Origin of the sequence: Aquibaculum sediminis (assembly GCF_040712085.1) — a bacterium.
Lineage (GTDB): Bacteria > Pseudomonadota > Alphaproteobacteria > Kiloniellales > DSM-21159 > Aquibaculum > Aquibaculum sediminis.
Genome location: NZ_JBFCVK010000006.1, coordinates 1 through 56,899 on the forward strand (window position 1 = coordinate 1; position 56,899 = coordinate 56,899).

Below are 56,899 nucleotides of genomic sequence, written 5' to 3' on the forward strand. Positions count from 1 at the left end.
GTCCGCCGACGACATCCTCGCTTCCATCGAGCGCTTCTGCCTGCGAAACTGCCCAGAGCAAGCCAATCAATGATTAGAACTTCTGAACCAGGACACTAGTCCCGGAAATCGTCGCCGATCATCGCCTTCATGCCTTCGAAGTGCGGCATGTAATGCGCGCCACCCTTCTCGTACTCGCCCTTGGTCTTGCCGGCCATGTTGTCGCCCAGCACGTTCAGCGGTCGGCCGGTGGAATAGGCCAGTACCTGCAGGCGGGCCGCCTGCTCCAGGTAGTAGAGCGCGTCGAAGGTCTCGGGGATCGACTCGCCCACCACGGTGACGCCGTGATTGGCCATGAAGAGCACCTTCTTGTCGCCCAACGCCCGGGCAATGCGGTCGCCTTCCTCACGGTCCTCGGCGAGGCCGTTGTAGTCCATGTCGTAAGCCACATCGCCCCAGAAGCGCAGGGACTGCTGGCTCAGCGGCAGCAGGGTCGGATCCTCCAGCATCGCCAGCGCCGTGGTGTTGGGCATGTGCGTGTGCATGACACAGCGTGCGCGCGGATTGTTGGCATGGATGCGGCCATGGATCGTGAAGGCCGTCAGTTCGGCCTCCGTCTTGCCCTCGATGGTCCGCCCCTCGGAATCGATGAGCAGGATGTCGGAGGTCTTGACCCGGGACCAATGAATGCCATGCGGGTTGAGCAGAAAGCGGTCGTCCATGCCCGGGAGGGCATAGCTGAAGTGGTTGCAGACACCCTCGTTCAGGCCATACCAGGCTGCCATGCGCAGCGACGCCGCCAGATCCTCTTTAGCCTTGGCAATGATCGCTTCCACCGTTCCCTCCTGCTTATGCAATACTGTCCGTCGAGCGCGCCGCATCCGGCCGCCGTTTCCCGCAAATCTTAGTCTTTCGCCTGCGCCGGGGCAATGACAGCCCAAGCGCGAGCAGGTCGATCCCGAACTCAGAGATAGAGCCAACCCAGCAACACCAGCCCCAGCGCCAGGCGGTAGATCACGAAAGGTGTGAAACTGGCCTGCCGCAGCCAGGCCATCATCCCGCCGATGGCCAGCCATGCCGCCATGAACGCAAAGCAGGCCGCCAGGATGGCATCGCCCTGCAAGGCCAGATCGCCGCTTTTCCACAGTTCGCGGCCCATGAGCAAACCGGCGGCGGCGGTCGTGGGAATAGAGAGCAACAGGGAGAAGCGCGCCGCCTCCGCCCGCTGGTAGCCGAGGAAGAGCGCTGCGGTGATGGTGATGCCCGAACGGCTTGTGCCCGGTACCAGGGCCAGGCACTGCGCCAATCCGATCAGGAGCGCATGGCGCCAGGGCATCCCTTCCATGACAGCCTGGCGCCGCCCCAGCCTGTCGGCCAGGTAGAGCACGAGGCCGAAGCCGATCGTTGTTCCGGCGATCAGGGCCGGGTTGCGAAATTCACCCGAAACGAGGTCGCGCAGCGAAAAGCCCGCGGCCACGACCGGCAGCGTTCCGATGATCACCAGCAGCAGCAGCCGCGAACCGCTGTCGAGCCGGCCGCGGGCCAGCGACAGGCTCCCCTCCGCCATGCGCAAGGTCTCGCGCCAAAAATAGGTCATGACCGCCGCAAGCGTGCCGACGTGTAGCGCCACGTCGATCATCAGACCCTGATCCGACCAACCGGTCAGCGCCGGCACCAGGATCAGGTGCGCGGAGGAGGAGATCGGCAGGAATTCGGTGATGCCCTGTACCAGGGCGAGGAAGAGCAGCTGCAGAAAGTCCATGGGGCGACCGAAGCAGGCTGGGAGCGGCACGGAGGCCGTAAAATCGGGGGCGTGGCGGACAGAAGGTCAGTGGCCACGGCCCGATGCATGGGCCCAGAAATACGATGGGCCGGCACAAGGGCCGGCCCATCGGGTCAAGGATGTTCCCGCGATTACTGCAGGATGATCTCGACGCGGCGGTTACGCTGCTCGCGGACGTTCGGACCGGTCGGAACGGCCGGCTCGGAGAAGCCGCGACCGGCAACCGAGGTAGCATTGCCCGGAACGCCACGCTGCTCCAGCCAGTTCTGGACTGACTCGGCGCGACGCAGGGACAGACCCATGTTGTACTGGGCGCTACCGACGGTGTCGGTGTGACCGGTCAGAGCGAAGCTCTGGTTACCAGCCTGAGCCGCTTCGAGCGCCTGGCGCAGCACCGGTTCGGCGTCGGCGCGGATGTTGGAGCGATCGAAGTCGAAGTACACGGTGTAGGTCTGCGGCGCGGCCGGGGCCGGAGCCGGGGCCGGAGCCGGGGCCTCAGCCACCGGGCAGGGATAGGACGACTGCTGCAGCACCAGATTGCCATTCAAGGAATGGATCGGGTTCTGCGGCGTAATGTTGGTGATCGGATTGCACATTTCGTGGCCGTGCGAGTCGACCTGTGCGGCTGCAGGCGCAGCCTCAACAGCCATTGTCAGCGCAAAGGCCGAAGCCACTGCAAAGCAGGTCTTGCGGAGTGAAATCATTTCGAGAGGTCCCCCTAGGGTTGGTTTGGTTACTGCTCGCTCCTCGGGGCACGAGGAACCCCGTTCAGCAGGGTTACAGTGTTCGTTCCAAGACAACATTTAACACCGTATAACCAATGATTGGAAGCCAAAGTTGGTCAACAAGCTGTGCAAAAGCGGCGACAAGTGCAGTAAACCCGTCACCTTCGAACCTCCCATCGACCAGCGTCCGGCGCCCAATCACTGCGCCGATTGCACCTCCCCGAAAGCGGGCCACCACTTGAGCGGACACCCCGCGACCCGGGAATGGCTCTCCCTCGTCCACGGCGAACAGCGTGCACGAGGCTGTTTGCTGCCTACACCCGCTCTATGATGCACGCAAGAACAATAGCGGCATCCGTGACTTCATTCACACAGTGGTGGTGCGTTCATGCAACAGATGGGGCCACAAGCGAGCAAAACCGCGGAGTTCAGCCCTCTTGGGGCAAGAGGAATATCTGTCCCGGGTATATCAAATCGGGATCGCGGATCTGATTCTGGTTGGCCTGGAAGATGAGCGTGTACTGCGTGCCCTGGCCGTAGCTGCGTCGGGCGATGCGCCACAGGCTGTTGCCGGGCTGGACCACCACGAAGCGCTCGCCCGCGCCGGCGTCTGCAACGAAGTCGGAGCGCACGAAGGGGGTTTCCAGCCGGGCGAGCACCTTGCCCGCGGCATCGACCTGATCGAGGCGCAGCTGGTGCAGCCCCTCGGAAAGCTGGATTTCCGGGCGCGACAGCCAGCGCCCCTCTTCATCGCCGCTCACGTCGTCGACAAAGGCATCGTCAATATAGACAAAGACGGTGCCCTCCGGCGTGACGCGTCCTGAGATCGTGACCCAGCCCTCCGCGTCATAGCGCAGGGTTTCCAGACTCAGATCACCCGTTTCCAGCCCTTCTTGCGGCCCCTGAAGAATGCGCGGCATCGCTTCGGGATCGGAGGGCAGCAGCACGGCCAAGGCCTCCGGCTGGTCCGCCTCGTCCAGCACCGCATCGCCTGCCGTTTCGTCAACAGGCCCAGCGTCGCTCGCTGTGTCCCCGGCAGTCGGGCTGCGCAAGGGAACCGAGACGATGACCACATCGTCGCCCAGGCGCTCCACGTCGGCCTCGCGGGCCACGAGCTGCAGTTCGTGGTCGCCCTCCGGCAGGGTCTCCGGCGGGATCATCAGCCATTCGCCGCGGCTGTCGGCCTCGACGCTGTCGACGACCTCCGTGCCGCGACGCAGTTCCACCACCGCACCGGGGTTCGCCCGGCCGGCGGCCACCACGCTGCCGGATCGATCCACCCTGACGATATCGAACTGCGGCGACTGCTGAGCCTCCGCCCCCTCCTCCGTCACCTCCGCCGCGATGCTCGCAGGCTCTTCAGTCGGAGAGGACTCGTCTGGGACCGCTTCTTCAGCGGCCGCATCCTCAAGGTCCTCGGAGACTGCGGCTGCGAGTTCATCCTGATCGACCTCGGGCATCTCCTGGCTTGCGGCCTCGGCCTCTTCTGCGTCGGGAGACGCTTCCTCGACCTGCTGCAGGTCCGGCAATGAGTCGGCCTCGTCTTCGGCCGGAGGTTCGTTTCTCTCCTCCAAGCGGCGAGGCGGCTCTTCCTCGTCCAGCGCCAGCGCGGCGGAGTCATCATCGCCCTGCGCTTCCGACTGGGGCGTTTCATCCTGGGACGTTTCATCCTGGGACGATTCAGCGGGCGCGACATCGGTCGCCGGCGTCTGCCCATCGCGCGGCGGACCAAAATAATAGTAGGCGACAGCACCCGCTGCGAGCAGGGCCAGGATCGCCAGGACGAGACGGTTCACGAAAGGCGACTCCAACAGGCAGATAGGAGAAAGGCTAAGGCCGACCGGAAAGTAGTACTTGAACTCCACTGCGCGCAACGGCGGGAGTCACACAAACGATGACGGGCACCCAGGCAGGCCCTGGAAGACCCCGGTCGGGAGCGATAGCTTGCTGCTATCAACCACCTCCATCTCGTTCGTCTTTCATCGGAGCGCCGTCCATGTCCCTGCCCGCCTCCCTCTGTCTCTATTGCGGATCCAAGCCCGGCAAGGATCCCGCCTATATGGAGGCCGCGCAGGCTTTGGGACGCTTTGCGGCGCAGGCGGGCATCCGATTGGTCTATGGCGGCGGGCGCGTCGGCCTCATGGGCGCCGCAGCCGACGCCTGTCTGGAAGCCGGCGGCGAGGTGGTCGGCATCATTCCAGACTTCCTGATGCGACATGAGGTGGGCCACCGCGGCCTGACGCAGCTGGAAGTGGTGGGCAGCATGCACGAGCGTAAAATGCGCATGTCCGAACTGGCCGAGGCCTTCTGCATCCTGCCCGGCGGCCTCGGCACGCTGGAGGAGCTCTTCGAGGTGCTGACCTGGCGCCAGCTCGGCCTGCACGCCAAGCCCATCGTCGTGCTCGACATCCAGGGTTACTGGCAGCCGCTGTCCCACCTGCTCCAGGCCCAGCTCGCGGGCGGCTTCCTGCGCGAAGTTGATCTGGAGCTCTTGCGCTTCGTTCCAAGTGTGGAAGAACTGGCCGAGGCCTTACGCGCGCACCCTGCAGTCCGGGCCGACATCACCGGGAAGTGGGCCTAAACCACGCCTTATCGCCCCTTCTTCAGGCCCGGCCGAGCATACTCTGGAACACGAAAACGTTTGCGGTAGGCACCCGGAGGCAGACCAGTCACCCGCTTGAAGAGCCGCCTGAAGAAGGCCGGCTCCTCGTAACCGACTTGCCAGCTTATCTCGTCGACAGAGGCTTCCGTCCGCTCCAGGCGGCGCTTGGCATCCTCGACACGCACTCGCTGAACGTAGGTGATCGGGCTGAGTCCTGTAGCGGCGGCAAAGCGACGCTTGAAAGTCCGTTCTCCGAGCCCGGCCCGCTGGACCATCTCTTCTACGGGATTGGCGACGGAGAAATGCGTGGCGATCCAGTCCTGGGCCTTCTGGATCGAAAAGTCCCCGTGATCCTTGCGCCCCTCAAATACCATGTAGGGCGTCAGTCCGTCTTGGTGCCACTGCAGCGCAAAAAGGCGCGCGACGCTTTGAGCGGCCGACGCCCCTGCATGCCGCGCAATCAGATAGAGCACAAGATCGTGCCACGTCATGGAGGCGCCGGAGGAGATCAGCTCATTGCGGCTGCCGGACACGACCAGAACGCGCTCAGGATGAATCCTCACCGCCGGGAAGGCCGAAGCAAAGGGGCTCGCATAACCAAAATGGACGGTCGCATCCACGCCATCAAAGAGCCCGGACTCGGCAAGAAGAAAGATACCTGAGCATGCAGAACAGAGGAGTGCGCCGCGGCGGTGCATGGCGGCGCACCACTCCACCAGTTCTGCGTGCCTCTCCTTCTGCCAATTGCCTTCCAACAGCAGGATCGAGGGCACTATGACGATGTCTGTGTGTTCGATCTCAGCGACGCTGCGATGAACCGAGACGGGTACGCCGCTCGCCAGTTCGAGGGGTCCCCGCTGCAATCCGACAATCTCCACGTGGAAGGGCGGGCCTTGGAAGCGGGCATCCAGCGCCGTGGGCATCATCGCAAAAACGTTCATCACGTCGAATATGCCGGAGAGGGTCGAAACCACGGCATCCGGAAGCGCAATCAAGCTCACGTGGAGCGGATCGACCCGGCCCTGTTCCAAGCGCAGCGTCATTTGTCAGCCCTCTGAAACGAGAGTCTAGCGCTGGCCAATCATTCAAGCCATGCGCCTTTTGGGGCACCCAGCAGCCGCCATCTGACTATTCTTCACGCGATGGCACAAACGGCCCGATAATGGACCATGCCGCTCTGCTGCTCTTCAGGTGCCCATGCGATCCATGTGCATCGTCACGCTGCCGCCCGTGGACATCATCAATCCTGGCGGCATCACACAGGAGCGCAGCAATGCAACACACTACGACAATCGACTCCACCAAGCTCGACGCGCTGGTATCACGTGCGGTGGGTGACCTTTCATCCGGCTATGGCGGCGTCATGATCAGCCTTGGACACCAACTCGGCTTGTTTAAGGCAATGGCCGGTGCCGGTCCGGTGACAGCGCGCGAACTTGCCATTCGTGCCGACTGCGCTGAACGCTATGTGTTGGAGTGGCTCAACTCGCAAGTGGCCGGCGGCTACCTCGATTATCATAAGATCAGCGACAGTTACGAAATGACGCCGGAGCAAGCCCTGGTCCTGGCCGACGAGGACAGTCCCGTCTTCTTCCCCAGTGCCTGGGCCGTCCCGGCTTCGATGTGGGCCGATGAAGACAAGGCAATAGAGGCATTCCGCAGCGGCAAGGGCATTCCCTGGGGAGATCATGATGGCCGACTTGCCTGCGGTGTCGCAGCCTTCTACCGCAATGGCTACAAGGCGAGCCTGGTTCCCGAATGGCTCCCGGCACTGGATGGCGTGGTAGAGAAGCTCACTGTCGGGGCGCGTGTGGCGGATATCGGATGCGGTTTCGGCAATTCCACCACACTCATGGCCAAGGCCTTTCCGACATCCGAGTTCTACGGCTTCGATGCCCACCAGGGTTCCATTGAGGAGGCACGCAAGCTTGCCTCTGACACAGGCGTGTCCGAGCGGTGCCATTTTGAGCTCGCACGTGCCGACACCTATCCGGCCAAGGGCTACGACCTGATTTGCTTTTTCGATGCGCTGCACGACATGGGCGATCCGGTCGCAGCGGCTTCACATGCCGCCGAATCGCTTGCGCCTGGCGGGACGGTGATGCTGGTCGAGCCCTTCGCCAACGACAGGCTCGAAGACAACATCTCCACGGTGGCGAGAATGTACTACGCAGCCTCCACGACCATCTGCTGCGCTCATGCGATTTCCGATGGCGGGCGAATGGTGCTTGGAGCCCAGGCTGGCGAATCACGTCTCGCCGATGTCTTCCGTAAGGCCGGATTCACCCGTTTCACCCGCGCTTTCGAAACGCCCTTCAATCTCGTTCTCGAGGCGCGGCTCTAGCAGCGAACTCGCGGCCCGACAGAACCCAGCTCTCCCGGCGGGAATTGCGCGGGTGTGGAACCCACTAACTCCACACCCGAGTGATCCCCGCTGCGAGTGCCGGCTGCTGGCGTCATCTGGAACCCGCCATGACAATCGCACAGACAGCATCTGCCGCACGTCCCGATTCCGAGGCAATCACCCAATGGGAGCTATACCTTCGGGAAGGGCGTGCGATCATCCGGCTCGCCACACCGATCGCGCTAATTGCCCTGGTCAACATGGGCATGAGCATCACCGACAGTGTGATGGTCTCGTTGCTTTTCGGCACCGAGGCTCTGGCTTCGGTGGCGGTCGGCAGCGACCTCTATTCCATCTTCTTCTACCTCTGCGCCGGAGTGCTCGCCGGTCTCGCTCCTTTCTACACGGCCGCTGTAACGCGCGCAGATGCGCAAGATCGGGCAAAACTGGAACGGATCGGATGGGCGACGGTGAGCCTGCTTGCGGTGCTGATCGTTCCGCTGGTGTGGTTCGCCCCCCTGTGGTTGAGCACTTTCGGCCTCCAGGCCAGTCTGCTCGAAGAAGGTCAGGGCTACACGCGCGCCATGGCCTTGACCCTTATCCCAATGCTTGGGGTCGTCCTATACCGGACGCTGCTGACTGCGGCGGAAAGGCCCAAGCTGTTCCTGAAGGTCACTCTGGCGATGGTGCCGCTCAACGCAGTCGCCAACTACCTCTTCATGACTGGCATTGGGCCCATGCCGACATTGGGTGCGACAGGTGCAGGCGTCGCGTCACTGCTTGTGGCTATTGTCAGCCTTGCCGCAATTGCCACGCTAGCGCGCCACAGCGCCACGGCTGGCAAGAACGGTGAGCATGGCCCGAATGGAAGGGCTGTGGTGGACTGGCAGGCGATGGCTGCCGTACTCCGCGTAGGAGTCCCCATCGGCATCGCGACGGTCACTGAAATCGGCATCTTTCTGGCAGCTACCCTCTATGCCGCGCGCCTGGGCGTGGCGGATGTGGCCGCACATACCCTGGCATTGCGGACCGCAGGCGTGGCCTACGCAATCCCGGCCGCTCTCTTGCAGGCTTCGATGGTGCGGGCGGCGCGAGCAGAGAGTCTGGATGATCGGGGCGCGCGCCAAGCTGTGATGGTCAGCAGCCTCGGCCTCTCGGTCATCCTTGGGATTGCACTCTGCCTGCTGCTCGCGGGGGGCGCCGAAATGCTCGCCCGAGCCTTCTTTGATCACAGTGCCGAAGGCATTTCTGCGATGCGACTGGCCATGGGCTTGCTCCTTCTGCTTGACCTGATCGAACTCATCGCCGGCCCTTCCTGTGCCGCTTCGGGTCTCCTGCGCGGTCGCAGAATCACACGCCTGCCCATGATCTATGTCCTGCTCGGGTACTGGGGCATCAGTGCACCGCTCGCCATCTATCTCTGCGAAGCTAAGGGGTTTGGCATCACGGGACTCTGGATCGGCCTCGCCGCCGGCACCTCGATGACCGCCATTCTGATGATTCGTAAGCTGCTTGCCAGTAACGGTTAACGCCGCTGGAGCCGAAAGCAGGGTCGCATGAGGGCAGGCAGCGAGTCTTGCCCGCTCCCGCAAGCCTGTTATTGTGCGCCCGCCGCGCGCCCTCGAGGCTGCGCGATCCTTCTGATGAACGCGGAAACGAGAGAGGCCATGGCAAAGATCAAGGTTGCAAACCCGGTCGTCGAACTCGACGGCGACGAGATGACGCGGATCATCTGGGACTTCATCAAGCAGAAGCTGATCCTGCCCTACCTCGACATCGACCTGAAGTACTACGACCTCTCGGTGCAGGAGCGTGACCGCACCGACGACCAGATCACCGTCGACGCTGCCAATGCCATCAAGGAGCATGGCGTCGGCGTGAAGTGCGCCACCATCACCCCGGACGAGGCGCGCGTCGAGGAATTCGACCTCAAGAAGATGTGGCGCTCGCCCAACGGCACCATCCGCAACATCCTGGGCGGCACCGTCTTCCGCGAGCCCATCATCATGCAGAACGTGCCGCGCCTGGTGCCGGGTTGGACCCAGCCGATCATCATCGGCCGTCATGCCTTCGGCGATCAGTACCGCGCCACCGACTTCAAGGTGCCCGGCCCCGGCAAGCTGACCATGACCTTCCAGCCGGCCGACGGCGGCGAAGCCACGGTCTACGAAGTCCACGACTTCCCCGATTCCGGCGTGGCCATGGGCATGTACAACCACGACGAATCGATCCGGGGCTTCGCGCGCGCCTGCTTCAACTACGGCCTGCAGCGCGGCTATCCGGTCTACATGTCGACCAAGAACACGATCCTCAAGGCCTATGACGGGCGCTTCAAGGACCTGTTCCAGGAGGTGTTCGACGCCGAATTCAAGAAGGAGTTCGACGCCAAGGGGCTGACCTACGAGCATCGCCTGATCGATGACATGGTCGCCGCCGCACTGAAGTGGTCCGGCGGCTTCGTCTGGGCCTGCAAGAACTACGACGGCGACGTACAGTCCGACATCGTCGCCCAGGGCTTCGGCTCGCTCGGTCTCATGACCTCCGTGCTCATGACCCCGGACGGCAAGACCATCGAGGCCGAGGCGGCCCACGGCACCGTGACCCGCCACTACCGCCTGCACCAGCAGGGCAAGGAGACCTCGACCAACCCGATCGCCTCGATCTTCGCCTGGACCCGCGGCCTCTTCTACCGCGGCACCTTCGACAACACGCCGGAGGTGGTGCGCTTCGCCCAGACCCTGGAGAAGGTCTGCATCGATACGGTCGAGAGCGGTCACATGACCAAGGACCTGGCGCTGCTGATCAGCCCGGACCAGACCTGGCTGACCACCAACCAGTTCCTCGACAAGCTGGACGAGAACCTGCAGAAGGCGATGAGCTGAGGTCATGCGCCGTCTGCTCACCGCCGCTGCCGCGGCAATCTTCCTCCTCGGCTCGGGCGCGCCCCGGGCTGAGGCGGAGCCCGACCCCGAGAACGTGCTCGTCATGGAACTCGCCCACGGCACCGTGGAAATCGAGATGCTGCCGGAGCTCGCCCCGCAACACGTGGAGCGCATCCGCAGCCTGACGCGCGACGGCTTCTACGACGGGATTGTCTTCCACCGCGTGATCGACGGCTTCATGGCCCAGACCGGTGACCCCACGGGCACCGGCATGGGCGGCTCGGACCTGCCCGACCTGGAGGCCGAGTTCTCCCGCCGCCACTTCCAGCGCGGCATCCTCGGCATGGCCCGTGCACAGGACCCCGACAGCGCCAACAGTCAGTTCTTCATCATGCTGGCCAGCGCCCCCAACCTGAACGGTCAGTACACCGCCTGGGGTCAGGTGGTCTCCGGCATGGAGGCTGTTGACGCGATCAAGAAGGGTGACCAGGCCAACAACGGCATGGTCGACGACCCCGACCGCATCGAGCGCATGCGCGTTCTTGCCGACATCGATTGATTTGTAAGGGAGTTAGGCGACATGGCGACTGCGCCCGAAGACACACTGGTGATGGAGCTGCCCTCCGGGCGCGTCGTCATCGCCCTGCGCCCGGATCTTGCGCCCAACCACGTGGCCCGGGTCAAGGAACTGGTGCGCGACGGCTTCTATGACGGCCTGGCCTTCCACCGGGTCATCGACGGCTTCATGGCCCAGACCGGCTGCCCCCAAGGCACCGGCACGGGCGGCAGCGGCCAGAAGCTGAAGGCCGAGTTCTCCAACACCCCGTTCAAGCGCGGCACCATTGGTGCGGCACGGACCCAGGACCCCAACAGCGCCGACAGCCAGTGGTTCATCTGCTTCGGCGATGCCTCTTGGCTCAACGGCCAGTACACGGTCTGGGGCGAGGTGGTCGAAGGCATGGAGGCGATCGACGCCCTGAGCAAGGCACCGGCAAGCGATCCCTCCGGCAGCGTGCCCAAGCCCGACAAGATCGTTTCGATCAAGGTCCAGGCAGACGCTGCCTGATCGCACTCAGAGGCTGATAGAGGCTCAGGCGCGCGCCTGAGCCTCCACCTCTGCATCCAGGTGCTGCACCAGCTCTCTCGGCAGATCGAGCCTGACGGAGAGTTCGCGCAGGAAGTGCTGCTCCTGCGGATCGTCGGGATCGATGGTCATGCGTGCAGCGAGGTAGATCTCTGCCGCCTGCTCCGGGCCCTTCGCCGCCCGCGCCAGCTCGGCCACATCCTGATCCTTGCGCAGTTCATCGAACATCCAGGCCTTGGTCTCGTTGTCGAAGCCCTGGTCGTCGACATGGTCGAAGAGCTTCTTCTGCTCCGCGGCATCCACGTGCCCGTCCGCCTTGGCTGCTGCGATCATGGTGCGCACCAAGGTCAACGCGAAGGGCAGCCCATCGGCGGCAGCCGTATTCTCCGCATCGAATGCGCTGTCCTTTGGCGGTGGCAGCGGCTCGGTCGGAGTCTCGGCGGCACCGGGTTGCTTGCCGTCGCGGTAGTTCTGCCAGGCCCGAAAGGCCAGCGCGCCAACCGCGGCAGCCCCGCCATAGGTCAGGGCCTTGCCGCCAAGCTTGCGCGCGCCCTTCGAACTGACCAGCAAGGCCAGGAGACCACCGGCCGCGGCGCCGCCAAGGGCGCCAGACATGCCACCACCGGACATGCCGCCCCCGGACATACCGCCACCGCCCATGGCGCTTTTCGCCTTCTCGCCCAGGCCGCTCGTACCCCCCGATCCCATGAACTGGTCGAGGAGGGACTTGGCGTTGATCATGGCTGGCTCCTTGTTCGCGCTTTTGCTCGCGAGAGATCGTTACGCCGCCAGCCCATTCCAAGTCCCCGGCATCAATCTCTTGCTTCAGGTGCCTTTGCCCTGGAACCCACTCGAACAGCGCGGCATAGTCTCCGCCGATGCACCGGGGGAGCCGCTTTACGCGCGGCTGAGAGGCGACGACAGGTCGCGACCCCCTGAACCTGCCGGGATAATGCCCGCGAAGGGAGCGTTGCCGACCTTGTTTTGCGCACGATTCGATACGCCAGGTGCCGCTCCCGGCATCAGGCTGAGCGGTGCCCGCCTGCATTTCGAGGGGGCAGCGCTCTTCGACGACCTCTCCATCGAGTTGCCGGCCGGCCAGACGAGTTGCCTCCTCGGCCCCTCCGGCGTGGGGAAATCCAGCCTCCTTGCCCTGCTTGCGGGGCTAAACGCCGCAGCCGAAGGCAAGATTGAGGCCAGCGACGGCGCCGCCCTGCAGGGCCGGATAGCCTGGATGGCGCAGCAGGACCTGCTCCTCCCCTGGCTGAGCGTCCAGGATAACGTCACGCTCGGCGACCGCCTGCGCCGGCAGCGGCCGAGCCGAACGCGATGCATGCAACTTCTGGAACAGGTGGGGCTCGCCGATCGCGCCCAAGCCCGGCCGGCCGCGCTGTCAGGCGGCATGCGCCAGCGTGTTGCTTTGGCCCGCACCCTCTACGAGGATCGGCCCATCATCCTCATGGACGAACCCTTCTCTGCGCTCGACGCAGTAACCCGCCTGGAATTGCAGGATCTCGCCGGTGATCTGTTGGCCGGGCGCACCGTACTGCTGGTGACCCACGATCCGCTGGAGGCCCTGCGCCTGGGCCATCATCTGCTGGTCCTCACAGGCCGCCCGGCGCGGATCAGTGAAGCCTTCGCCCCATCTGGCGCGCCGCCACGTGCGCCGGACGATCCCGGGCTGCTCGCGCTGCAGGCGCGCCTGCTCGCCGCCCTACGCCACGGTGGAAGTGCCCGCTTGCGCGAGCAAGAAGGGGCATAGGCCATGGGATTGCTGCGCGCCGCGACGGTGACCATCGGGCTGCTGCTGCTCTGGCAGTTGGTGGTTTGGGTCACGGCCGTCCCGCCCTTCATCCTGCCCAGCCCGCAGGCCGTTGGCGCGACGCTTTTACAGCGCTGGTCCCTGTTGCTGGGGCATGCCGGCGTCACCGCCGCGGAGATCCTTCTGGGTCTCTTGCTGGGCGTGCTGCTTGGAAGCATAGCCGCCCTGCTGCTGGCCTCCGCCGCGGTCCTGCGTCGCTGGCTTTTGCCGCTGCTGGTGGCCAGCCAGGCGATCCCGGTCTTCGCCCTGGCGCCACTGCTGGTGCTCTGGCTGGGCTACGGCATGGCCAGCAAGGTTGCCATGGCGACATTGATCATCTTCTTTCCTGTCACGGCCGCCTTCTATGACGGGCTGAGGCGCACCGATCCGGGCTGGCTGGCGCTGGCCCAGACCATGGGGGGCACCCGTTATGCCGTCCTGCGCCACATCGCGATTCCCGCCGCCCTGCCCGCCTTCACCTCGGGCCTGCGTGTCGCCACCGCCGTCGCCCCCATCGGAGCCGTGGTGGGTGAGTGGGTGGGCTCCAGCGCCGGCCTGGGCCACCTGATGCTCAACGCCAACGCGCGCATGCAAACCGACCTGATGTTCGCGGCCTTGCTGGTCCTCACCGCCATGGCACTGCTGCTTTACTACTCGGTCGACCTGCTCGGCCGGCGACTCCTGCCCTGGCTGCCCGAGACACACCCGCGCCCCTGACTCTAACAAAAAACCGACACGAGCATATCCGGGTTTTCTTGACCCCGAAGGCCCGGTCCCTAATCTTGCGCCAGCCTTCCGGGGGGTTCCGGAACCGTCAGGCCAACGCTAGGGAGAGCCATGAGTCTCGTCCTGATCGCCCTGCTACCGTTTATCGGGGCCATTCTGCCCGCGCTCATGATCCGCGCCGGCCGGAACGCCTGCGCGCTGACCGCAGGTTCCGTAACGCTTACATCCCTCATCCTGCTGTTGAGCTACGCTCCGGCGGTTTTTGGGGGCGAGGTGATCCAGGCGCGATTCGAATGGCTGCCGGGGCTGGGTCTCAATGCCAATTTCTTCCTGGACGGCCTCGGGTTCTTTTTCGCGCTTCTGATCCTTGGCATCGGCCTGCTGATCATCGTTTACGCGCGCTTCTACCTGAGCAAGCAGGACCCCATGGGCCTGTTCTATGTCTACCTGCTGCTCTTTCAGGGCGCGATGGTGGGCATCACGCTCTCAGACAATATCCTGCTGCTGCTGATCTTCTGGGAGCTGACCAGCCTCTCGTCGTTCCTGCTGATCGGCTACTGGAAGCACCTACCGGAGGGCCGCCAGGGCGCGCGCATGGCGCTGATGGTCACCGGGTCGGGCGGCATGGCGATGATCGCCGGCATGCTGATCCTCGGCAACATCGCCGGTTCCTATGACCTCACGGTCATTCTTCAGTCCAGTGCGGCGATCAAGGCTTCGCCCCTGTACCTGCCGGCCCTGCTGCTGATCCTGGGCGGCGCCTTTACCAAGTCGGCGCAGTTCCCCTTCCACTTCTGGCTGCCGCACGCCATGGCCGCCCCCACGCCGGTCAGCGCCTACCTGCACAGCGCCACCATGGTGAAGGCCGGCGTGTTCCTGATGGCGCGGATGTGGCCGGCGCTAGCGGGCACGCCGGAGTGGTTCTACATCGTCGCGACTGCCGGCCTCGTGACCATGATCGTCGGCGCCTGGATCTCCATCTTCAAGGACGACCTGAAGGGCCTGCTTGCCTTTTCCACGGTCAGCCAGCTCGGCCTGATGACCATGCTGCTGGGCTTCGGCACGCCCATGGCCGCGCTCGCAGCCGTGTTCCACATCCTCAATCACGCCACCTTCAAGGCGGCGCTCTTCATGACCGCGGGCATCGTCGACCACGAGGCGGGGACCCGTGATGCCAAGCGGTTGGGTGGCCTGGTCACCCTGATGCCGATCACAGCGACCATCGCCATGATCGCCGCCGCTTCCTCGGCCGGCCTGCCGCTGTTCAATGGTTTCCTCTCGAAAGAGATGATGCTGTACGAGGCGAGCCACACCTACTACCTGGGCCAAGAGTGGATCCTGCCGGTGCTGGCCACGGTCGGCGCGGTCTTTTCGGTCGCCTATTCGGCGCGCTACGCCATCCACGTCTTCCTGGGCAAGGAGCGGCACGACTACCCGAGCCACCCCCACGACCCGCCCTTCGGCATGTGGGCGCCGGCCGGCCTCCTGGTGGTGCTGGTGGTGGCCATCGGCCTGCTGCCGCAGACCATCGCGGGGCCGTTGGTGCAGGTGGCTTCCAATGCAGTCACCAACGGGGCCGCGCCGGTCGTCGACATCCAGATCTGGCACGGTGTGAACGCCGCACTCATCATGAGCATGATCGCGCTCGCCCTCGGCCTGCTGCTGCTCTGGCGCTACGGCAATTTCGTGGCGCTGCGTCAGCGTTTCCCGCGCCCCGAGGCCAAGGAGATCTTCGATCGCCTGGTCGACCGTACCGCAGCAGCAGCGACCTTCATCACCGATGGCCTGCAGAACGGCTCCTTGCAGCGCTACCTCGCCACCATGGTGGCGACAGTTATCCTAGTGGGTGCCGTCGGTTTCTTCGGCGGCAACCATGCGGCCGGTGCGCGCGCCACGCTGCCGGTCTCGCCCATCGGTCTCATTGCCTGGCTGCTGCTTGTAGTCGCCTGCCTGACCCTCGTCTTCTTCCATCACCGCAGGCTCCTGTCGCTGATCCTGGTGGGCGTCATCGGTCTTATCGTCTCGCTAGGCTTCTTCTACTTTGCCGCGCCCGACCTGGCGCTGACCCAGATCTCGGTGGAGGTGGTGACGGTGATCCTGCTGCTGCTCGCCCTCAACTTCCTGCCGAAGCAGACCCCCGTGGCCGAATACACGCCACGGCGCTGGCGCGATGCGGCCCTGGCCGGGCTTGCCGGCCTCGGCGTCGCCGGACTCACGCTGGCAGTTACCACGCGCGATTTCTTCGCCGGCAGCATCTCCGACTTCCATCTGGCCAACTCCTATCCCGGGGGTGGCGGCACCAACGTGGTGAACGTGATCCTGGTGGACTTCCGCGGCTTCGACACCTACGGCGAGATCATCGTGCTCGGCGTCGCGGCATTGGCCATTTTCGCCCTGCTGGAAAGCAGCCTGCACGGCAAAGCCAGCAAGCGTCTCGCCAACTGGGTTCCGGAGACGGCCCGGGCCTTCGACACCCACCCGCTGCTGCTGGTTGTGGCGTCCCGTGCGATGCTGCCCTTCGCGCTGCTGGTGGGCATCTTCATCTTCCTGCGCGGTCACAACGAGCCGGGCGGTGGCTTCATTGCCGGCTTGGTCGTCTCTATCGCCCTGATCATCCAGTACATGGCCAGCGGCTTTCAATGGGCTCACGCCCGGGTCCGGATCGACTATCACGCCGTCATCGGCCTCGGCGTTCTGATCGCCGGGCTGACCGGTGTGGCGGCCTGGATCGCGGAGCGACCCTTCCTGACCAGCGACTTCACCTATGTGACCCTGCCGGTGGTGGGAACCTTCGAAGTCGCCACAGCCATGGCCTTCGACGTGGGTGTGTTCCTCACGGTCGTGGGGGCCGTGATGCTGGCACTGGCCAACCTTTCGCGGATCGGACGGCGCGCCGAAACAGGCGGCGGCTCACACCCGATCGCCTCGCAACACTAGGGAGCGGGCAATGGAGTATCTCCTCGCAAGCGGTGTCGGCGTGCTGACCGCGACAGGCGTCTACATGATCCTGCGCGGTCGGAGCTTCCCCGTGGTTGTGGGCTTCGCGCTGCTGTCCTACGCGGTCAATGTGCTGCTGTTCAGCATGGGTCGTTTGACCCTCAACCGTCCGCCGGTGCTGACCCTCGACCTCGAGAGCTACAGCGATCCCTTGCCGCAGGCTCTGGTGCTGACAGCCATCGTCATCTCCTTCGGAATGACGGCGCTGATCGTCGTGCTGGCCTTGCGCTCCTTTCTGGAAAGCGGCAGCGACCATGTGGACGGTGAGACTGCCGAGGGCGGAACGCGCGAATGAACCATTGGATTCTCGTCCCTATCGTCCTGCCGTCGCTGCTGGCGCCACTGATCGTTCTGGCGGCGCGGCACGATATCGTGCTGCAGCGCTGCTTCTCCCTGGCCGGGGTGACGGCCATGCTGGCGGTGTCCATCGGACTGCTCGTCCAGGCAGCCGGCAGGCCGCCGCAGGTCTATGACCTTGGCAACTGGCCGGCGCCTTTCGGGATCGTCATGGTCCTGGACCGCCTGTCGGCGCTGATGCTGGTGCTGGCTTCCCTGCTGGCCCTGCTGGTGCTGATCTATGCCGTGCAGACCTGGGACTCCCGCGGTCGACACTTCCACGCGCTGTTCCAGTTCCAGATGATGGGCGTCGCCGGGGCCTTCCTCACCGGCGACCTCTTCAACCTCTTCGTCTTCTTCGAGGTGCTGCTGATCGCCTCCTACGGCCTCATGCTGCACGGCGCCGGCGCCGAACGCCTGCGTGCCGGCTTTCAGTACGTGGCCGTCAACCTGGCGGGGTCCACTCTCTTCCTCGTGGCGCTTGGCCTGATCTACGGCGTCACCGGTACGCTGAACATGGCCGACCTGGCCGTGCGCGTGCCGCTGGTGCCGGAGTCCGATCAGGCATTGCTGCGCACCGGTGGTCTGCTGCTCCTCATCGTGTTCGCCATCAAGGCGGCACTGGTCCCGCTGCACTTCTGGCTGCCGCAGACCTATGCCGCCGCCAGCGCGCCGGTTGCGGCCCTCTTCGCCATCATGACCAAGGTGGGTGCCTATTCCATCCTGCGGGTCTTCACCCTGATCTTCGGAGAGGGGGCCGGCGAGATGGCCTGGCTGGCCGCACCCTGGCTGATGCCCGCAGCCCTGGTCACCCTGGTGCTGGGCATGGTGGGAGTGGTGGCGGCGCGCAACCTGCGCTGGATGGTCTGTTTCGGCACCATCGGCTCCATGGGCACCCTCCTGATCGCCTTGGGCGCCTTCACCGTCACGGCGACATCTGCCGGGCTGTACTATCTCGTGCATTCCACCTTCGTGGCAGCGGCCCTGTTTCTCCTGGCGGACCAGGTTGCCCAGCGACGGGGCAGCCATGACGACAGCCTGGCTCCCGCGCCGCGCTATCCGCACATCGGCCTGCTCTCGGCACTCTTCTTCGTTGCCGCCATCGCCATGGTGGGTATGCCGCCCCTGAGCGGATTCGTCGGCAAGCTGCTGATTCTCGACGGCGTGCGCGGGGTGCCGCTCGGAAGCTGGGCCTGGGTGCTGCTCCTTAGCACCTCGGTGTTGATGCTGCTGGGCTTCGCGCGTGCCGGTAGCCGGGTCTTCTGGAAGCCCACGGCAATCGAGGAAGATGCCGGTGAGGCCGAAGTTGCGGCACGTCCGGCCGCCCTGCCGCTGGTGGCGATCGCCCTGCTGCTGTTCTCGACGGTGCTACTCACGGCCTTTGCCGGCCCGGTGATGGACTTCCTCGACGGCACGGCAGCGCAGCTTTTCGAGCCTCGCGGTTACATCGCGGCGGTCTTGGGCCCGGAAGCCCCTTTCACGGTGTCAGATTTCTGAGGCAGGACGAGCCGATGCTCAAACGCGTCATTCCGAACCCCCTTCTGACCCTCGTGCTGACCGGGGTCTGGCTGCTGTTGATGAACGACTTCAGCGTCGGGGCCCTCATCCTGGGCCTGCTGCTCGGCCTGCTGATCCCCTACTTCACCCGGCGGTTCTGGCCCAATGCGCCGCGGGTCTACAAACCCTTCCGGATCGCCAGCTACTGCCTTGTGGTGCTCTGGGACATCGTGATCGCCAACGTCCAGGTGGCTTACCTGATCCTGTTCAAGAAGAACGAGGAACTGCGCCCGATCTTCGTGAGCATCCCGCTGGATCTCAAGACCCCGGAGGCGATTGCCGTTCTCGCAGGCACGATCACCATGACGCCGGGCACGGTCAGCAGCGACCTTTCCGCGGACAACCGCAGCCTCTTGGTGCATTGCCTAGATACCGGCGATCCGGAGACGACGGTGCGGGACATCAAGCAGCGCTATGAAGCGCGCCTCAGGGAGATCTTCGAATGATCGCCGCTGCCATCACCTTCGGCTTTGCCGCCATCGGCCTGGCGCTTCTGCTGAATCTCTACCGACTGGCGCTCGGACCCGGCATGCCCGACCGAATCCTGGCGCTGGACACCATGGTCATCAACGCCATCGCCCTGATCATGCTCTACGGCATCGCCCAGGAAACCACGGTCTACTTCGAAGCGGCCCTGCTGTTCGCGATGGTCGGATTCGTCTCCACCGTGGCCTTTTGCAAGTTCATCCTGCGCGGCGACATCATCGAATAGGGAGGAGAGGACATGGACTTTCTTGCGGAAGCATTCGTTGCCTTCCTGATCGTCGTCGGCGGCATCTTCGGGCTGGTGGGTTCCTATGGCCTGGCAAAGCTCCCGGACACCATGATGCGCCTGCACGCCCCTACCAAGGCCACCACGCTGGGCGTCGGCAGCATCCTGATCGCGTCGATGGCCTATTTCCTGTTCTTCGAGAACCTTTTCTCCGTCCATGAACTGCTCATCACGCTGTTCCTCTTCATCGCAGCGCCGCTGACCGCCAACGTGATCGCCAAGGCGCATCTGCACGACGACCGCGTCGACCCCAAACAGCTCCCCGCCCCCGATCCCCAGGCCTCGGGTCAGGTGCCCGGCTGGTCCACCTTCGACCCGGAGGCTGAGCGCCAGGACGTGCGCTAAAGTCTCGACGTGCGTTGAGGTAACGCTGCCACCACGGCGGGCTTGACCAGGAATCAGAACAACACTAGAACAAGTGTAGGTTTCCGCTTCGTTCCGTTGCGGGCCGGCAAAGGAGACGCCCGTCATGCTGACCCGTAAGCAGCACCAGCTCCTGCTCTTTCTTCATCGCCACCTGAGCGAGGAAGGCGTATCGCCGTCCTTCGACGAGATGAAGGATGCGCTCTCGCTCAAATCGAAATCCGGTATCCACCGATTGATTACCGGCCTGGAGGAGCGGGGCTTCATTCGCCGCCTGCCGCACCGCGCCCGCGCCATCGAGATCCTGCGGCTGCCTGACGAAGTGGCAGGGCAGCATGGCCATAGTCCCTCTGCCGTCACCGGCGAAGCGCGGCGTTTCACTCCGAGTGTGGTGGAGGGCGCGCGGGCTTCAGCCGCCCCGCTGCGCGCACAGGGAAAGCCGCCGCAGGGAGCAGCAATTCCGGGTGGCGAAAGCGCAATCGCCGCACTCCCGCTCTATGGACGCATTGCCGCCGGCACGCCGATCGAGGCATTGCGCGACGAGTCGAACTATATGCAGGTGCCGCGCAGCCTGCTGAGCCGCGGCGACCACTACGCCCTCGAGGTCGAAGGCGATTCGATGATCGAGGCCGGCATTCACGACGGTGACACGGTCATCATCCAGCGATGCGAGGACGCCGAGAACGGGGAAATCGTGGTCGCGCTTGTGGACGGCGAAGAAGTCACCCTCAAACGCCTGCGCAAGCGCAAGGGCGCAATCGCTCTCGAGCCTGCCAATCCCACCTTCGAAACCCGGCTTTTCCCGCCGGATCGGGTGCAGGTGCAGGGACGCCTGGTCGGACTGATTCGCCGCTACTGAGAGACAGGCCGGCGGTGCCATCGGCTGACAACAGCTAGTCCGCATTGATCCGGCTCCAAGGGCGGTGACCACGCTGTTCCGAAACTCGCTGCAAGCGATAGCGCCCCGCACCTTCCAGCCACAGTGCCAGTCCGCCATGGCGGCGAAGGTCGCGCCGATCGATCACCTGTTCTGGTCGACCGACACCTTCAGCGCAGCCGGGCGGTACGGGAATCGCGGCCAACAGCAGGTCGGCCCGCCGGCAATCCTCCTCCAGGGCGTCCCCCTCGAAGACCACAGCCACCTCGAGTCCGCCGCGAGCCAGTACGCACCCCAGGTCGTCGCAGGCGATGCGAGGATGGGAAAGATCTCCGGCCTGCGGCAAGCGTTCGCCTTCCGCCAGCCCTGCCCGCCCGAGCCACTGCTCGGCGGAGAAGCGATTGACGCGGCGCGAATTGAACAGCAGTTCACCTTCCCGCCCCTGAACCGCCAGCAGCCGTCCGTCCCCTGACAGCACCAGGTCCGGGGGCGAGGTCCAGGCGCTGGATGCCAGGCCGAACAGAAGCGGCAGCAGCCCGGCGAACCGCCAGGGCCTGCGCCAAAGACACAGCCAGAGTCCGCCAGCAACGCAGGCGATGAACCCCCAGGACGCCATGGCCGGTAGACGCAGGACCGCGCCTTCGAGTGCGGCGACCGAGCCGGCAACCCGCAGAACGACGTCGATCCCCTGCCCCATCAACCAGAGCGGCGGCGCCTCCCATCCCAGCGGCATGACCAGCAAGGACACAATGGCGAGCGGCATGACCAGCATCGCGGTGACAGGCACGGCGAAAAGATTGGCCACTATGCCGTAGAGGGGCACGGTCTCGAAGTGGTGCAGGGTGAAGGGCGCTGTGGCCACACCGGCGATGAGCGAGGTCAACAGCAGTCCGCCGAGATAGACCAGGGGCCGGGGATACTGCCGTATACCACCGTCGCGCCAGCGCCGTTCGCGCCAGGACCGCAGCGCCTCGTAGCCGGCAACCAGTGCCACGACGGCGGCGAAGGACAGCTGGAAGCTGGCGGACAGTAGACTTTCCGGGGTTAAGAGCAGCACCGCAATCGCTGCCCAGGCGACCAGACGCAAGCTGATGGCGGTGCGGTCGGTCAGAACCCCCAGCAGCACCAGCGCCGTCATCAGGAATGCCCTCTGGGTCGGAACCGGCGCGCCCGCAAGCAGCAGATAGACTCCGGCTCCGAGCAGGGCCACCACGGCGGCATAGCGTTTGATGGGATGGCGCAGCGCCACTGCCGGCCAGAGCGCCAGGCCTGAGCGGACGACGAGGAAGAGCGATCCGGCCACGAGCCCGATATGAAGGCCTGAGATAGCCAACAGATGCGCCAGCCCCGAATCCCGCACGGCCTCCAGCGCCTCCGACTGGATGGCGCCGCGCTGACCCGTCAGCAGCGCCACCGCCACCCCGGCACTGGGCTGAGGCAGAGCGGCCAGCACCCGTTCGGTTACGGTCTGACGCATGCCGCTCCAGAAGCCTTGCCAGCGCGCAGCCAGCCCCTGCGTCTGCGGTGCTTCGGCTATCAGTTCGGGCGGCCCGAAGGCAAAGCCCACGCCACCCAGCCGCTGAAACCAGGCAGCACGGGCGAAATCGTAATCGCCCGGCGCCGCCGGAGCCGGCGGCGGGCGCACGCGCGCGAGAAAGCGTAGTCGGGTTCCCGGCGCGACCGAGCCGCTGGCCGAACGCGCGGCGATGCGCAGGTAGGCCGGCGTGGCATCGGAGGACACGTCCTCGAGCACTGCCTCGTCGAGCAGGAAGCGATAGCCGCGCAACAACGGCTCCGCGGCCACCACCCGCCCTTCCACGTTGATCGGCCCGATCTCACGCGTCAGCACCGGAGCCGCAACGGAGTGGCTGCGCAGTTGCGCAACCTGGAAGCCGAGCAGGCAGACGGCGCAGATCAGCGTCAGCAGCACCCGCTCCCGGTCGCGCCGCCAGCGCAATGCCGTCGCAGCCAGCGCGCCCCAGAGTGGGAGCGTCGTCAACAGCGGCGGCTCGACAGGCAAGAGGAAGTAAATCGCGATGCCAAGCGCCAGCAGCGGCGCAAGCCAGAGGATCCAGCGCTCCCGCTCCTCCAGCAGGCGGGTGAACAGGAAAGCGCGCAGATGGGCTGCTGTCGGCATGACCCGCCTTGTGCGGCCGGTGAAAGGGGCGATTGCTATTTTAGACTGTTTTTCTAACCTGAACACTCCTTGAGACGGAAGCGACAAGCAGGCCTGAACGGGCCCAGCTGTCGTCGCCCGTGCGCGCGGCTTTCTCCTGTGCTAGACACGCCGTCGCGTGGTCACACTGCCGCGGCATGCAGGCTGCGTTCCTTGTTCGAACTTACAGGAGGCCACTCCGGCGCATGAGTGTCGTCACCCGCTTTGCTCCCTCCCCAACAGGGTTCCTGCACATAGGCGGCGCCCGTACGGCGCTGTTCAACTGGCTCTATGCCCGGCACCACGGTGGGCAGTTCCGTCTGCGCATCGAGGACACTGACCGCAAGCGCTCGACCCCGGAAGCGATCGAGGCGATCCTCGATGGTCTGCAATGGCTGGGTCTGGGGTGGGACGACGAGGTTGTTTACCAGTCCGCACGCGCCGAGCGGCACGCGGAACTGGCACGCGCGCTGCTGGCGAGCGGCCACGCCTACCACTGCTATGCGAGCCAGGAAGAGCTGGAGCAGATGCGCCAGCTTGCCCGGGCGGAAGGCCGCCCGATGCGCTACGATGGGCGTTGGCGCGATCGCGATCCGGCCGAAGCGCCCGAAGGCGTGGACCCGGTCGTGCGCCTGAAAGCGCCCACCGAGGGCGAGACGGTGATCGAGGATGAGGTCCAGGGCAGCGTCCGCGTCGCCAACGAGCAACTGGACGACATGGTGCTGCTGCGCGCCGACGGCTCCCCGACCTACATGCTTTCCGTGGTGGTGGACGACCACGACATGGGCATCACTCATGTCATTCGCGGCGACGACCATTTGACCAACGCCTTCCGCCAGACCCAGCTCTACCGGGCGCTGGGCTGGGACGTACCGCGCTTTGCCCACATACCGCTGATTCATGGCCCCGATGGCGCCAAGCTCTCCAAGCGCCACGGCGCCCTGGGCGTGGAGACATACCGCGACATGGGCTACCTGCCGGAAGCGCTGCGCAACTATCTGCTGCGGCTCGGCTGGGGCCACGGCGACGAGGAAATCATCTCCACCGAGCAGGCAATCGCCTGGTTCGACCTGCCCGCCGTCGGCCGTTCGGCCTCGCGCTTCGATTTCCAGAAGCTGGAGCATCTGAACGCCCACTATCTGCGCGAAGCCGATGTTGCCCGGCTGGTCGATCTCATCGTTGAACGCTTTGAGGAAGAGGTGGGCGCAACCGGGCGCCAGCGCCTGCTCGCCGGCATGGCCGGATTGAAGCCGCGGGCGCGTACCCTTGTCGAACTGGCTGAACTGGCGCACTTCTACGTCGCGCAGCGGCCACTCACGTACAATGCCAAGGCCGAAAAGCTGCTCGCCGCAGAAGCGGCACCGGCATTGCTGAGCGCCCTGCGCGACCATCTGTCGGGCCTGCCCGACTGGACGGAAGCCGCGATCGAGGAGGCCGTGCGTGCCCAGGCAGAGGCCCAGACGGTCAAGCTGGGTGCCGTGGCGCAGCCGTTGCGCGCAGCTCTGGCTGGCTCCAACGTCTCACCTGGCATCTTCGAAGTCGCCGCCGTGCTTGGGCGGGAAGAAGCTTTGGGCCGCATCGACGACGCAATCACCGCAACGAAACAATCAGGCTCTACAGCCGATTGATCGCGGCGGCATTTCGGCCTTATGCTGCGCTGCACCCATGGCTCGCCCCGGCGAGCTCCCCGCTCAGGGCGGTGCACCGCGCGAGGCAGGCACTATGGGAAGGGAAGTAAATGAGTAACGCAAAGTCACAGGGCAACAAGACCGCCACCCTGACCGATAACGACACCGGACAGAGCTGGGAATTCCCGATCCTGGATGGCAACGTCGGGCCTCGGGTCATCGACATCCGCAAGCTCTACGGTGAAACAGGCATGTTCACCTACGACCCGGGCTTCACCTCGACCGCATCCTGCGATTCCGCGATCACCTACATCGACGGTGACGAAGGCCTCCTGATGCACCGCGGCTACCGCATCGAGGATCTGGCCGAGAAATCGGACTTCATGGAAGTCTGCTACCTCCTCCTGCACGGCGAACTGCCGAGCCGGCTGGAGAAGGACAAGTTCGTGCACAACATCACCTACCACACGATGCTGCACGAACAGATGAACTACTTCTTCCGCGGCTTCCGACGCGACAGCCATCCCATGGCCGTCATGGTGGGGGTGGTCGGGGCACTCTCCGCCTTCTATCACGACAGCACCGACATCACCGACCCGCACCAGCGCCTGATCGCCTCGCACCGCTTGATCGCCAAGATGCCGACCATTGCGGCCATGGCCTACAAGTACTCGGTCGGCCAGCCCTTCGTTTATCCGCGCAACGACCTCGACTATGCCTCCAACTTCCTGCACATGACCTTTTCGGTGCCGGCGGAGGAGTACAAGGTAAACCCCGTGCTGTCGCGGGCGATGGACCGCATCTTTATCCTGCACGCCGACCATGAGCAGAACGCCTCCACCTCAACGGTGCGGCTGGCGGGCTCCTCCGGCGCCAATCCCTTCGCCTGCATCGCAGCCGGCATCTCCTCGCTTTGGGGTCCGGCGCACGGCGGTGCGAACGAAGCGGTGCTGCGCATGCTCGAGGAGATCGGGCACAAGGATCGGATCCCCGAATTCATCGAGCGCGCCAAGGACAAGGACGATCCCTTCCGCCTCATGGGCTTCGGCCACCGGGTCTACAAGAACTACGATCCGCGCGCGAAGGTGATGCAGAAGTCCTGCCACGAAGTGCTGGACGAGCTGGGCCTGCGCAACGAGCCGCTCCTGGAACTGGCCATGGAACTGGAGCGCATCGCGCTGGAGGACGAGTACTTCAACGAAAAGAAGCTCTTCCCCAACGTGGATTTCTATTCCGGCATCGTGCTCAAGGCGCTGGGCTTCCCGACCTCCATGTTCACCGCCCTCTTCGCCCTGGCCCGCACCGTGGGCTGGATCGCGCAGTGGAACGAGATGATCGAGGATCCGGGCCAGCGCATCGGCCGTCCGCGCCAGCTCTACAACGGCGCCACGCTGCGCGATCTCCCGCCCATCGATCAGCGCTGACACCGGGCGGCGCTACGCTGCACCGGAAAAGCCCAAACGCAAAACGCCCCGGGGTGCGATCGGCAGCCCGGGGCGTTGACGTTTCGGAACAGCAGCCTGATTCAGCTCCGCTCGATCAACTCGATCTTGTAGCCGTCTGGGTCCTCGATGAAGGCAATCACGGAGCCGCCGTGCTTCATCGGTCCGGGCGGGCGGGGAATTTTCACGCCCTCGGCCTCGAGCTTCTCACAGGTGCCGTAGATATCCGGCACGCCGATGGCCAGGTGCCCGAAGCCCGATCCGTGGGTATAGGGCTCTTCCTGACCCCAGTTGTGGGTCAGTTCGATTACTGTGCTGTTGCTTTCGTCGCCGTAGCCCACGAAAGCCAGGGTGAATTCACCGCTGGGATAGTCCTGTTTGCGCAGCTGAGACATGCCCAACAGACGCGTATAGAAGTCCAGCGACTTATCCAGGTCCTTCACCCGGATCATGGTGTGCAGCATGCGGAAGCCGGACGTGTCTGCGACCGGTGTCGTGCTCGCTTCGCTCATCTTCTCTCCTTTCTGGCAGGCGCCCCACAGAAGGGGGCGGCCGGTTTCAGGTGTCCTCGCGGATCATCGCGCTGAAGGTCGATTCAGCGGCAAGCTGTCCGTCCACCAACACCTCACCCTTGAACTTCCAGAAGGGGCCGCGGCTGCGTTCCTTCGAGACCTGAATCTCCAACTGGTCACCCGGCACCACGGGCCGGCGGAAACGACAGGAATCGATGGACATGAAGTAGACGAGTTTGCCCGCGACGCCATCGCCCAGGGTTTCCACCACCAGAACGGCGGCCGTCTGAGCCATCGCTTCCACGATCAGCACGCCAGGCATGACGGGTTGGCGCGGAAAATGTCCCTGAAAGAAGGCCTCGTTGATGGAGACGTTCTTGATCCCCACGGCACGGACATTGGGCACCATGTCGCGCACGCGATCGATCATCAGCATCGGGTAGCGATGCGGAATCATCTCCATGATCTTCAGGATATCGTAGGCTTCGAACTGCTTGCCTGCGTTATCCTGAGCTGTTGCAGCGCCTTCGTTCTTCTCGGTCATCGAGTTCCCCTGACACCCACCGTTTCCGGCTCGTCATCAGAAAATCCGGAAACAAACGATTGCTGTTTTCCCGGCTTACGCTCGTACCGCTGCAGAGCGTCGGCAGATTGGGGCCGTCGAACAGCTTCGGCCGCCGACCCCTTGCGCCGATCAGCGGTTCACGGAAACCGACGGCAGCCGCTCATTCAAACGCTGCAAGGCCTGTTCGGTCTTGTCGAAGTCCTCATGCACCAGGACCAGCGTGGACTTCGGCACGACCATGTTGGCGCCGTGCTCGGTGGCGAGTTCATCGGCGATGCGCACCAGTTGCATCTCGACCTCGCCCACAGCCTCGGCATAGCTCTCGTCCATGCCCTCCAGGCGCTGGGAGAACTCGCGCTGATAGTCCGCAAACTGCTGCTCGAGTTGCTGGCGGCGTTCCTCGAAGGCCTCGCTGGACAGAACGCTGCGCTGGCGCGACAGGGCCTCATCCTCCTCGCGCAACTGCCGTTCGCGCTCCTGCATCTGCTGCTCCAGGCCGCCTTCATCCTGCTCGATCTGGGACTGGATCGACTGCATGGCCGAGGAGTTGGCCATCACATAGTTCACGTCGATCACAAGGATCTGCGGGGTCGGGAGCTGTTGCGCCTGAACGGCAGCTGGCGATGCGACAGCGATCGCGATGCCGAAAACCAGAGCCCAGGCGGCGAGGAAAGTGCGCGTTGCAAATGGCATGGTCAGAACGTTGTCCCAATGCTGAAGTTTAAGAGTTCGGTGCGGTCATGGCTCTCCTTCCGGAGAGCATAGCCGAGATCGACGCTGATCAAGCCCAGCGGCGAGTTCCAGGTGACGCCGGGCCCGACCGACACACGGAGCGATGGCTTGTTGCCGACAGCGTTTCTGGTATTGCCGTCGGCGCCCCAGAGCGTGCCCACATCGGCGAAGAGGCGGCCGCGAACATCGAACTCTTCGGGCAGGCCGAGAGGAAAGCGGAATTCGGTCAGGCCTTTTACGAAATAGCGTCCTCCGAGAGCATAGCGGCCCTCGCGGGGTCCGATGCCACTCTCTTCGAAGCCACGAAAGGACTGTCCGCCAAGCATGAAGCGGTCGCTGATACGCGTCGATTGACCGATACCCTGCATCACGCCACCGCTGCCGCCGAACACGAGCGTATAGTCCTCGTCCCCCCCCAGGGGCAGGTAGTAGCGGCCCTCGGTGCGGGCGCGGCCGAAGCGCACGTTGCCACCCAGTCCAGCGACGTCAGTATCGAACTCGACAAGAAAACCGGTCCGCGGATCGAGAATGCTGTCCCGACGGTCCCAGGTCATGCTCTGGCCCACCATGGAGCGCCAAGAGACGCCTTCCTCGCGGCGGACCTGCAGCGGAGCGTTGCTGTCGGGATCGCTGATTTCACGTCGTTCGATCTCGTAACGCAACACCTGACGGGTGTACTCGGTCAGATCGTAGCCAAGGCGCGTACCGGCGCCGGTGCTGCGCTGATCGAATCCGCTTTCATCGACCTCAGTGGTTACGTGAAAGGCATCGATCCCGGCGGAGAGTTCCCTGCCCAGAAAACGCGGCTCGGTGAATCCCACATCGAATTCCGTCCCGCGGCCAGCCATCATGAAGGCAATGCGCGCCTCCTGGCCACGACCGAGAAGGTTGCGCTCGCGCAGCTCGACCTGGCCAAGGGGACCGGCGCTGGTGGAGAAGCCGGCACCGAAGCTGAGTTCGCCGGTGGACTGCTCTTCCACTTCCACGTTGACGATCGTCCGGTCGGGGGCGCTGCCCTCCTCCTGTCCGACGTCGATGCTGCGGAAGTAGGTCAGGTTCTCGAGGCGCTCGCGCGACCGGCGCAGGCGCGCGGCATTGAAGGCATCGCCCTCCACCAGCCGGAACTCGCGGCGGATGACGCTATCGACCGTGCGGACGTTGCCTTCGATGTCGATCCGTTCGACATAGACTCGCGGGCCCTCGCTCACCTCGAAGGTGATGCCGATGGTGCGTGCTTCACGATCACGCTGCGGCCGCGGATTGACATCGACGAAGGGGTAGCCCCTTTCCGCAAGATACTCGGAAATCTCGTCGACGCTGTCCTCCACCTCGATGGCGTCGTACCAGTCGCCTTCGCTCATGCCGAGCAGTGGACGCAGCTCCTCTGCGTCCACGCCGCGCAGTTGGCTGACGAGATCGATCTCGCCGAAGCGATAGCGTTCGCCCTCCTCCACGGTGAAGGTGATGATAAAGGCTGAGCGATCCAGGTTCAGTTCCGCAACCGAGGAGACAACCCGGAAATCGGCGTAGCCCTCTTCGAGATAGTGCCGCCGCAAGAGCTCGCGGTCGAATGCCAGGCGGTCCGGATCGTAGACGTCGGAACTGCTGAGGAAGCGATACCAGGCGCTCTCGCGCGTGGAGATCACCTCCCGCAAGGATCCGGCGGAGAAATTCTCGTTGCCGACGAAGTTGATGGAGTCGATCTCTGTGACCGGCCCTTCCTCGATCTCGAACACGAGGTCAACGCGGTTCTGGTCAAGTTCAATCAGCTTGGGCTCGACCGAGGCGGCAAACCGACCGCGACGCTGATAGAGGTCGAGCATGCGCTGCACGTCGTTCTGGACCCGCGTCTGGGTGTACACCACCCGCGGACGAAGTTCGATCTCGGACTGCAGGGTGTCATTCTCGATCCGGCGATTGCCCTCAAACGCGATGCGATTGATCATCGGGTTCTCGTCGACAACCACGATCAGCACATCGCCTTCCCGGCGCAGCGTTACATCGGCAAAGAGGCCCGTGTCGAAGATGGATTTCAGTGATTCGTCGACCACGAAGGGATCGAAGGGATCACCGGGCCGCACCTGCATATAGCTGAGCACAGTGGCGGGATCGACGCGTTGCGTGCCGTCGATCCGGATTTCCTGAATGATCTCGCCTTCCGCAAAGGGCTGATCCTGCGCCACTGCCGGCGACACACCGACGATCAAACTCGGTGCAGCAAGAGCGAAAGCGAGGGCGAAAGCAACTTTGGCAACGAACCCGAGGACTACACGCACGCCGTCAAACTCCCCCCGCCGCCAAAAGAATCCGGGTTGTGTCATCGCCCCTGCCGTCCCGCATCAGCTAATCCACCCCACCAAAAAGTTGAAGAACTGCAACCGCATTAGATCGTTCCAGGTCACGAACACAAAGAGCATGACCACGAGCGCCAATCCGATGCGGAAACCCAGTTCCTGGGCCCGCTCACCCAGAGGCCGGCCCCTGACCGCCTCCACGGCGTAAAACAATAGATGGCCGCCGTCCAGCATGGGAACAGGGAAGAGATTGATCAAACCAAGATTGATCGACAAGACCGCCATGAACCAGGCGACGGAAACGATGCCAGCCATTGCCACGTGGCCCGACATTTCTGCGATCCGCACCGGGCCGCCCAGCTCATCGGTGCTGCGCACGCCCGTCACGATCTGTCCCAGCGCGCGCAACGTGGCGGCGGTCAGGGAGACGGTCTCTTCGCCGGCACGCCAAAGCGCCTCACCCGGTCCGTAGCGCACATACTCCGTGCCACTGGCCCCCACCCCGAGGCGGGCCATGCGATGCACGTTTCCGAAGTTGTCTTCCTGATCGACGATTTCGGGCGTCGCGGTCAGCGTCACTTCCTGCCCATCGCGCTCGACCAGGATCTCCAGCGGCTGATCGAGATTGAGCTGTACAGCGCGCTGAATCTGCTCGAATCGTTCGATGCGATTGCCATTGACCTCGAGAATCCGGTCCCCCGACCGGATGTCAGCAACCTCGGCGGCACTGCTTTCCAGGACCTGACCGATCACCGGCGGCGTTGTCGGCTGGCCGATGAAGGCGAAGAACCCCGTGAGGAGCACAGCAGCAAAAATGAAGTTCGCCGCCGGACCGGCCGCGACGACGAAAGTACGCTGCCCGAGCGTCTTGTGGTGAAAGGACACCGCCCGCTCTTCATCCGTGAGCGGTCGCTCAACGCCGGAGGCCCAGCCTCCGGTTTCCTCGCCGCCCCGGCCGCCGGACTCCGCGTCCGCCTTCGAAGCGCTCGGCGCCGGCCGGCTGGTGACATCGGCATCGCCGAACATCTTGACGTAGCCGCCCAGCGGCACGGCGCTCACTTTCCAGCGCGTGCCTTGCTTGTCGTACCAGCCAAAGAGTTCCGGACCGAATCCGATCGAAAAGGCTTCGATCTTCACGCCACAACGCCGGGCCGCGAGGTAGTGCCCCATCTCGTGAATGAACACGAGAATCGTCAGAATGACGAGAAAGGGGATCAGGTAGTCACCGATGAGGTTCAGCAGGTCCATAGTCTCTTCTCAACAGGCCCGGGGCCATCGCACCACACAGGCAGCCTGCCGGCAATCCGGCAGCCCGGTAGGGTCCTGTGTTGATCTGGGCCCGGGGCCTTCCTTTTACATCAGCCGCGGGCCGCAGCCAAACACCTTGCCCGACAACCACCTTGCCCTGGCAGCCCGGATGCCGGTAGCGGCTCACTCACGCGGTGGAGCGTTGGCGGATCGCCTCCGCCGCAACAACGCGGGCTTGCGCGTCCACCTCCAGCACCTCAGCCACGCTGGCCGGCGCCCGGGGAACCTGCTGTGCCAGCACCGATTCGGCCACGGCGGCGATATTCAGAAACCCGAGCCGGCCTTCCAGGAAGGCGGCAACGGCCATCTCGTTGGCGGCATTGAGCACAGCCGGTGCTGCTCCGCCCGTTCGCAGGGCTTCCCGGGCCAGACGCAAGGCGGGAAAGCGCTCTTCATCGGGCGATTCGAAGGTTAACTGCCCAAGGCCAGCCAGGTCGAGGCGGTCCACCGGAGCCGACATGCGCCGCGGCCAGGACAGGCAATAGGCCAACGGCGTGCGCATGTCCGGCACGCCGAGTTGCGCCAAAACCGAGCCGTCAGCATAGCCGACCAGCGAGTGGATGACGGACTGAGGATGCACCAGGATCTCGATCTGCTGCTCGGGCAAAGCGAAGAGATAATGGGCTTCGATCAGTTCCAGGCCCTTGTTCATCATCGTCGCCGAATCGACAGAGATCTTCGCGCCCATGTCCCAGTTGGGATGGGCCACGGCTTGCGCAGGTGTCACATCGGCCATTGCGTCACGACTGAGCGTCCTGAAGGGACCGCCCGACGCGGTGAGGATGATGCGCTCGATGGCCGCGCGCTCTTCCTGTTCGAAGACCTGGAAGATTGCATTGTGCTCCGAGTCGGCAGGCAGAAGCGTGGCGCCATGACGGGCAACGGCCGCCACCATCAGCGGTCCGGCGCACACCAGGGCTTCCTTGTTGGCCAGCACCACCGCTGCCCCGCGCTCCACGGCCGCTAAAGTGGGTGGCAGGCCGGCTGAACCGACGATGGCGGCCACCACAAGGTCACTCGGTCGCCGCGCCGCCTCCGCGACTGCCTGCTCCCCGGCCGCAACCTCGATCCCGGACCCGGACAGCGCCTCCTTGAGATCGGAATAGCAATCGGGATCGGCCACCACGGCCAAACGCGCACCAAAGCGCCGCGCCTGCTCCGCCAGCACCGTTACCGAGCGGTTGGCAGTCAATGCCTCGATCTCGAAGTCTTCCGGGTTTCGCTCCACCAGATCGAGTGTGCTGCGTCCGATGGAGCCTGTCGCTCCCAATAGGGTGATACGGCGCATGGTCATAGGCTCACCACTCCCAGCCACATCAGCAGAGCCAGAGCCAGCGCTGCCGTCAGCAGGGCATCGACCCGGTCCAGCAGTCCGCCATGCCCGGGAATCAGCCCACTGGCATCCTTGACCCCGAAACGGCGCTTGAAGGCCGATTCAAGCAGGTCGCCGCCTTGACCAACGGCCGCGAGCAGGGCTCCCAGGAAGAGCATAGACCAGGGTGAGGCCACGGTCAGGGCCGAAGCGGCCAGGGATCCGACCAAACCGGCACAGGCCACGCCCCCAACAAGCCCGGCCCAGGTTTTCTTCGGGCTCCAGCGTGGCGCCAGGCGCGGTCCGCCAATGGTCTTGCCAAAGGCATAGGCGCCACTGTCCGCAGCCCAGATCACGAGCAGCAGCCATAGAACCAGGTCACGGCCCTGGGCATCGGCGCCGCGCAGCCCGTGGAGCACCAGCAGGGGCACGGCGACATAGACCAGACCCAGCAACAACCAGGACAGATCGGCGTCGCCATAGGGCGAGAGGCGCTGCGTCGCCAGCAGGATCAGGGGTGCAAGCAGGAGCAGGACAATGACGGCTGCAAGGCCCGAGCACATGGCCGCCAGGAGCATCGCGGGCGCCAGCAGCGTCAGCGCGGCCTCACTCAGGCCGAACGGCCGGCCGCGGCAGCAGACCCGGCTCCACTCCCAGGCCATACCCACCGCCAGCAGCAAGAGAAGCAAGTCGCTGAAGGGCGGCCCCAGATAGACCGCAAGCAACACCGGCGGCGCAAGGGCCGCAGCGGTGACGATCCGTCGGCCGAGGGCGGCGTCGATGGCTGGAAGCCGCAAGCTATGCCGTCGAGGAGAGAGCGCCAAAGCGTCGGTCCCGCTGGCGATAGTCGGCAAGCGCCTCAGCCAGGTCCTCGTGGCTGAAGTCCGGCCAGAGCCGGTTGCTGAAATAGAGTTCGGCGTAGGCCAGCTGCCAGAGCAGGAAGTTCGAGATGCGCTGCTCTCCGCCGGTGCGAATCAACAGGTCCGGATGAGGCAGGTCCGCCGTCTCCAGACCACCCGACAGGGCAGCCTCGTCAATCGCCGCCGGATCGAGTTCCCCTGCGGCCACGCGCTGGGCCAGGCGGCGCGTGCTGTCAACGATCTCCTGCCGTCCGCCGTAGGACAGCGCCACCGTCAACTGCAGACCCTTGTGATCCGCGCTCGCTTCTTCCAGCCGCTCGACAATGCGCACCAGATCGGCGGGTAGCCGCGCGCGGTCGCCGATCATGCGCACGCGCACGTCCAGGCGCTGCATCTCTTGGGAGTAGTCGTCGCCGAGATAGCGGCGCAACAGACCCATAAGGTCCACAACTTCCGAAACCGGTCGATTCCAGTTCTCGGAAGAGAAGGCAAAGAGCGTCAGGTAGGGAAGTTCCAGTTCCACGGCCGCACGCACGATGCGTCGTGCGGCTTCGGCGCCGCGCCAGTGTCCGACGCGCCGAGGCAAGCCACGGCGGGCGGCCCAGCGCCCGTTGCCGTCCATGATGATCGCGACATGACTCACCATTGCCCCCTCCCGTCAGACCTGCGGCCCCGACACCTCAAACCTGCATGATTTCCGCTTCCTTGTGGGCGAGCGCTTCGTCGATCAGCTTGATGTGCTCGTCCGTCAGCTTCTGGATTTCGTCGCCCTTGCGGCGCTGAATGTCCTCGGAGATCTCGTTCGACTTTTCCATCTTCTTGAGCTGGTCCATGCCGTCGCGGCGCACATTGCGCACGGCCACGCGCGCCTGCTCGGCGTACTTGGCCGCAACCTTGGTCAGCTCTTGGCGCCTCTCCTCCGACAGGGGCGGGATGGGAATGCGGATGAGGTTGCCATCGTTCGAGGGATTGAGACCCAGACCGGACTCGCGAATGGCCTTTTCCACCGCGGAAACCAGCTTGCGGTCCCAGACCTGGACGGTCAGCAGCCGCGACTCCGGGACGCCGATGGTGCCCACCTGAGGCAGCGGCGTCTGCGCGCCATAGGCCTCGACCGTGATCGGCTCCAACAGACTGGTCGCCGCCCGGCCGGTGCGCAGGCCCCCGAACTCGCGCTTCAGGGCGTCCAGCGCCCCATCCATCCGGCGCGTCAGTTCCTTGATCAAAGCGTCGGGCATCGTCCTATTCCTCGTCCGTTACGATCGTGAAGCGGCCGCGACCTTGCACAACTTCCGCGAATGCGCCCGGCTGGGCAATACTGAAAACCAGAATCGGTATGCCATTCTCGCGGGCCAGCGAGATCGCGGCGTGGTCCATCACTGCCAGATCGTGCGAAAGCACATCCATGTAAGAAAGCCGTTCGTAGCGCTTGGCATCGGGCACTTTGACCGGGTCGGCATCGTAGACGCCATCGACCTTGGTACCCTTGAGCAGGGCATCGACCTGCATTTCCGAGGCACGCAGGGCGGCGGCCGTGTCCGTGGTGAAGAAGGGATTGCCGGTTCCGGCCCCGAAGATCACCACGCGGCCCTTTTCCATGTGCCGCACCGCACGGCGCCGGATGTAGGGCTCGCAGACCGACGACATGGGAATGGCCGACTGCACCCGCACAGGGACGCCCGCTTTCTCCAGCGCATTCTGAACCGCCAGAGAATTGATGACCGTTGCCAGCATGCCCATGTGGTCCGCGGTCGCCCGCTCCATGCCCTGAGATGCGCCGCTCAGTCCGCGAAAGATGTTGCCACCCCCGATCACGAGACAAACCTCGATGCCCATGGCATGAACGGACCGGACGTCCGCCGCCACCCGATCTACGGTAGCAGCATCGAGGCCGTAATCGCGGCTTCCCATGAGGGCTTCGCCGGAAATCTTAAGCAGGACCCGGCGGTACCTCGGCTTATCCATCACCCTGCCCCTCCTGGCATTGGAGCGCACAAAGAAAGAGGCGGTTCGGAGTATCCGGAACCGCCTCTGTCAAATCCCTCAGCTCTTGGCTGCGGCTGCGACCTCTGAGGCGAAGTCGCTTTCTTCCTTCTCTATTCCCTCGCCCAACTGGAAGCGGGCGAAGGCCTTCAGCGTGATCGGGCTGCCGATGTCCTTGGCGGTCAATTCGACAGCCTTAGAGACCTTGTTCTCGCCGTCGATAACGAACAGCTGCTCCAGGAGGCAGACCTCCTCGTAGAACTTGCGCAGGCGGCCCTCGACCATCTTGTCGATGATCTCTTCCGACTTGCCGCTGGCCCGAGCCTGGTCTGCGAGGACTTCACGTTCGCGGTCAAGCAGGGAGACATCCACGCCATCGCGATCGACGGCCACCGGGTTGGCGGCGGCCACATGCATGGCAATCTGGCGGCCGAATGCGTTGAGCTTGTCGGCATCGCCTTCGGACTCGAGTGCGACCAGTACGCCGATCTTGCCCAGGCCGTCGACGGTCTGGTTGTGCACGTAGCCGGCGACAACGCCCTTATCCACCGACAGAGCCTGGACGCGGCGCAGCGACATGTTCTCGCCGATGGTGGCGATCAGCTGGGTCAGTTCCTCGGCCACGCTGCGGCCGCTGTTCGGATAGGCAGTGGCGGAGAGCGTCTCAATGTTGTCGCCGTGCTCCAGCGCCAGGCGAGCGACAGTGGCAACAAACTCCTGGAAGGTCTCGTTGCGGCCGACGAAATCGGTCTCCGCATTGACCTCAACAACCGCGCCACGGTTTCCTTCGGTGACCACAGCCACCAAGCCCTCGGCGGCGGTGCGCCCGGCTTTCTTCGCCGCGGCCGCCAGGCCCTTCTTGCGCAGCCAGTCTACGGCCGCTTCGACATCGCCGTCATTCGCGGTCAATGCCTTCTTGCAATCCATCATGCCTGCGCCGGTCTTGTCGCGCAGTTCCTTCACCAGTGCAGCGGTGATCTCAGCCATGGGTCAACTCATTCCGTTTGGTTTACAGGCGGCATGGGCAGGCCTGTCAGCCCGCCCGCCCAGCCAAATCAGCTCTCGCTGCGTGCTTCTTCGCCGGTGGGAGCAGCCGGCGTCTCGGGCGCCCCAGTCTCAGGCGCTGCAGTCTCAGGCGCAGCGGTCGCGGGCGCAGCAGTCTCAGTCACAGCGGCCTCGGCAGGCGCTTCAGGGGCCGGTTCGCTCAGGGTTTCGACCGGGGCTTCCTCGGCAGCACCGACGTCCACGCCCTTGGACGACATCTCGTGCTGCAGGCCGTCAAGCACGGCATCGGCCAGGAGTTCGCAGTAGAGCTGAATGGCACGCACGGCATCGTCGTTGCCGGGGATCGGATAGGCCACGCCGCTCGGGCTGGAGTTGGAGTCGAGGACCGCCATCACAGGGATACCAAGCTTGCTGGCCTCGAGGACCGCCAGGTGCTCCTTGTTGGTGTCGATGATGAAGATCGCGTCCGGCAGGCCGCCCATGTCCTTGATGCCGCCCAGCGCAGATTCGAGCTTGTTCAGCTCGCGCGTACGATTGAGCGTTTCCTTCTTCGTCAGGCCGGTGTTCTCCTGGGAGAGCAGCTCCTCCAACTCCTTCAGACGACGGATGGAGTGGGAGATGGTCTTCCAGTTGGTCAGCATGCCGCCGAGCCAGCGCTCATTGACGTAGTACTGACCGCAGCGCGCGGCAGCGGAAGCCACGATGTCGCTGGCCTGGCGCTTGGTGCCGACGAAGAGCACGCGTCCGTTGCCCGCGGCGACTTCACGCGCGAACACCAGAGCCTGGTGCATCAGGGGAACGGTCTGCTCCAGGTCGATGATGTGGATGTTGTTGCGGACACCAAAGATGAAAGGAGCCATCTTCGGGTTCCAGCGCCGAGTGGTGTGGCCGAAATGGGCGCCGGCTTCCATGAGCTGGCGCATGGTGAATTCAGGAAGTGCCATATTGTCGTTCTCCGGTTTATCCGCCGCGGAGTGAGTGATCCGGCTCCCATTGCTGGGCACCGGACACCGGAGCGACCGCATGCGAACGGCCGCGCTGATCCGCGTGAGGTTTCAGTGCGGCGTTGTGATATCTGTGAGCAGTGGAGATTGCAAGGCGTAGCAGCGTGTGAGCGCAAGTTGGCTCACAGATCCTCCACCACTAGACCCGGCAGAGACTTGATCGCCTGGCGGCAGGCCGGGGAGAGGGCATAGGCGCCGGGCAGGTCAATCTCCACCTCCCGCTCCTCCTCCAGGGCGAGCACGACGGTCACCCTGCTGCGCCCGCGGCGCTCCTTCTCCAGTACCTGCTGAAGCTGCACCAGAGGCTCGCGCTCCTGCACGAAGAGCTTGAGGCCGGCTGCCGTCTTGGCAAGCGCTTCATCCAGGTCCTCGAACTCATGGCCGGTCAGGCGCAGATCGCCCTCCTCGCCTTGGCGCTCCACACTGACCGTCACCAGGAGCGGCTTGCCTCCTTCCAGCAGCGCGCGGCAGCGCCCCAGCGTTTCCGAAAAACAGGTGACCTCGAACACGCCCGTGGCATCGGACAGCTGCACGAAGGCAAAGCGGCTGCCCTTCTTGGAGGTGCGCTCCTGTTTCGCCACCACGATCCCCGCCAGCACCTGCCGGCTCTGTCCACCGATCACAGCCTTGGGCAGGTCCGCGATGCTGACGACGCGCCGGCGCTGGAGCAGGTTGCGATAGCTGTCGAGCGGATGCGCCGAGAGATAGAAACCCAGGGCATCGAACTCCTTCTGCAGCCGGTCGATCGCCGGCCAGTCGGAAACCGGCTGCAGTTTCAGCGTTTCCGGCTGCGCCGTACCGCCGAGCAGGCTGAACTGGCCGCTGTCGCGCTCATTCGCAGCCGTGGCCGCATGGCGCACGATGCTCTCGGCGGCAAGATGCGACCGCTGCCGGTTCGGCTCCAGGGAGTCCATTGCGCCGGCGCACACCAAGTTCTCGATGGCGCGCTTGTTGATCGCACGCGCATCGATCCGCCGCGCAAAGTCGCCCAGGGACGCGAAGGGACCCTTTTCCTCCCTCTCGGCCACCAGCTGCTTCATGGCGGTGGCGCCCACGTTCTTGATGGCGCCCAGGGCATAGCGGATCGCCTTGCCGCCTTCCGGCAGGGCCTCCACGGCGAAATCGGCAAAGGAGTGGTTCACGTCCGGTGGGAGCAGGCGGATGCGTAGGCGGTCGAGCTCCTGGCGGAAGAGATTGAGCTTGTCGGTATTGCCCATGTCGTAGGTCATGATCGCCGCCATGAACTCGACCGGGTAGTTCGCCTTGAGATAGGCGGTCTGATAGGCGACCAGGGCGTAAGCGGCGGCGTGCGACTTGTTGAAGCCATAGCCTGCGAACTTGTTCACCTGCTCGAAGATGGCGCGCGCCTTGTCCTCGGGCACGCCGCGCTCGGTGGCGCCCTGCACGAAGATCTCGCGCTGGGCGTCCATCTCCGCCTTGATCTTCTTGCCCATGGCCCGGCGCAGGAGGTCAGCCGCACCCAGCGAGTAGCCGGCCAGCTCCTGGGCAATCTGCATCACCTGTTCCTGGTAGATCATGATCCCGAAGGTCTCCTTCAGGATCGGCTCCAGGCTGGGGTAGAGGTAGTCCGGCTCCTCCTCGCCCTTTTTGCGCCGGATGTAGGCGGGGATGTTCTCCATCGGCCCCGGTCGGTAGAGCGCGACCATGGCGATCACGTCCTCGAAGCGGTCGGGCTTGAGCCGCTTCAAGGCATCGCGCATGCCGGTGGATTCCAGCTGGAACACCCCGACCGTGTCGCCGCGAGCCATTAACGTGTAGGAGGCCGTGTCGTCCAGCGGCAGGCTGACGAGGTCGAAATCAGGGCTGTGCTCGCGAATGAGATCGCGCGCCCGGGCCAGAACCGTCAGGGTCTTCAGGCCCAGGAAGTCGAACTTCACCAGCCCCGCCTCTTCAACATACTTCATGTTGAACTGGGTGACCGGCATGTCGGAGCGCGGGTCGCGATAGAGCGGCACCAACTCGTCCAGGGGACGATCGCCGATAACCACGCCGGCCGCATGGGTCGAGGCATGGCGGTAGAGCCCTTCCAACTCCAGCGCGATGTCGATCATCCGGCCGACCGTCTCATCCTCTTCGCGCGCCGCCTGCAGTTGCGGCTCACCGTCGAGGGCCTGCTGCAGCGTCACCGGATTGGCCGGGTTGTTGGGCACGAGCTTGCAGAGGCGGTCCACCTGGCCATAGGGCAGCTGCAGCACACGGCCGACGTCGCGCAGCACCGCGCGGGCCTGCAGCTTTCCGAAGGTGATGATCTGCGCGACCTTATCGCGGCCGTAGCGCTCCTGGACGTAGCGGATGACCTCGTCGCGGCGGTCCTGGCAGAAGTCCACGTCGAAGTCCGGCATGGACACGCGCTCGGGATTCAGGAACCGCTCGAACAACAGCCCCCAGCGCAGCGGGTCCAGATCGGTGATGGTCAGGGCATAGGCCACCACCGAGCCGGCGCCGGAGCCGCGGCCCGGCCCCACCGGAATCTCCTGCGCCTTCGCCCACTTGATGAAGTCCGCGACGATCAGGAAGTAGCCGGGGAAGCCCATCTCCTCAATGATGCCGAGTTCGTAATCCAGGCGCTGACGATAGGGTGCAGCCTTGGCTTCACGCGCCGCCTCGTCGTCCTCAGGCTCATAGACATGGGCTTCCAGGCGGTGCTCCAGCCCGGCGCGGGCCTGGGCGCGCAGTTCCTCCACCTCACCGCGCCCGCCTTCCGTCTCGAAAGGCGGCAGGATCGGCTTCACAGTGGTCGGGAAGTAGGAGCAGCGCCGGGCGATGACCTGCGTGTTGTCGATGGCTTCCGGCAGGTCCTCGAAAAGCGCCTCCATCTCCGGCGCGGGCTTGAAGCGATGCTCGGGCGTCAGGCGCCGCCGGTCGCTTTCCAGGATGTAGGTGCTCCCTGCGATGCAGAGCAACGCATCATGGGCTTCGTACTGTTCCGCCTTGGCAAAGTAGGCATCGTTCGTCGCCACCAGCGGCCAATCGTGCGCATAGGCGAGCTCGATCAGGCGCTCCTCCGTGGCCTCCTCATCTGGAAGCCCATGGCGCTGCACCTCGATGTAGCAGCGGCCCGGAAAAGCCGCCTTCAGGCGCTGCAGTAGCGTTTCCGCCAGATCGTCATTGCCCGAGAGCAAAGCCCGCGCAAGCGGCCCGTCGCTGCCACCGGAGAGCAGAAGCAGGCCTTCCGACCAGCGTTCCAGGTCCTGCAGCGTGACATGAGGCTCCTGGTCGTCCGGCGTCTCGAGGAAGGACTTGCTGACCAACTTCAGGAGATTGCGGTAGCCGGTCTCGTCCTGCACCAGAAGCAGCACCCGCTCGGGCGTCGGCGTGCGGGACGCCGTGGGCTCCTGCACCTCCCGCTTCACGGCCAGCACGCAGCCGATGATGGGCTGCACCCCGGCTCCAGAGGCCGCCAGCGCGAACTCCAGTGCACCGAAGAGATTGCCGCTGTCGGACACCGCCACCGCAGGCATGTTCCGATCTTTGCAGAGCTGCACCAGCTCCTTGATGCGAATGGCCCCTTCCGACAGGGAATAGGCCGAATGGACGCGCAGATGGACGAAGCGGCTCAAGGTCATGGGGTCACTCTTTCTTCCGGCCCCGAGTCGCGCCAAGGGCAGGCTGGCGGCCGCTCCTCGGGTTGACCTTCAGTTCCGGCTCCGCAGCACAGCGAAGTCTTGCCGCATGGCCTCGAAGGCATCGGCCCGGCCAATGGGCTGTCCCGGCGCGCCGTTGACGAGGAAGGCGAAGGCCCCCCATCCGCCGTCGGGAAAGCGCAGATAGCCGGCAAAGGTAGTCACCGACACCGGCACGCTCAGCCCGCCGGTCTTGCCAGCCACGTTGGTCGCCCACTCGGGATCCTGCCCCCTAAGCAGCGTGCCCCGGGCGTGCAGCGGCACGCTCAGCGCGCCAAGGAAGGGCTGGAAGAGGTCGAGGCGCATGTAGATGCGATCGAGCAGGGCCACCAGCTCGCGCGCGCTGACCCGGTTGTCGGGATCCAGGCCGCTGCCGTCGCGCAGGCTGGCTGCCGGGTTTACGCCCTGCCCGAAGCGGCTCCCGCTCAGACTTTCATGGAGGTAGCGGCTGAGAAAGGCTCCGGCCTGGGGGAGGTTCAGCGGCGCACCCTGCCCAGCATTGCGCGACATCTCCAGGGCCAGAACGTCGGCCGTGAAGTTGGTGGAAAAATACATCATGCTCTTGAGCGTTTCGCCCAAGGGGCGCCCTTCGTACTGGGCCAGCACGAGTTGATAGGGCTGCGGCGTGTAGGCAAAGCGCAGCTCGCCCTGCAGCGTCACGCCCTCGCGCTGGAGGAAGCCGCGCAACACCTCGCCGCTGTGGCGCTCCGGATGCGCCACTGAGCGCCGGATCGCCACCGGCTGATGCCCGGCCGGGACGCTGCCAGCCACCTGCAGGCGCTCGCCTTCGCTCAGGCTGTCGCGCACCACCTGCAGTTCGAAGCCACCGCCGGTCCGGGTGCTGGTATCGGCGACCACCTGGAGCGAGGGCAGTTGGAAGGGCTCGGGCTGTACCTGGGCGGCCTGCCCGGCTGCCGCTCCCGGGCGCAGGGTGACAGCCACGCTGGCGAAATTGACCCCGGCGGCGGAGAGCGGTGCGGCATAGGAGTGGTGGGACTGCGCCAACGCCTCGCAGCGATCGCGCAGGCTGCACTCCACATGGCCGAAGCGCGAGGCATCGACGACCAAATCACCCGAGACCTCCCGGATGCCCTGCTGCGCCAGGTCCCGCGCCAGATGCCAGAGTCCTTCCTCGGTCAGCGCCGGATCGGCCCCACCGATAAGCACCAGATCGCCGGCAACGCGCCCGTCTTGTGGTGTCGCCGTCGCGGCGATCCGGGTCGTGAAGCTGTGGTCCGGCCCCCAGGTCTCCAGCGCCAGGGCACCGGTGACGAGCTTGGTGACGGACGCAGGCGTGACCTGACGATCGGGCGCCAACTCGGCGACGACCCGCCCGTCTTCCAGATCGACGACCAGCCCGGACACCGACCCGCCGCGCGCCTGCAGGGCCGTCAGATTGGGCAGATCCTGCCCCAAGGCCGGCAGGGCCAACAGCCAGGCGAGCAGCGCAATCGCGCTGGTGCGGAGCATCCGGCGAAACATTCTCACCGGAGATCCATTGTCGCGGCCCGAGTGCACCGCTATCTCTCGCAGCATGGATAAGACCCGCCTTTCCCCAGTCCACGTCGTCGGCGGCGGCCTGGCCGGCAGCGAAGCAGCCTGGCAGATCGCACGCAGCGGCGTACCCGTCGTGCTGCACGAAATGCGCCCGCAGCGCAAGACGCCGGCGCACAAGACCGAGGGGCTGGCCGAGCTGGTCTGCTCCAATTCCTTCCGCTCGGACGATGCCATGAACAACGCCGTCGGCCTGCTGCACGCGGAAATGCGCCGCTGCGACAGCCTGATCATGCGCTGCGGCGATAAGCACCGTCTGCCGGCAGGCGGTGCGCTGGCGGTGGATCGTGACGGCTTCTCCGAGGCGGTGACGGCCACCCTCGCCGAGCACCCGCTGGTGGAGATCCGGCGCGAGGAGGTGGCCGGCTTGCCGCCGGAAGATTGGGACAGCGTTATCCTGGCCACCGGCCCCCTGACCTCCCCGGCCCTGGCGGAAGCCATCGGCGCGCTGGGCGGCGAGGACCATCTTGCCTTCTTCGACGCCATCGCCCCGATCGTGCATCGCGAGAGCATCGACTTCGACGTGGCCTGGTTCCAGTCCCGCTACGACAAGGGCGGGGGCAAGGACTACATCAACTGCCCCCTGGACCGCGAGCAGTACGAGGCCTTCATCGACGCCCTGCTGAGCGGCGAGAAGACCGAGTTCCGCGAGTGGGAGAAGGACACGCCCTACTTCGAGGGCTGCCTGCCCATCGAGGTCATGGCCGAACGCGGGCGCGAGACCTTGCGCTACGGTCCCATGAAGCCGGTCGGCCTGACAGACCCGCACAGCGGCCGGGAGGCGCATGCCGTGGTCCAGCTCCGCCAGGACAATGCTCTCGGCACGCTGTTCAACATGGTCGGCTTCCAGACCAAGCTGAAGTACGGCGAGCAGGTGCGCATCTTCCGCAGCATCCCGGGGCTGGAGAACGCGGAGTTTGCCCGGCTCGGCGGGCTGCACCGCAACACCTTCATCAACTCGCCCAAGCTGCTGGACGGGCAGCTCCGCATGAAGGCGGCGCCGCGCCTGCGGGTCGCCGGACAGGTGACCGGCGTGGAGGGCTATGTGGAAAGCGCGGCGGTGGGCCTGCTGGCAGGACGCTTCGCCGCGGCCGAACGCAAGGGCGAGGCGCAAAATCCGCCGCCGCCCACCACGGCGCTGGGCGCCCTGCTCTCCCACATCACCGGGGGAGCCGAGGCCGAAACCTTCCAACCCATGAACATCAACTTCGGCCTGCTGCCGCCCATTGCGCCACCGCCGGGGCAGCGCAAACTGAAGAAGCGCGATCGCAAGCCCGCGCTGGCCACGCGCGCCCTGGAGGACCTCGACGGCTGGCTCGAGCCTGTTCCGGCCGACTAGACATAGATGGCCATGTCACGGGCCAACTTGTTCACGAAATGATCCTCGCCAAAGGGGTCCAGGCGCGGCATAGTAACGGCCTTCCCCGACCCGGATGAACTGCCCATGCCCTCGGAAATTACTGGTCCGAAGATCGACGTGCGCGGTGCGCGCGAGCATAATCTCAAGAATGTCGACGTCGTGCTGCCGCGCGACAAGCTGGTGGTGATCACCGGTCTCTCCGGCAGCGGCAAGTCCTCCCTCGCCTTCGATACCATCTACGCCGAAGGCCAGCGCCGCTACGTCGAATCCCTTTCCGCATACGCCCGCCAGTTCCTGGAACTGATGCAGAAGCCGGATGTGGATTCCATCGAGGGCCTGTCTCCGGCGATCTCGATCGAGCAGAAGACCACCTCGAAGAATCCGCGCTCGACCGTGGGCACGGTCACCGAGATCTACGACTACCTGCGCCTGCTCTTTGCCCGGGTCGGCGTGCCCTACTCTCCCGCCACCGGCCTGCCCATCGAGAGCCAGACAGTGAGCCAGATGGTCGATCGGGTCATGACGCTGCCGGAGCGCACGCGTCTCTACCTGCTCGCCCCCATCGTACGCGGCCGCAAGGGAGAGTACCGCAAGGAGCTGCTCGAGCTGCAGAAGCGCGGCTTCCAGCGGGTGAAGATCGACGGCGAGGTCTACGCGATCGACGAGGCGCCAACGCTGGACAAGAAGCGCAAGCACGACATCGAGGTGGTGGTTGACCGCCTCATCGTCCGCCCCGATCTCGAACAGCGCCTGGCGGAATCCTTCGAGACCGCGCTGGAACTGGCGGACGGCCTGGCCTTCACCGAGGATGCCGACAGCGGCGAGCGCCTGACCTTCTCGGCGCGCTTTGCCTGCCCGGTCTCGGGCTTCACCATCGACGAGATCGAGCCCCGGCTCTTCTCGTTCAACAATCCCTTCGGCGCCTGCCCCGCCTGCGATGGACTGGGTGCGACCTACTTCGTCGCGCCCGATCTGGTGGTGCCGGACAGCAGTCTGACTCTGGATCGCGGCGCCATTGCCCCCTGGGCAAGCTCCTCCTCGCCCTACTACGCTCAGACGCTGCGCTCCCTGGCAAAGCACTTCCAGGTCAGGATGACCACGCCCTGGCGCGAGCTGCCCGACGAGGTACGCGATGCCATCCTCTTCGGCACCAAGGGCAAGCCGGTCACCATGACCTTCGACGACGGCCTCAGGCGTTACGAGACCAAGAAGGCCTTCGAAGGCATCGTCCCCAACCTGGAGCGCCGCTGGAAGGAAACCGACAGCGACTGGGTGCGCGAGGAGATCGAGAAGTACCGCGCCAGCCGCCCCTGCGAGGCCTGCGGCGGCCACCGCCTTAAGCCCGAGGCGCTGGCGGTCAAGATCGACACACTGCACATCGGCGAGGTGGTCGAGAAGTCGGTGGCCGAGGCCCTGGCCTGGTTTCAGGGCCTGGAGCCCAAGTTGACCGCCAAGCAGCGCGACATCGCCCAGCGCATCCTCAAGGAGATCCGGGAGCGCCTGGGGTTCCTGAACGACGTGGGCCTGACCTATCTCACCCTCTCGCGGGCCTCAGCGACGCTATCGGGCGGAGAAAGCCAGCGCATCCGCCTGGCCTCGCAGATCGGCTCGGGTCTGACTGGCGTGCTCTACGTGCTCGACGAGCCCTCAATCGGCCTGCACCAGCGCGACAACGCCCGCCTGCTGGACACGCTGCGCCGGCTGCGCGACATCGGCAACACGGTGATCGTGGTCGAGCATGACGAGGATGCCATCCGCGCCGCGGATCATTTGGTGGACATGGGCCCCGGCGCCGGGGTGCATGGCGGCAGCATCGTGGCCGAGGGCACGCCCGAAGAGGTGATGGCCAACCCCGCCTCCATCACCGGCCAATATCTGACCGGCCGGCGCCAGATCGCCGTGCCCACGACGCGCCGCAAGGGTCGGAAGCAGCAGAAGCTCACCCTGCGCAACGCCCGGGGCAACAACCTGAAGGGCATCGACGCCACCATTCCGCTCGGCACCTTCACCTGCGTCACCGGGGTTTCCGGCAGCGGCAAGTCCACGCTGACCATCGACACACTCTACAAGGCCATCGCGCGACAGCTGAACGGCGGCCGGGTGCAGCCGGCGCCGCATGATTCGATCCAGGGCCTGGAGTTGCTGGACAAGGTGATCGACATCGACCAGTCGCCCATCGGCCGCACCCCGCGCTCCAACCCCGCCACCTACACCGGCGCTTTCACCCCGATCCGGGAATGGTTCGCCGGTCTGCCGGAGGCCAGCGCGCGCGGCTACAAGCCCGGCCGCTTCTCCTTCAACGTGAAGGGCGGACGCTGCGAGGCCTGTCAGGGCGACGGGGTGATCAAGATCGAGATGCACTTCCTGCCCGACGTCTACGTTGAGTGCGACGTCTGCAAGGGCAGGCGCTACAACCGGGAAACCCTGGAAGTCACCTTCAAGGGCAAGTCCATCGCCGACGTGCTGGCCATGACCGTTGAGGAGGCGGCACTCTTCTTCCAGGCCGTGCCCAGCATCCGCAACAAGATGGAGACGCTGGAGCGCGTGGGCCTCGGCTACGTCCAAGTCGGCCAGGCGGCAACGACCCTCTCCGGTGGCGAAGCGCAGCGGGTGAAGCTGGCCAAGGAGCTCTCCCGCCGCGCCACGGGCCGCACCCTCTATATCCTCGACGAGCCGACCACCGGGCTGCACTACGAGGATGTGAAGAAGCTGCTTGAGGTACTGCACGCGCTGGTGGACCAGGGCAACACGGTTGTGGTGATCGAGCACAATCTCGAGGTGATCAAGACCGCGGACTGGATCCTGGACCTGGGCCCCGAGGGTGGCGATGGCGGCGGGCAGATCGTCGCCCAGGGCACGCCCGAAGCCGTGGCGGAAACCCCGGGGAGCTACACCGGCGCCTTCCTGGCCCCCTACCTGCCCGGCGTCAAAGACCGCCGCAGCGCCTGACAGGCGCCGTCAGAAGCGCACGCGCCAGGAGAGTGTCAGGGCGCCGAAGCGATCGCCCTTGTCGCGGTTGCGGATCTGCGGTGTCCGGTAAACCTGGGTGTAGGCGAGGCGGACGTTTTCGTAGCTGACGGCAGCGCCGGCCTGAAGCTCGCCCACGAACCAGCGGCGGGAAACGCTGTGGCCGCCACCGAAGGTGTTCCCGTCGAGGAAGATGTCCCGCGCCACCCCACGGCCTTCGAGGCCGAGGAAGACATAGCCGCTGAGACCGCCCACCTTGAAGAAGGTGCTGCCCGGCAGGCTGGGCCGGATGCGCGGCGGACCGAAGTCCTCTTCCAGATCGAAGCCGACGCGCCAGGACGCACCGGCCCCCGCGTAGGTGGCCACATTGCCCAGTGCCGCACCCACATGCGGCATCAGATCGATGCCGAAGCGGTCGCCGAAGGGCCGGTGATGGAACTGGCGCCACTTGCGCTCATAGGAGAGCTGGATGCCGGGTTCGGTGCGCAATTGGTGCTGCCAGCCCTCGGCCTCCGGTGCCGAGATCAGGCGATGCACTGAGTTCTGTACCTGGCGCCCCATCGCCGGCGGACCGACCACCCCGACATCGAGCGCCAGGCTCTGCAGGAGCTGATAGCGCGCGTCATAGGCCACGGCAGCCAGCCCGAGGTAAAGCCAGCCGGCGTAAGGCCGGTCATCCTTCTGGCGCCGACTGGTTTGTGTGTCTCGCGGCGTGAAGATGCTCTGTCCGACGGACAGGCTGTAGCGCAAGCGATCACCGTAGGTCAGGCCCGGTACGGTCTCGATCAGCCGGCGCGCCCAGTGCTCGCCCTGTATCTCCGGCGAGAGCCAGGTGAATTGCGTACCGTGCGTGTAGTCGCGGTCGGTGTCGTTGACGAGATCGTTCTCGATCTTCAGGGAGAAGGTACCGTCTTCCGGACGCACCGGCTGACGCGGCGCCTCGGGTTGGGCGGACTCTTGGGCAACCACAGGCGACACGAGAAGGCAGAGCAGCGCCCCGGTCAGACGACCAATCATTTTCCCACTCATACGGAGCTTCTGCCACAAAGACACCGCTTGTGCGTGTGTCTTTCTCGGGACAGGCGGGTCACAGGACTGCACCACACGGCGACAGTGTGTCAGGAAGCCGCCTCGGCCCTGTTCTGTGGATGTATCACCTTCACACCGGCGGCCATCAGACTTTCGCGCATGTTCACCGGCGGTGGGCGGTCGGTGAAGAGCCGGTCGATCTGGTCCAGATGCCCCAGTCGCACCAGTGCGTTGCGGCCGAATTTGGTGTGGTCGGCAACGAGATAGACCTGGCGGGAGTTGGCGATGATGGCCTGCGCCACCCGCACCTCCCGATAGTCGAAATCCAGCAGGGAGCCGTCGGGATCGATGCCGCTGATCCCGATGATGCCGATGTCGACCTTGAACTGCCCGATCAAGTCGATGGTTGCCTCTCCCACGATGCCGCGGTCGCGGCTGCGCACCAAGCCACCGGCGACGATGACCTCGATGGCCGGATTCTCGCTCATGGTGGCCGCGACGTTGAGATTGTTGGTGATCACCCGCAGGCCGTCGCGCCGCACCAGGCTGCGCGCAACGGCTTCGGTCGTGGTGCCGATGTTGAGGAACAGGGAGGCGCGCTCCGGCACCGCCTCGGTGACCAGTTCGGCGATGAGGCGCTTTTCCTCGAGCTGCTTCACCCGGCGGGCGGGATAGGGCTCGTTCTCAACGCTGGACGGCAGGCCCGCACCGCCATGGTAGCGCAGCAGCATATCCTGGGCGCAGAGCGCATTGATGTCGCGGCGGATGGTCTGGGGGGTGACGCCAAAGTGCTCGGCCAGTCCCTCGATCGAGACAAAACCCCGCTGCCGCGTCAGTTCCAGAATGCGCCGGCGGCGCGGGCTCAACACCGCCTCGTGCTTCGCCCCCTCCGCAGAAACGGCCTCTTTCACCTGTGCCTCCCCTCGAGCTGCGGCGATCCGGCTATTGAAGCGGGGTGGAGGTTCGCTGTACAGGAAAGTCTCGGCAACGTTCCCAGCATTGCCATGCGGGCGCCACATTACCCCGCATGCTGTCCAGCACCGCAGATTGGGGCTGCATCACCACGCTTCGCCAGAGCACGATTGGGAGATACCAGGTGACGCCTTCGGCCCATCCGACCTATCAGTTCCGAGCGATCGCGGCGCGCAGCGCCCTGCTCGCCGGGCTGCTCCTCACCATGGGCGCCTGCCTGCACAGTGCCCCGCCCCCGCAGGTCACCGGCGATCCGCGCGACAAGGTCGTGGCCGCCTACGGCCAGCCCCACGCCCGCCAGAGCAATGGCAACGTTGAGGTGTGGCAGTACTGCGAACCTGCCACCGGCGCGGATGCTGAGCGCGACGACAAGCTGCATCTGGTCTGGCTGATCGACGGGGTGGTCTCCCGGGAAAGTCATCACCGCTACGACCTCGACGGCTGCCGCAAACTCTTCGTCGTCGACCTGGGCTCCCTGCCGCACCGAAGCTGAGAAGAGATTGGCTGCGGTCTCCCCTGCAGGATTCGCAGCCCAAATGACCGGGCAATGCATGTAGGCTCCCTCGCAGTCAGGGAACCACAGCAGTCGCATGAGCCAAGCGTCCGATACCGGAGAGGCCACGCCAGCGCCGCGCGCGGCGGTTGCCGACCCTCCAACAGTCACGGCAGAGCAGCAGGGTCGCGGTGACCGCACCCTGAACGGCATCGCCATGATGCTGATCGCCGTCAGCCTCTTCTCGCTGATGGACGGCTTCGTGAAGTGGCTCGGCGACGACTACCCGACGATGCAGATCGTCTTCTTTCGTTCGCTCTTCGCCTTCATCCCGCTGGCCTTCATCATCCACCGCATGGGCGGGATGAGCAGCGCCCTGCGGGTGCGCCGGCCCGGGGGGCATCTGCTGCGCTGCCTGTGCGGCACGGCGGCCATGTCGCTGCTCTTCTACGCCTACAGCCAGATGAAGCTGGCCGATGCCGTGGCCATCAGCTTCGCCGCCCCGCTCTTCATCACCCTGCTCTCGGTCCCCATGCTGGGCGAGAAGGTGGGGATGCGGCGCTGGCTCGCTTGCCTGGTCGGCTTCGTCGGCGTGGTGATCATGATCCAGCCCGGCCCCGGGGTCTTCCAGGTGATCGCCCTGGTCCCGCTGCTCGGCGCGCTCTTCAACGCGCTGGCGATGATCTACGTGCGCAGCCTGTCTCGCACCGAGACCAACGCGTCCATCATTTTCTGGTTCACCGTCAGCACCACGCTGCTCTCCGGTGCCTTCATGCCCATCCAATGGGTGATGCCGGTGGGTTGGGACTGGGGACTGCTGATCATGGTCGGCCTGCTGGGCGGCGGCGCGCAGATCGCCATGACCGCTGCCTTCAGCCGGGGCGCCGTGGCCGTGATCATGCCCTTCAAGTACACCTCGATGCTCTGGGCGGTGCTGACCGGCTGGCTGATCTGGGGCGAGACCCCGGGCCTGCACATCTGGCTCGGCTGGCCCCTGGTGGTGCTGAGCGGTCTCTACATCGTCTATCGTGAGGCGATGCTGCGCCGGAGTACGCGCACAGGCTGACTCAACCCTGCTGCTTGCTCCAGCGCCCACGCGCGTCCTGCTGCCAGTAGCTGATCGAGTGGCCGGCGGCTTTGAGCTCCTTCCACTGCGCCCGCGCAGCGGTAAGCGCTCCCTGGTCCCCGCCATCGAACAGCAGGGCACAGAGCTCGTAGTCGTCGATCTGCGCCGAGGTCGCGCCGTCGGTCAGGAAGAGATAGGCCGCGCCGTTGGGATTCTCGTCGGTCTCGGTGATCCAGACCGGCTGTGCCTCGGCGTGGCCGTCGCGGGCGCTGCCATGCGGCAGGAAGCCGCGGTCGTCATAGGTCCAGAGCAGGCCGCAAAGCCACTCCACCCGCTCCACCGAGCGGGCCATGACCACCGCACGCTTGCCGCGCTCCAGCGTCTTTTCCAGAAGTTGCGGCAGCGCGCGGTCCAGGCCCGTCGTCGTCAGATGATAAAAGCGGACCTCCGTCACGCTGCCCTCCGCAGCCTGCGGCTACTTCTCCAGCCGATTGGCCACATAACGGTCAAGCAGGCGCACACCGAAGGCCGTGGCGCCCTTGGGCACCGTCGGCTTGTCCTTATCGGACCAGGTGGTGCCGGCGATGTCGATGTGGGCCCAGTGGACGCCCTCGTTCACGAAGCGCTGCAGGAACTGGGCCGCGGTGATCGAACCGCCCCAGCGCTGACCGGTGTTCTTCATGTCGGCGATGTCGCTGTCGATCATCCGGTCGTACTCCTCGCCCATGGGCAGGCGCCAGACCGGCTCGCCCACGGCCTTACCCGCCTCGGTGAGCGCGGCGGACAGGGCGTCGTCATTGCTGAAGAGACCGGCGGTGGACTTGCCGAGCGCGACCATGATCGCACCGGTCAGGGTCGCGAGATCGACGATGGTCTCGGGCTTGTAGCGCTCCTGCACGTAGGTCAGCACGTCGGCCAGGACCAGGCGCCCCTCGGCGTCCGTGTTGATGATCTCGATGGTCTGCCCGGACATGGAGGTCACCACATCGCCCGGCCGCTGGGCCTTGCCGTCGGGCATGTTCTCCACCAGCCCGCAGGCGCCCACGACATTCACCTTCGCCTTGCGAGCGGCCAGGGCGTGCATCAGGCCGACGACCACACCGGCGCCGCCCATGTCCCACTTCATGTCTTCCATGCCGGCGGCCGGCTTGAGCGAGATGCCACCAGTATCGAAGCAGACGCCCTTGCCCACGAAGGCCACGGGGTAGCTGTCGCCGCCCTCGCCCGCGCCGTTCCAGGTCATCAGCACAATGCGCGATTCGCGCTCCGAACCTTGGCCGACGCCAAGCAGCGCGCCCATGCCACGCTCTTGCATCGCCGCCTCATCTAGGATCTCGACCTTGACGCCGAGCGCCTCCAGCTCCTTTGCCCGCTCGACGAAACTCTCGGGGTAGAGCACGTTCGCCGGCTCGGAGACCAGATTGCGCGTGGTGAAGACGCCGCCAGCCACCGGTTCCAGCGCTGCAAAGGCCTGCTGTGCCGCTTCCTGCTCGGCGCAGCGCACCTCCAGGGCGGAGAGGCTCAGCTTCTTCTCCTTCTCCTCCTTGGTGCGGTACTTGTCGAAACGGTAGTTGCGCAGCAGCGCGCCGTAGGCCGTGTGCGCAGCCTGCTCGGCCGCGGACAGTTCGCTGCCGGCAATATCCACCAGCAGCATGGCATCACTGACCCCGGCGCCGTTCAGATGAGCGGCCAAGGTGCCGCCTGCGGCCTCGAACTCCAGGGCGGAGGCCTTGTCTGCCTTGCCCACACCCACCAGCACCAGCCGGTCCAGCTTCAGGCCGCGCGGCGCCTGGAGTTCAGTGAGCTGCCCCTTCTTGCCCTTGAAGCGGCTGCCCTCCAGCAGACGGGCCAGCGCGCCGTTCATGGCGGTGTCGAGCTGCGCCAGCATACCGACCGGCTTGCCGTTCTCCGGCACGAGTACCGCCAGGGAGCCGTCGGTGGGAAGTTCGGGAGCGGCAAAGCTGATGCGCATCGATGACCTCGCGATTGACTGAAAAAGGCCGCCAGGGCCTGCAGGCCGGGGCAGTTTGAACTAAGCGATAAGCGGCCCCGGCGAAGGCGTCAATGACTCCGCCGGGGCAGGCAGGGGCTGCAGGCCGATCAGGCCTCCAGCGACTTGACGATGTCCTCGCACATCTTCTTGGCGTCGGCGAGGAGCATCATGGTCTGATCCATGTAGAACAGCGGATTGTCCACGCCGGCATAGCCGCTGGCCATGGAACGCTTCACGAAGAGCACGTTCTGCGCCTTCTCCACGTCCAGCACCGGCATGCCATAAATGGGCGAGGCCGGGTCCGTCTTGGCCGAGGGGTTGGTGACATCGTTGGCGCCGATGACGAAGGCCACATCGGTTTCCGAGAATTCGCGGTTGATCTCGTCCATCTCGAATACCTCGTCGTAGGGCACGTTGGCCTCGGCGAGCAGCACATTCATGTGTCCCGGCATCCGCCCGGCCACGGGGTGAATGGCGTACTTCACCTCGACGCCCTCTTTCTTGAGCAGATCGGCCATCTCACGCAGGGCATGCTGGGCCTGGGCCACGGCCATGCCATAGCCGGGGATGATGATCACCTTCTCGGCGTTGCGCATCAGGAAGGCTGCATCCTCGGCCGCCCCCTGACGATAGGTCCGGTCCTCATCGCCACCGCCCCCGGCAGCGGCACTCTCTCCCCCGAAACCACCCAGGATCACGGAGAAGAAGGAACGGTTCATGCCCTTGCACATGATGTAGCTGAGGATGGCGCCGGCCGATCCGACGAGCGCGCCGGTGATGATCAGAAGGTTGTTCCCCAGCGTGAAGCCAATGCCTGCCGCAGCCCAGCCCGAGTAGGAGTTGAGCATGGAGATGACGACTGGCATGTCGGCGCCGCCGATCGGGATGATGATCAGTACACCCAGCAGCAGCGTCAGCAGCACCAGCAGCCAGAAGGCCGTCGCCGACTGCCCCGCCACCATCCAGATGATCAGCACGACGGTGAGAATGCCCAGCGCCAGGTTCAGCCAATGCTGCATCGGGAAGACCACGGGCCTGCCACTGACCAGGCCCTGAAGCTTGGCAAAGGCAACGATCGAGCCGGTGAAGGTGATGGCGCCAATGGCGGCACCGATCGACATCTCGATCAAGGATGCAGCCTTGATGGCGCCCGGCAGCCCGATGCCGTAGGCGGCCGGATTGTAGAAGGCCGCAGCCGCCACGAGCACAGCGGCCAGACCCACCAGAGAGTGGAAGGCCGCCACCAGCTGCGGCAGTGCCGTCATCTGGATGCGCAGGGCGATCATGGTGCCAATCGACCCGCCGACGATGACGCCAGCGAGAATGAGAACGAAGTTGACCTCCGGCAGGATGAAAAGCGTGGTCAACACGGCAATGGCCATGCCGGCCATGCCATAGCGCAGACCCCCGCGGCTCGTTTCCGGATGCGACAGTCCGCGCAGCGCCAGAATGAAACAGATGGAGGCGACGAGGTAGAACAGGGCGGCGAGATCGTGACTCATTGTGCTTTCCCTCGCCTCATCTCTGCTTTTTCTTGAACATCGACAGCATCCGGTGGGTCACCAGGAAGCCACCGAAGATGTTCACGCTGGCCAGCGTCACGGCGATGAAGCCCATGATCTCGCTGAAGCCGTAGCCGCCGGTGCCGGCGGCGATCAGGGCGCCGACGATGATCACCGAGGAAATGGCGTTGGTCACACCCATCAGCGGCGAATGCAGCGCCGGGGTGACGCGCCAGACCACGTGGTAGCCGACGAAGATCGCCAGCACGAAGACTGTCAGCCCTGTGACCAGCGGCGACGGCCCCACGGCTTCGGCCAGTGGTGCGCCGGTCTCGGCCCCCACCCGCGCCGCTTCGCGCGCCAGGTCCGCTGCGCCGTCCGACAGCGCCCGGGCCTGGTTGGCCAGGTCGATGGCCTGATCGATCAGCTTCTCGCTCATCTCACTCCCCCTTTTCCGCCGGTGCGAGCGCCGGATGGACCACCGCGCCCTCCCGTGTCACCAGGGTGCCCTTCACGATCTCGTCGTCCCAATCGACCTTCAGGGCCTTGCTCTCCTTGTCAAAGAGCAGGGAGACGAAATTGAAGAGGTTGTTGGCATAAAGCATGGAGGCATCGGCCGCGAGGCGGCCGGGCACGTTGCGGTGGCCCAGGATCCTGACGCCACCGACATCGACCACCTCGCCCGGCTGTGACAGCGCGACGTTTCCGCCGTTCTCCACCGCCAGGTCGACGACCACCGACCCGGGCTTCATGGAGCGCAGCATCTCCTCGCTCACCAGCCGCGGCGCGGGGCGTCCGGGTATCAACGCCGTGGTGATGACCACGTCCATCTTCGGGATCGATTCGGCCAGGAGCGTCGCCTGCTTCTTCAGGTACTCAGCGCTCATTTCCTTGGCATAACCGCCGGCGGTCTCCGCCTGCTTGAACTCCTCGTCCTCCACGGCCAGGAACTTGCCGCCAAGAGACTGCACCTGCTCCTTGGCCGCCGGGCGCACATCGGTGGCATGGACCACGGCCCCCAGGCGCTTGGCAGTGGCGATGGCCTGCAGGCCGGCCACGCCGGCGCCCATGATCAGAACCTGCGCCGGATTGATGCGCCCTGCGGGCGTCATCATCATCGGAAAGGCGCGCCCATAGGTCGCGGCCGCATCGATCACCGCCTTATAGCCGGCCAAGTTCGCTTGGCTGGAGAGCACATCCATGGACTGGGCGCGGGTGATGCGCGGCATCAGGTCCATGGCAAAGGCGCCGACACCGGCCTCCGCCAGTGCGTTCAACTCCTCGCCCGCCCGGAAGGGGTCGAGGATACAGACGAGCAGCGCCGACTTCGGCAGGTTTGGCAACTCCTCCGGCAAGGGCCGGCGGACCTTGAGCACAAGATCGGCGCCACTGACGGCAGCCGCAGCGTCGCTGGCAATCTCGGCGCCCTGGTCGGCGTAGGCCTGGTCAGGCAGGGACGCCCCCTCCCCAGCCCCGCTCTCGATCGCGACGTCGATACCGAGACCCTTGAACTTCTTGACGCTTTCCGGCGTCGCCGCAACGCGCGGCTCGTCCGGGCGCCGCTCCTTCAGGATGGCGATCTTCATCGGCTACCTTTCCCAAACCCCTCGCACAGGGCGGCTTTGCAGTGATCCCCCGAACCGGATCACGGTGATCCAGTCTGGATTCAAACCCGAAACGCAGATCCACTCAATCGATCGGATTGCCAAGCGATTCCGATAAATTGCGATCTGCATTAACGTTATGGATCATGCCGCGCCGGACAGTCTCCCACAAGCCCGGGTGCTCATCGGCGCGGGCAAACGCACTCGGTGCGCGGTTTTACTGGCACCAGGGTCGGCGGTTCCTAAATGCAAGCTCAAGAGCCCGCCGAACAGAGCCGAACAGAGGAGACCAGGCTGATGCCCGCGAATAATCCGCTTTCCCTCTCGTCTTCCCGGGGGCTTGTGGCCGCATCCCTGCTCACCGCCGGCTTGGCGCTGACTGCCTGCAGCGCTCCGGCAGGCGCCCAGCCTTCCGAGCAGGACTCCTGGGAGTACGCGTTTCGGTTGGTCCCGCTCGTGGAAGGGCTCGAGCACCCCTGGGGGCTTGCCTTCCTGCCGGACGGACGCAAGCTCGTGACCGAGCGGCCCGGACGCCTGCGCGTGATCGACCGGGAGCACCGTATGGATCCAGAACCCGTTCCCGGCGTGCCGGAGGTGGTGGCGCAGGGCCAGGGCGGCCTCTTGGACATCGCCCTCCACCCGGACTTCGAGGAGAACGGCTGGGTCTACTTCACGCTCGCCGGTCAGGACGGGCGATCCGTCACCACGCAGCTCGCTCGGGCCCGATTCGATGGTGACGCGCTGCAGGACACCGCCATCCTCTTCTCGGCCAAGACTGAAGGCTCGGGCGGACGGCATTTCGGCAGCCGGATCGTCTTCGATCGCGAGGGCTATCTCTGGATGACCATCGGCGAGCGCGGCAGCGCCGACGAGGCCCAGAATCTCGCCAATCACAACGGAACGCTGCTGCGCCTGCACGATGATGGAAGCGTGCCTGCAGACAATCCCTTCGTCGACGAACCCGACGCACGACCGGAGATCTGGTCCTACGGCCATCGCAACGCCCAGGGCATGACCCTCCATCCGGACACGGGCCGCCTCTGGCTGCACGAGCACGGACCGCGGGGCGGGGACGAGATCAACCTTC

Annotated in this window: 50 protein-coding genes and 1 riboswitch (1 of these 51 cut by a window edge); of the genes, 22 read left to right on the top strand and 28 right to left on the bottom strand. The window is 65.1% G+C overall.

The features are described 5' to 3' along the window. Window positions 1-95 precede the first annotated feature (95 nt). The 4 genes from ABZ720_RS10510 to ABZ720_RS10525 all read right to left on the bottom strand — a co-directional run bounded on the left by ABZ720_RS10510 (window position 96) and on the right by ABZ720_RS10525 (window position 4,283). Entirely contained in the window at window positions 96-1,055 is a 960-nt protein-coding gene (locus ABZ720_RS10510) for an aldolase (protein WP_366555479.1), read from the bottom strand. Continuing rightward, window positions 944-1,741: an undecaprenyl-diphosphate phosphatase gene (locus tag ABZ720_RS10515; RefSeq protein ID WP_366555480.1), complete on the bottom strand. Its 798-nt coding sequence runs from the start codon at window positions 1,739-1,741 to the stop codon at window positions 944-946. Before ABZ720_RS10515 ends, ABZ720_RS10510 begins: the two co-directional genes overlap by 112 nt. Before the next feature lie 152 nt (window positions 1,742-1,893). Beyond that, window positions 1,894-2,466: an OmpA family protein gene (locus tag ABZ720_RS10520; protein WP_366555481.1), complete on the bottom strand. Its 573-nt coding sequence runs from the start codon at window positions 2,464-2,466 to the stop codon at window positions 1,894-1,896. Between the two features lie 449 nt (window positions 2,467-2,915). Beyond that, window positions 2,916-4,283, bottom strand: a complete 1,368-nt coding sequence (locus tag ABZ720_RS10525; RefSeq protein ID WP_366555482.1) for a LysM peptidoglycan-binding domain-containing protein — start codon at window positions 4,281-4,283, stop codon at window positions 2,916-2,918. Window positions 4,284-4,483: 200 nt separating this feature from the next. Between ABZ720_RS10525 and ABZ720_RS10530 the strand changes: the two genes are divergently transcribed. After that, window positions 4,484-5,068 carry an LOG family protein gene (locus tag ABZ720_RS10530; protein WP_366555483.1) on the top strand — a complete coding sequence of 195 codons (585 nt, stop codon included), beginning with the start codon at window positions 4,484-4,486 and terminating at the stop codon, window positions 5,066-5,068. Window positions 5,069-5,076: 8 nt separating this feature from the next. Here the strand turns inward: ABZ720_RS10530 and ABZ720_RS10535 are convergent, their stop codons facing one another. Then, window positions 5,077-6,132, bottom strand: coding sequence for a GlxA family transcriptional regulator (locus ABZ720_RS10535; protein WP_366555484.1), 1,056 nt, complete (start codon window positions 6,130-6,132; stop codon window positions 5,077-5,079). Between the two features lie 230 nt (window positions 6,133-6,362). Here ABZ720_RS10535 and ABZ720_RS10540 point away from each other — a divergent pair, with 230 nt between their 5' ends. The 5 genes from ABZ720_RS10540 (at window position 6,363) to ABZ720_RS10560 (ending at window position 11,381) form a co-directional block, all read left to right on the top strand. Further along, window positions 6,363-7,433, top strand: a complete 1,071-nt coding sequence (locus tag ABZ720_RS10540; RefSeq protein WP_366555485.1) for a class I SAM-dependent methyltransferase — start codon at window positions 6,363-6,365, stop codon at window positions 7,431-7,433. A gap of 128 nt (window positions 7,434-7,561) precedes the next feature. Further along, a complete protein-coding gene (locus tag ABZ720_RS10545) occupies window positions 7,562-8,962 on the top strand; it encodes an MATE family efflux transporter (protein WP_366555486.1) in 1,401 nt (466 codons plus the stop codon). Between the two features lie 138 nt (window positions 8,963-9,100). Then, window positions 9,101-10,315, top strand: a complete 1,215-nt coding sequence (locus ABZ720_RS10550; protein ID WP_366555487.1) for an NADP-dependent isocitrate dehydrogenase — start codon at window positions 9,101-9,103, stop codon at window positions 10,313-10,315. 4 nt (window positions 10,316-10,319) lie between these two features. Beyond that, complete coding sequence (locus ABZ720_RS10555) at window positions 10,320-10,874, top strand: peptidylprolyl isomerase (RefSeq protein WP_366555488.1); 555 nt, start codon at window positions 10,320-10,322, stop codon at window positions 10,872-10,874. A 21-nt stretch (window positions 10,875-10,895) separates the two neighbouring features. Next, window positions 10,896-11,381 (top strand): peptidylprolyl isomerase, encoded by a 486-nt coding sequence (locus ABZ720_RS10560; RefSeq protein ID WP_366555489.1) that lies wholly within the window; start codon window positions 10,896-10,898, stop codon window positions 11,379-11,381. A gap of 24 nt (window positions 11,382-11,405) precedes the next feature. Here ABZ720_RS10560 and ABZ720_RS10565 read toward each other — a convergent pair whose 3' ends face one another. Next, window positions 11,406-12,140, bottom strand: coding sequence for a tellurite resistance TerB family protein (locus tag ABZ720_RS10565; RefSeq protein WP_366555490.1), 735 nt, complete (start codon window positions 12,138-12,140; stop codon window positions 11,406-11,408). A gap of 134 nt (window positions 12,141-12,274) precedes the next feature. Further along, window positions 12,275-12,385: riboswitch (TPP riboswitch) on the top strand. On the opposite strand from ABZ720_RS10565, the gene ABZ720_RS10570 reads away from it, so the two are divergent. From ABZ720_RS10570 to lexA, 9 genes are all read left to right on the top strand, one after another. Beyond that, window positions 12,379-13,161 carry an ABC transporter ATP-binding protein gene (locus tag ABZ720_RS10570; protein ID WP_438264091.1) on the top strand — a complete coding sequence of 261 codons (783 nt, stop codon included), beginning with the start codon at window positions 12,379-12,381 and terminating at the stop codon, window positions 13,159-13,161. Its footprint overlaps the riboswitch before it by 7 nt. A 3-nt stretch (window positions 13,162-13,164) precedes the next feature. Then, window positions 13,165-13,917, top strand: coding sequence for an ABC transporter permease (locus tag ABZ720_RS10575; protein ID WP_366555491.1), 753 nt, complete (start codon window positions 13,165-13,167; stop codon window positions 13,915-13,917). A gap of 120 nt (window positions 13,918-14,037) precedes the next feature. Beyond that, window positions 14,038-16,863 (top strand): monovalent cation/H+ antiporter subunit A, encoded by a 2,826-nt coding sequence (locus tag ABZ720_RS10580; RefSeq protein WP_366555492.1) that lies wholly within the window; start codon window positions 14,038-14,040, stop codon window positions 16,861-16,863. Between the two features lie 10 nt (window positions 16,864-16,873). After that, the gene (locus tag ABZ720_RS10585; RefSeq protein ID WP_366555493.1) at window positions 16,874-17,218 is read left to right on the top strand and encodes a Na+/H+ antiporter subunit C; all 345 of its coding nucleotides are present in this window, start codon (window positions 16,874-16,876) and stop codon (window positions 17,216-17,218) included. Next, on the top strand, window positions 17,215-18,756 hold the full coding sequence (locus ABZ720_RS10590; RefSeq protein ID WP_366555494.1) for a monovalent cation/H+ antiporter subunit D: 1,542 nt from the start codon (window positions 17,215-17,217) through the stop codon (window positions 18,754-18,756). Before ABZ720_RS10585 ends, ABZ720_RS10590 begins: the two co-directional genes overlap by 4 nt. 14 nt (window positions 18,757-18,770) lie before the next feature. After that, entirely contained in the window at window positions 18,771-19,262 is a 492-nt protein-coding gene (locus ABZ720_RS10595) for a Na+/H+ antiporter subunit E (RefSeq protein WP_366555495.1), read from the top strand. Then, window positions 19,259-19,528 carry a K+/H+ antiporter subunit F gene (locus ABZ720_RS10600; RefSeq protein WP_366555496.1) on the top strand — a complete coding sequence of 90 codons (270 nt, stop codon included), beginning with the start codon at window positions 19,259-19,261 and terminating at the stop codon, window positions 19,526-19,528. Before ABZ720_RS10595 ends, ABZ720_RS10600 begins: the two co-directional genes overlap by 4 nt. Window positions 19,529-19,540: 12 nt before the next feature. Further along, window positions 19,541-19,933 carry a Na+/H+ antiporter subunit G gene (locus ABZ720_RS10605; protein ID WP_366555497.1) on the top strand — a complete coding sequence of 131 codons (393 nt, stop codon included), beginning with the start codon at window positions 19,541-19,543 and terminating at the stop codon, window positions 19,931-19,933. 124 nt (window positions 19,934-20,057) lie between these two features. Further along, on the top strand, window positions 20,058-20,810 hold the full coding sequence (lexA, locus tag ABZ720_RS10610; RefSeq protein WP_366555498.1) for a transcriptional repressor LexA: 753 nt from the start codon (window positions 20,058-20,060) through the stop codon (window positions 20,808-20,810). A 34-nt stretch (window positions 20,811-20,844) separates the two neighbouring features. On the opposite strand, the gene ABZ720_RS10615 is transcribed toward lexA, so the two are convergent. Continuing rightward, on the bottom strand, window positions 20,845-22,965 hold the full coding sequence (locus ABZ720_RS10615) for a ComEC/Rec2 family competence protein (protein ID WP_366555499.1): 2,121 nt from the start codon (window positions 22,963-22,965) through the stop codon (window positions 20,845-20,847). 224 nt (window positions 22,966-23,189) lie between these two features. On the opposite strand from ABZ720_RS10615, the gene gltX reads away from it, so the two are divergent. Beyond that, a complete protein-coding gene (gene gltX / locus ABZ720_RS10620; protein ID WP_366555500.1) occupies window positions 23,190-24,611 on the top strand; it encodes a glutamate--tRNA ligase in 1,422 nt (473 codons plus the stop codon). Window positions 24,612-24,721: 110 nt separating this feature from the next. Continuing rightward, the gene (gene gltA / locus ABZ720_RS10625) at window positions 24,722-26,035 is read left to right on the top strand and encodes a citrate synthase (protein ID WP_366555501.1); all 1,314 of its coding nucleotides are present in this window, start codon (window positions 24,722-24,724) and stop codon (window positions 26,033-26,035) included. Between the two features lie 101 nt (window positions 26,036-26,136). Here the strand turns inward: gltA and gloA are convergent, their stop codons facing one another. The 14 genes from gloA to dacB form a co-directional block, all read right to left on the bottom strand. After that, window positions 26,137-26,565, bottom strand: coding sequence for a lactoylglutathione lyase (gloA, locus tag ABZ720_RS10630; RefSeq protein WP_366555502.1), 429 nt, complete (start codon window positions 26,563-26,565; stop codon window positions 26,137-26,139). 46 nt (window positions 26,566-26,611) lie between these two features. Beyond that, window positions 26,612-27,109, bottom strand: coding sequence for a 3-hydroxyacyl-ACP dehydratase FabZ (gene fabZ, locus ABZ720_RS10635; protein ID WP_366555503.1), 498 nt, complete (start codon window positions 27,107-27,109; stop codon window positions 26,612-26,614). A 150-nt stretch (window positions 27,110-27,259) separates the two neighbouring features. Further along, on the bottom strand, window positions 27,260-27,823 hold the full coding sequence (locus ABZ720_RS10640; protein ID WP_366555504.1) for an OmpH/Skp family outer membrane protein: 564 nt from the start codon (window positions 27,821-27,823) through the stop codon (window positions 27,260-27,262). Window positions 27,824-27,825: 2 nt separating this feature from the next. Beyond that, window positions 27,826-30,138: an outer membrane protein assembly factor BamA gene (gene bamA, locus ABZ720_RS10645; protein ID WP_366555505.1), complete on the bottom strand. Its 2,313-nt coding sequence runs from the start codon at window positions 30,136-30,138 to the stop codon at window positions 27,826-27,828. Between the two features lie 63 nt (window positions 30,139-30,201). Further along, complete coding sequence (gene rseP / locus ABZ720_RS10650; RefSeq protein WP_366555507.1) at window positions 30,202-31,404, bottom strand: RIP metalloprotease RseP; 1,203 nt, start codon at window positions 31,402-31,404, stop codon at window positions 30,202-30,204. Between the two features lie 187 nt (window positions 31,405-31,591). Next, window positions 31,592-32,758: a 1-deoxy-D-xylulose-5-phosphate reductoisomerase gene (locus ABZ720_RS10655; protein WP_366555508.1), complete on the bottom strand. Its 1,167-nt coding sequence runs from the start codon at window positions 32,756-32,758 to the stop codon at window positions 31,592-31,594. Next, window positions 32,755-33,573 carry a phosphatidate cytidylyltransferase gene (locus ABZ720_RS10660; RefSeq protein ID WP_366555509.1) on the bottom strand — a complete coding sequence of 273 codons (819 nt, stop codon included), beginning with the start codon at window positions 33,571-33,573 and terminating at the stop codon, window positions 32,755-32,757. Before ABZ720_RS10660 ends, ABZ720_RS10655 begins: the two co-directional genes overlap by 4 nt. 1 nt (window position 33,574) lies before the next feature. After that, window positions 33,575-34,282 carry a polyprenyl diphosphate synthase gene (uppS, locus tag ABZ720_RS10665; protein ID WP_366555510.1) on the bottom strand — a complete coding sequence of 236 codons (708 nt, stop codon included), beginning with the start codon at window positions 34,280-34,282 and terminating at the stop codon, window positions 33,575-33,577. 34 nt (window positions 34,283-34,316) lie between these two features. Continuing rightward, the gene (gene frr, locus ABZ720_RS10670; RefSeq protein WP_366555511.1) at window positions 34,317-34,874 is read right to left on the bottom strand and encodes a ribosome recycling factor; all 558 of its coding nucleotides are present in this window, start codon (window positions 34,872-34,874) and stop codon (window positions 34,317-34,319) included. A gap of 4 nt (window positions 34,875-34,878) precedes the next feature. Continuing rightward, window positions 34,879-35,601, bottom strand: a complete 723-nt coding sequence (gene pyrH / locus ABZ720_RS10675; protein WP_366555512.1) for a UMP kinase — start codon at window positions 35,599-35,601, stop codon at window positions 34,879-34,881. Between the two features lie 78 nt (window positions 35,602-35,679). After that, window positions 35,680-36,606, bottom strand: a complete 927-nt coding sequence (gene tsf, locus ABZ720_RS10680) for a translation elongation factor Ts (RefSeq protein ID WP_366555513.1) — start codon at window positions 36,604-36,606, stop codon at window positions 35,680-35,682. A gap of 68 nt (window positions 36,607-36,674) precedes the next feature. Continuing rightward, complete coding sequence (rpsB, locus tag ABZ720_RS10685; RefSeq protein ID WP_366555514.1) at window positions 36,675-37,568, bottom strand: 30S ribosomal protein S2; 894 nt, start codon at window positions 37,566-37,568, stop codon at window positions 36,675-36,677. Between the two features lie 182 nt (window positions 37,569-37,750). Continuing rightward, complete coding sequence (dnaE, locus tag ABZ720_RS10690; protein WP_366555515.1) at window positions 37,751-41,215, bottom strand: DNA polymerase III subunit alpha; 3,465 nt, start codon at window positions 41,213-41,215, stop codon at window positions 37,751-37,753. 69 nt (window positions 41,216-41,284) lie between these two features. Further along, on the bottom strand, window positions 41,285-42,742 hold the full coding sequence (gene dacB, locus ABZ720_RS10695; protein WP_366555516.1) for a D-alanyl-D-alanine carboxypeptidase/D-alanyl-D-alanine endopeptidase: 1,458 nt from the start codon (window positions 42,740-42,742) through the stop codon (window positions 41,285-41,287). A 64-nt stretch (window positions 42,743-42,806) separates the two neighbouring features. On the opposite strand from dacB, the gene trmFO reads away from it, so the two are divergent. Continuing rightward, a complete protein-coding gene (gene trmFO, locus ABZ720_RS10700) occupies window positions 42,807-44,165 on the top strand; it encodes a methylenetetrahydrofolate--tRNA-(uracil(54)-C(5))-methyltransferase (FADH(2)-oxidizing) TrmFO (protein WP_366555517.1) in 1,359 nt (452 codons plus the stop codon). Between the two features lie 105 nt (window positions 44,166-44,270). Continuing rightward, window positions 44,271-47,135, top strand: a complete 2,865-nt coding sequence (gene uvrA, locus ABZ720_RS10705) for an excinuclease ABC subunit UvrA (protein WP_366555518.1) — start codon at window positions 44,271-44,273, stop codon at window positions 47,133-47,135. 9 nt (window positions 47,136-47,144) lie between these two features. Here the strand turns inward: uvrA and ABZ720_RS10710 are convergent, their stop codons facing one another. Both ABZ720_RS10710 and ABZ720_RS10715 read right to left on the bottom strand, forming a co-directional pair. Next, window positions 47,145-48,170 carry a lipid A deacylase LpxR family protein gene (locus tag ABZ720_RS10710; protein WP_366555519.1) on the bottom strand — a complete coding sequence of 342 codons (1,026 nt, stop codon included), beginning with the start codon at window positions 48,168-48,170 and terminating at the stop codon, window positions 47,145-47,147. Window positions 48,171-48,271: 101 nt separating this feature from the next. After that, window positions 48,272-49,093 (bottom strand): DeoR/GlpR family DNA-binding transcription regulator, encoded by an 822-nt coding sequence (locus ABZ720_RS10715; RefSeq protein ID WP_438264092.1) that lies wholly within the window; start codon window positions 49,091-49,093, stop codon window positions 48,272-48,274. Between the two features lie 185 nt (window positions 49,094-49,278). Here ABZ720_RS10715 and ABZ720_RS10720 point away from each other — a divergent pair, with 185 nt between their 5' ends. After that, entirely contained in the window at window positions 49,279-49,647 is a 369-nt protein-coding gene (locus tag ABZ720_RS10720) for a hypothetical protein (protein ID WP_366555520.1), read from the top strand. Between the two features lie 97 nt (window positions 49,648-49,744). Next, window positions 49,745-50,713 carry a DMT family transporter gene (locus tag ABZ720_RS10725; RefSeq protein WP_366555521.1) on the top strand — a complete coding sequence of 323 codons (969 nt, stop codon included), beginning with the start codon at window positions 49,745-49,747 and terminating at the stop codon, window positions 50,711-50,713. A gap of 1 nt (window position 50,714) precedes the next feature. On the opposite strand, the gene ABZ720_RS10730 is transcribed toward ABZ720_RS10725, so the two are convergent. The 5 genes from ABZ720_RS10730 to ABZ720_RS10750 form a co-directional block, all read right to left on the bottom strand. Then, entirely contained in the window at window positions 50,715-51,167 is a 453-nt protein-coding gene (locus ABZ720_RS10730; protein ID WP_366555522.1) for a DNA polymerase III subunit chi, read from the bottom strand. Window positions 51,168-51,188: 21 nt separating this feature from the next. Next, window positions 51,189-52,685: a leucyl aminopeptidase gene (locus tag ABZ720_RS10735; RefSeq protein ID WP_366555523.1), complete on the bottom strand. Its 1,497-nt coding sequence runs from the start codon at window positions 52,683-52,685 to the stop codon at window positions 51,189-51,191. A gap of 128 nt (window positions 52,686-52,813) precedes the next feature. Further along, window positions 52,814-54,208: an NAD(P)(+) transhydrogenase (Re/Si-specific) subunit beta gene (locus ABZ720_RS10740; protein ID WP_366555524.1), complete on the bottom strand. Its 1,395-nt coding sequence runs from the start codon at window positions 54,206-54,208 to the stop codon at window positions 52,814-52,816. Window positions 54,209-54,224: 16 nt separating this feature from the next. After that, on the bottom strand, window positions 54,225-54,647 hold the full coding sequence (locus tag ABZ720_RS10745) for an NAD(P) transhydrogenase subunit alpha part 2 (RefSeq protein ID WP_275819476.1): 423 nt from the start codon (window positions 54,645-54,647) through the stop codon (window positions 54,225-54,227). A 1-nt stretch (window position 54,648) separates the two neighbouring features. Beyond that, window positions 54,649-55,794 (bottom strand): Re/Si-specific NAD(P)(+) transhydrogenase subunit alpha, encoded by a 1,146-nt coding sequence (locus ABZ720_RS10750; protein ID WP_366555525.1) that lies wholly within the window; start codon window positions 55,792-55,794, stop codon window positions 54,649-54,651. Window positions 55,795-56,109: 315 nt separating this feature from the next. On the opposite strand from ABZ720_RS10750, the gene ABZ720_RS10755 reads away from it, so the two are divergent. Next, a protein-coding gene (locus ABZ720_RS10755) for a PQQ-dependent sugar dehydrogenase (protein ID WP_366555526.1) crosses the window boundary here: on the top strand, window positions 56,110-56,899 show its 5' portion. It continues 383 nt past the right edge of the window; only the first 790 of its 1,173 coding nucleotides appear in the window; the start codon lies at window positions 56,110-56,112; its stop codon lies beyond the right edge, outside the window.

What these genes read in the sequence shown, in the direction of transcription:
- ABZ720_RS10515 (WP_366555480.1), bottom strand. Translation starts at nt 1,741, where the DNA reads ATGGACTTTCTGCAGCTGCTCTTCCTCGCCCTGGTACAGGGCATCACC.
- ABZ720_RS10545 (WP_366555486.1), top strand. Translation starts at nt 7,562, where the DNA reads ATGACAATCGCACAGACAGCATCTGCCGCACGTCCCGATTCCGAGGCA.
- gloA (WP_366555502.1), bottom strand. Translation starts at nt 26,565, where the DNA reads ATGAGCGAAGCGAGCACGACACCGGTCGCAGACACGTCCGGCTTCCGC.
- ABZ720_RS10740 (WP_366555524.1), bottom strand. Translation starts at nt 54,208, where the DNA reads ATGAGTCACGATCTCGCCGCCCTGTTCTACCTCGTCGCCTCCATCTGT.
- pyrH (WP_366555512.1), bottom strand. Translation starts at nt 35,601, where the DNA reads ATGGATAAGCCGAGGTACCGCCGGGTCCTGCTTAAGATTTCCGGCGAA.
- ABZ720_RS10585 (WP_366555493.1), top strand. Translation starts at nt 16,874, where the DNA reads ATGGAGTATCTCCTCGCAAGCGGTGTCGGCGTGCTGACCGCGACAGGC.
- uvrA (WP_366555518.1), top strand. Translation starts at nt 44,271, where the DNA reads ATGCCCTCGGAAATTACTGGTCCGAAGATCGACGTGCGCGGTGCGCGC.
- ABZ720_RS10520 (WP_366555481.1), bottom strand. Translation starts at nt 2,466, where the DNA reads ATGATTTCACTCCGCAAGACCTGCTTTGCAGTGGCTTCGGCCTTTGCG.
- ABZ720_RS10745 (WP_275819476.1), bottom strand. Translation starts at nt 54,647, where the DNA reads ATGAGCGAGAAGCTGATCGATCAGGCCATCGACCTGGCCAACCAGGCC.
- tsf (WP_366555513.1), bottom strand. Translation starts at nt 36,606, where the DNA reads ATGGCTGAGATCACCGCTGCACTGGTGAAGGAACTGCGCGACAAGACC.
- ABZ720_RS10615 (WP_366555499.1), bottom strand. Translation starts at nt 22,965, where the DNA reads ATGCCGACAGCAGCCCATCTGCGCGCTTTCCTGTTCACCCGCCTGCTG.
- ABZ720_RS10710 (WP_366555519.1), bottom strand. Translation starts at nt 48,170, where the DNA reads ATGATTGGTCGTCTGACCGGGGCGCTGCTCTGCCTTCTCGTGTCGCCT.
- ABZ720_RS10590 (WP_366555494.1), top strand. Translation starts at nt 17,215, where the DNA reads ATGAACCATTGGATTCTCGTCCCTATCGTCCTGCCGTCGCTGCTGGCG.
- gltX (WP_366555500.1), top strand. Translation starts at nt 23,190, where the DNA reads ATGAGTGTCGTCACCCGCTTTGCTCCCTCCCCAACAGGGTTCCTGCAC.
- ABZ720_RS10575 (WP_366555491.1), top strand. Translation starts at nt 13,165, where the DNA reads ATGGGATTGCTGCGCGCCGCGACGGTGACCATCGGGCTGCTGCTGCTC.
- rseP (WP_366555507.1), bottom strand. Translation starts at nt 31,404, where the DNA reads ATGGACCTGCTGAACCTCATCGGTGACTACCTGATCCCCTTTCTCGTC.
- uppS (WP_366555510.1), bottom strand. Translation starts at nt 34,282, where the DNA reads ATGGTGAGTCATGTCGCGATCATCATGGACGGCAACGGGCGCTGGGCC.
- rpsB (WP_366555514.1), bottom strand. Translation starts at nt 37,568, where the DNA reads ATGGCACTTCCTGAATTCACCATGCGCCAGCTCATGGAAGCCGGCGCC.
- lexA (WP_366555498.1), top strand. Translation starts at nt 20,058, where the DNA reads ATGCTGACCCGTAAGCAGCACCAGCTCCTGCTCTTTCTTCATCGCCAC.
- gltA (WP_366555501.1), top strand. Translation starts at nt 24,722, where the DNA reads ATGAGTAACGCAAAGTCACAGGGCAACAAGACCGCCACCCTGACCGAT.
- ABZ720_RS10725 (WP_366555521.1), top strand. Translation starts at nt 49,745, where the DNA reads ATGAGCCAAGCGTCCGATACCGGAGAGGCCACGCCAGCGCCGCGCGCG.
- ABZ720_RS10540 (WP_366555485.1), top strand. Translation starts at nt 6,363, where the DNA reads ATGCAACACACTACGACAATCGACTCCACCAAGCTCGACGCGCTGGTA.
- frr (WP_366555511.1), bottom strand. Translation starts at nt 34,874, where the DNA reads ATGCCCGACGCTTTGATCAAGGAACTGACGCGCCGGATGGATGGGGCG.
- trmFO (WP_366555517.1), top strand. Translation starts at nt 42,807, where the DNA reads ATGGATAAGACCCGCCTTTCCCCAGTCCACGTCGTCGGCGGCGGCCTG.
- ABZ720_RS10550 (WP_366555487.1), top strand. Translation starts at nt 9,101, where the DNA reads ATGGCAAAGATCAAGGTTGCAAACCCGGTCGTCGAACTCGACGGCGAC.
- fabZ (WP_366555503.1), bottom strand. Translation starts at nt 27,109, where the DNA reads ATGACCGAGAAGAACGAAGGCGCTGCAACAGCTCAGGATAACGCAGGC.
- dnaE (WP_366555515.1), bottom strand. Translation starts at nt 41,215, where the DNA reads ATGACCTTGAGCCGCTTCGTCCATCTGCGCGTCCATTCGGCCTATTCC.
- dacB (WP_366555516.1), bottom strand. Translation starts at nt 42,742, where the DNA reads ATGCTCCGCACCAGCGCGATTGCGCTGCTCGCCTGGCTGTTGGCCCTG.
- ABZ720_RS10605 (WP_366555497.1), top strand. Translation starts at nt 19,541, where the DNA reads ATGGACTTTCTTGCGGAAGCATTCGTTGCCTTCCTGATCGTCGTCGGC.
- ABZ720_RS10735 (WP_366555523.1), bottom strand. Translation starts at nt 52,685, where the DNA reads ATGCGCATCAGCTTTGCCGCTCCCGAACTTCCCACCGACGGCTCCCTG.
- ABZ720_RS10580 (WP_366555492.1), top strand. Translation starts at nt 14,038, where the DNA reads ATGAGTCTCGTCCTGATCGCCCTGCTACCGTTTATCGGGGCCATTCTG.
- ABZ720_RS10600 (WP_366555496.1), top strand. Translation starts at nt 19,259, where the DNA reads ATGATCGCCGCTGCCATCACCTTCGGCTTTGCCGCCATCGGCCTGGCG.
- ABZ720_RS10565 (WP_366555490.1), bottom strand. Translation starts at nt 12,140, where the DNA reads ATGATCAACGCCAAGTCCCTCCTCGACCAGTTCATGGGATCGGGGGGT.
- ABZ720_RS10655 (WP_366555508.1), bottom strand. Translation starts at nt 32,758, where the DNA reads ATGACCATGCGCCGTATCACCCTATTGGGAGCGACAGGCTCCATCGGA.
- ABZ720_RS10560 (WP_366555489.1), top strand. Translation starts at nt 10,896, where the DNA reads ATGGCGACTGCGCCCGAAGACACACTGGTGATGGAGCTGCCCTCCGGG.
- ABZ720_RS10640 (WP_366555504.1), bottom strand. Translation starts at nt 27,823, where the DNA reads ATGCCATTTGCAACGCGCACTTTCCTCGCCGCCTGGGCTCTGGTTTTC.
- ABZ720_RS10510 (WP_366555479.1), bottom strand. Translation starts at nt 1,055, where the DNA reads ATGGCTGGCCATCGGCGGGATGATGGCCTGGCTGCGGCAGGCCAGTTT.
- ABZ720_RS10535 (WP_366555484.1), bottom strand. Translation starts at nt 6,132, where the DNA reads ATGACGCTGCGCTTGGAACAGGGCCGGGTCGATCCGCTCCACGTGAGC.
- ABZ720_RS10750 (WP_366555525.1), bottom strand. Translation starts at nt 55,794, where the DNA reads ATGAAGATCGCCATCCTGAAGGAGCGGCGCCCGGACGAGCCGCGCGTT.
- ABZ720_RS10595 (WP_366555495.1), top strand. Translation starts at nt 18,771, where the DNA reads ATGCTCAAACGCGTCATTCCGAACCCCCTTCTGACCCTCGTGCTGACC.
- ABZ720_RS10530 (WP_366555483.1), top strand. Translation starts at nt 4,484, where the DNA reads ATGTCCCTGCCCGCCTCCCTCTGTCTCTATTGCGGATCCAAGCCCGGC.
- ABZ720_RS10555 (WP_366555488.1), top strand. Translation starts at nt 10,320, where the DNA reads ATGCGCCGTCTGCTCACCGCCGCTGCCGCGGCAATCTTCCTCCTCGGC.